This is a genomic window from Desemzia sp. FAM 23990 (assembly GCF_045528485.1).
GTDB lineage: Bacteria > Bacillota > Bacilli > Lactobacillales > Carnobacteriaceae > Desemzia.
Genome location: NZ_JBGQQW010000017.1, coordinates 1 through 57,671, shown reverse-complemented (window position 1 = coordinate 57,671; position 57,671 = coordinate 1). Strand labels below are relative to the sequence as shown.

The following is a 57,671-nucleotide window of genomic DNA, read 5'->3' as shown; positions in this document are numbered from 1 at the left end:
AAACAGTCTATTGCTCAAATGAAAAAGCAAGCTAAAATGGACGTCGAGTTTGAGAGACAAAGAGCACTTGATGAAGCAAAAAGTGAAATTAGTCAATTATCTCTTCAAATAGCTGAAAAATTGATCGGAAAAGAAATTGATGGCCAAACCCATGCTCAATTAGTCGATGAATTTATCGAAAGGTTGGCTGATTCAAATGAAACTGAATAGGAATATGGATGATGGACAATTAGCACGAGCTTTTTATGAGGATGCTCGAGAAAAAGGACAATTGAATGTTGTTTTTGACAATATGATGGATGTTCGTCAGATTTTGCAGAATAACCCTGATTTAGGAGCGTTTTTTGATAATAAAGCTATTGAAAAAGCAAATAAAGAGCAGGTGATGCACGATCTTTTGCAGAACTTTACTGAATTAACAAAAAGTTTTGTCCACACTATCTATGATTATCAGCTGATGAGTGGATTAAATCATATTGTGAATGAATTTGAAAAAATTTATGACTACCATAATCGAACAGTAGTCGCAAAAGTAACTACTGCGGTTCCTTTAACAGAAGAACAAAAACAACGTTTAACGGATGCTTTTGCTAAAAAAATGAAAGCAAAAAAAGTTATTTTCAATGAATTTGTGAAGCCTGAAATTTTGGGCGGCGTTATTATCGAAACGGAAGATCAAGTTATTGATGGCAGTGTGCGCTTCAATTTTGAAAAATTAAAAAAACAAATTCTTTGATCTAGAATGACTTTAAAGAGGTGAGAAGTAAATGGGCAAGAAAGCTGAAGAAATTAGTATGCTGATAAAAAATCAAATTGAAGGTTACAGCAATGAGTTGGTTATTGATGAAGTCGGAACAGTTAGTTATGTCGGAGACGGAATTGCTCGTGCGTTTGGGTTGAAAAACGTGATGTCAGGTGAACTTGTAGAATTTGCAAATGGTGTTTACGGAATGGCTCAAAACTTAGAAGTAGATGACGTAGGGATTATTATACTAGGTGCGTTTGACGGAATTCGTGAAGGCGATAAAGTAAAACGTACTGGCCGTATCATGGAAGTTCCAGTAGGGGAAGAACTTATTGGCCGTGTTGTCAATCCGCTAGGACAACCTGTTGACGGCCTTGGGGATATTCAAACTTCTCAAACCCGTGAAGTTGAAACAGAAGCTCCTGGAGTAATGCAGCGTCAATCCGTTAAAGAACCTTTACAAACAGGTATCAAAGCTATTGATGCCCTTGTTCCTATTGGAAGAGGCCAACGTGAATTGGTTATCGGTGACCGTAAAACGGGTAAAACCAGTTTAGCTATCGATACTATCTTAAATCAAAAAGGTAAAGACACTATTTGTATTTATGTAGCTATCGGTCAAAAAGAATCTACTGTACGGTCTCAAGTAGAAACGTTGAAACGTTATGGTGCTTTAGAATACACAATTATCGTAACAGCTAGTGCTTCGCAACCTGCACCTTTACTTTACATTGCGCCTTACTCAGGTTTAGCAATGGGTGAAGAGTTTATGTACAAAGGAAAACACGTTTTGATCGTATTTGATGATTTAAGTAAACAAGCAGCGGCCTATCGAGAACTTTCTTTGCTGTTGCGTCGTCCGCCAGGTCGTGAAGCTTATCCTGGAGATGTCTTTTACTTGCACTCTCGTCTATTAGAAAGAGCAGCAAAACTAAGCGACGCTTTGGGTGGCGGTTCTATGACAGCTATTCCTTTCGTAGAAACACAAGCAGGAGATATTTCAGCTTATATTCCAACCAACGTAATCTCGATCACAGATGGACAGATTTTCTTGGAAAATGAATTGTTCTATTCTGGAGTAAGACCTGCTATAGCAGCTGGCTTATCGGTATCTCGTGTGGGGGGATCGGCTCAAATCAAAGCGATGAAGAAAGTCTCTGGTACTTTGCGTCTGGATTTAGCGAGTTATAGAGAATTAGAGTCTTTTACTCAATTCGGATCTGATTTAGATGCAGCTACGCAAGCAAAATTAAATCGTGGACAAAGAACAGTAGAAGTATTAAAACAAGATTTGCATAATCCAATTCCAGTTGAAAAACAAGTCATTATTTTTTATGCTTTGACACATGGATTCCTTGATTCAATCCCTGTACGTTCACTAAGAAACTATGAAAAGCAATTGTATGTATTTTTGGATAATCAGCACAACGAAATCCTAACTGAAATACAAGAAACAAAAGATCTCCCTGCTGAAGAGGAATTAGATGCGGTCCTTTCAGAATTCAATACAGCGTTTAACGCAACTTATACTGACATCAATCGCTAAAAGAGGATCCTAAGTTAAGGCGGTGAATAAAAGTGGCAGAATCCTTACAAGATATTAAAAAACGTATTCAATCGACGAAGAAAACAAGCAATATCACCAAGGCTATGCAAATGGTCTCAGCAGCAAAGTTGGGTAAACAAGAACAGCTCAATAAGGGGTTTCAAGTTTATTCTTCTAAAGTTAGAGAAATGGTCGTTCACCTAGCACAAACGCAATTAGCGTTATTGGAGGATTCCGACCTTATTGGTACGAATTCTCCTTCGAACATTAATTTTCATGATATGTTGATTGAACGACCAGTTAAAAAAACAGGCTACATCATCATCAGCTCGGATACTGGTTTAGCTGGAGCTTACAACAGTTCAGTAATTAAAACGACGATCGATATGATCCAACGAGACCATCAGTCTCCCGATGAGTATATTTTTATGGCTATTGGTCGAACAGCTGCTGAATTCTTTAAAAATCGGGGCATGAATGTTGTTTATGAGTTAGACAACTTGAGTGATCAGCCCGCATTTGATGAAATACGAGCAGTGGCTCGTCAAATTGTAGAAATGTATAAAAATGAAGTCTTTGATGAGTTGTATCTTTGCTACAATCATCATGTAAATACGATTACATTCCAATACAGAGCCGAAAAAATATTGCCCTTAACAGACTTAGATGTTTCAGAAGCTGATAAATTAGAATTTGAACAAGATTATATTTATGAGCCTTCCAAGGAAGAAATATTAGATTTACTGTTGCCGCAATATGCTGAAAGTTTACTTTATGGGGCTATTTTAGATGCTAAAACAGCTGAGCATGCCGCGCGTATGACGGCCATGAAAGGTGCAACAGACAACGCGAAAAAAATTATCGATGACTTATCGATTAAATACAATCGTGCTAGACAAGCCGCTATAACTGAAGAAATTACCGAAATTATAGGCGGAACTGAAGGATTAAAATAAAAAATGAATTACACGGTAAGTGAATGGGAGGAAGAGGAATGAGTACTGGTCATATTGTGCAAGTAATTGGTCCGGTTGTCGATGTAGAATTCCCATTAAACGGAACTCTTCCTGAAATCAACTATGCTTTAGTAGTTGAAGCAGGAACCGATGAACAGTCAAGCAACAATTCGGGCTCTTCTCAAGAAGAAACAGTTATTCTAGAAGTTTCTTTGCAACTTGGGAATGGAGTAGTACGTACTATCGCAATGGAATCTACTGACGGATTACAAAGAGGAATGCGGGTGAAAAGTACTGGCAGCCCAATTTCTGTACCTGTTGGGGAAGAGACATTGGGCCGTATGTTCAATGTTCTAGGAGAACCAATTGATCAAAAAGAACCTTTTAGTGAAGATACTAGACGAGATCCAATTCACCGGACAGCTCCTTCTTTTAATGAATTAGAAGCCAGCACATCTATTTTGGAAACGGGGATCAAAGTTATTGATTTACTTGCGCCTTATTTAAAAGGTGGGAAAATTGGATTATTCGGTGGAGCTGGTGTTGGGAAAACAGTGTTGATCCAAGAATTGATTCACAATATCTCCGAAGAACACGGCGGAATTTCTGTTTTTGCTGGAGTAGGAGAACGAACACGTGAAGGGAATGATCTTTATTTTGAAATGATCGATTCTGGGGTTATCAAACGTACAGCTATGGTGTTTGGTCAAATGAATGAGCCGCCTGGTGCACGGATGCGGGTAGCTTTAACAGGTTTGACAATGGCAGAGTACTTTAGAGATGAAGCTGGTCAAGATGTTTTGCTCTTTATTGATAATATTTATCGATTTACACAAGCTGGTTCGGAAGTTTCTGCTTTGCTTGGCCGTATGCCTTCAGCTGTTGGTTATCAACCAACATTGGCAACTGAGATGGGACAATTGCAAGAACGGATCACTTCTACAACAAGAGGGTCGATTACTTCTATTCAAGCTATTTATGTGCCTGCGGATGATTATACTGACCCCGCCCCAGCAACAACTTTTGCCCACTTGGATGCTACAACAAACTTAGAACGTCGATTAACTGAACAAGGAATCTATCCGGCAGTTGATCCATTAGCGTCTTCATCAAGTGCTCTTTCTCCAGAAATTGTAGGAGAGGAACATTATGAGGTCGCCACAGAAGTCCAACATACGCTGCAACGCTACCAAGAATTGCAAGATATTATTGCTATTTTAGGTATGGATGAATTATCGGATCACGAAAAAATCGTTGTATCCAGAGCACGAAGAGTTCAATTGTTCTTGTCTCAAAACTTTCATGTAGCTGAAGCTTTTACAGGGTTACCTGGTTCTTATGTACCTGTAGCTGAAACAGTTAAAGGGTTTAAAGAAATTTTAGATGGACGTTATGATGATCTTCCAGAAGATGCTTTCCGAAATGTGGGAAGAATCGAAGAAGCAGTTAAAAAAGCAGAAAAAATGAAATACTAATCCACTAAAGCAAAAGCACTGATTGAGGGATTACTCTTAAATAAGTGCTTTTCAAGAGGAGGAATGACGAATGGCGGAATTACGTGTGCAAATAGTCGCGCCATCAGGAGTTATATATGATCACAGAGCTTCTATGGTAAGTGCTAGAGCAGTAGATGGAGACATCAGTATTTTACCTAACCATACTCCTATCATTGTTCCGTTAGCCATTCATGCTGTTCGTATAAAGCGAATATCCATTGATACAGAGGACTGGGTAGCTGTAAATGGCGGAGTACTGGAAGTTAGAAATAATATTTGCTCTATTGTAGCAGATAGTGCTGAAAGAGCCCGTGATATTGATATCGAGAGAGCCTTTGAAGAAAAACACCGTGCTGAAGAAAATATGCAACGTTTATCGGGGATTAAATCCAATCAAGATTATAAACGTGCTTCGATTTCTCTGCACAAAGCACTTAATCGGATCAATGTATCGAAAAATAAAAGATTGTAGCTAATCTCAAAAACGGCCAAAAAGGAAATCCTTTTTGGCCGTTTTTTTGCTTTTATGTAGTAAGATAGTTAGGGAAATGCAAATTACCTATATAGACGGGCAAAAGGAAAGAGAACAGACTAAATTTATTAGAATTTAATGTAAATGGATTAAAAAAATGCTATTGATAACGTTATCACAAACAAGTTTCATGTAAAAAGATTACAATTGTGTTACTATTTGTAAGAAGAGAGAGGTAGATGAGGAATGAACTTTATTGGTATTCAAGCAGCTGGCACATTAATATCCCATATATTTTTTATATTATTGACTTTTTGGGCACTGCAAGCTGTTCGTGTAGAAAAAATCATACGAAAGTATCATGTCAGTCAAGCAAAAGTACTTTATCTATTGGTTTCAATTGCTATTGGCTATTTAGTGAGTACATTTTTTATTGAATTTATTTTATCTTCGCAAAATTTACTCTTTCTTCTTGAATAATCAAGTCGTGATAACTTTATGACAAATGCTGATTTCAATTGTTTTCTACAATTTGCTTATGCTATAATGCACAAAGTTGTATGGATTTGTTTTGGTTCTAGAATTAATTTCTAGAGAAATCCGGAAAGCAACTCATATTCGGAGGGATATAAAAATGGAAAAAATTATTGTTCGAGGAGGCAAACGCCTCGAGGGTACTGTTAAGGTTGAAGGCGCAAAAAACGCTGTATTACCCATTTTAGCTGCTTCTATCTTAGCAAGTGAAGGCCAAACTAAATTAACCAATGTTCCTATCTTATCAGACATATTCACTTTAAACCAAGTATTGAGACACTTAAACTTAGAGGTTGATTTTAACCAAGATAAAAAAGAAATTAGCTTAGATGCTACAAAGGGATTGAATTTTGAAGCTCCTTTTGAGTACATGAGTAAAATGCGCGCTTCTATTGTCGTAATGGGGCCTTTATTAGCTCGTTTAGGGCACGCAAAGGTAGCTTTGCCAGGAGGATGCGCAATTGGAACAAGACCGATTGATCTGCATTTAAAAGGCTTTGAAGCAATGGGGGCTAAAATCAACATTGAGAGCGGCTATATTGAAGCTTTTGCTGATCAATTACATGGAGCTCATATTTACTTAGATTTTCCTAGTGTTGGAGCTACTCAAAATATTATGATGGCAGCTACTTTAGCAGAAGGCGTAACGACTATCGAAAACGTAGCACGTGAGCCTGAAATAGTGGATTTAGCTATTTTCTTAAATCGTATGGGAGCTAAAGTTGTTGGCGCCGGTACCGAAACGATTCGTATCGAGGGGACAAAAGAATTACATTCAGCAACTCACAGTATCATTCCTGATCGTATTGAAGCAGGTACGTTCATGGTAGCGGCTGCTATCACAAATGGAGATGTCTTTATTGAAGATGCGATTCCAGAGCACAACAAACCTTTGATTTCAAAATTAAAAGAAATGGGCGTTGCTTTTGAGATGAAATCAAAAGGAATGCGTGTTATGGGTCCTAAAGTGTTAAAAGCTACGGATGTAAAAACTATGCCTCACCCTGGATTTCCAACAGATATGCAGGCACAAATGTCTGTAGCCCAAGTTCTTGCACAAGGTACAAGTGTCATGAAAGAAACAGTATTCGAAAACCGCTTCATGCACATGGAAGAATTACGTCGTATGGACGCTGACTTCAAAGTAGAAGGACAGACGGTCATTATCTCAGGAAGCGCAGCATTACAAGGAGCAGAGGTTTCTGCTACCGATTTAAGAGCAGCTGCAGCTTTGATCCTTGCTGGGTTAGTCTCTAAAGGATATACAACAGTAACTCACTTGGAACACTTAGATCGCGGCTATTATCAATTCCATCAAAAACTGAAACAATTAAGCGGAGATGTTATCCGTGTAGATGATTCTATTTCGAGTGAAAATACAGAAAAAGAATTATCCGACTTATTCGTATAGAATCAATTCTTGTTTTATATGATTGATTAAATGAAGAAAAAATAAAAACGATAATGTTGAGGTGAATGCCGATCATTGTCGTTTTTACGCTCTTCTCAGGGACAAAAGTGGTACAGTAGTATTACATTTACAATAAATTTCAAAACGTCTTTTCCTATTAAATTGTTTTGTGCTATAATTTGTTAGATGGTTACATTTACTATTGTCACCATGGTTAATAATGGCCTGAGAGGAGAACAAAACAAATGGCTAAAGATATTGGAATAGATTTAGGTACTGCCAATGTATTAATACATGTAAAAGGAAAAGGAATCGTTTTAAACGAGCCTTCAGTTGTTGCTATTGATGTAATGACTAAGAAAGTATTAGCAGTCGGAGAAGAAGCGTACTTAATGGTGGGACGTACACCTGGAAACATAAAAGCTATTCGTCCATTAGAAGGCGGCGTTATAGCTGATTTTGATACTACAGAAGCAATGCTGACTCACTTTATTGATAAATTGAATGTAAAAGGATTTTTATCAAAACCGAATATTTTAATTTGCTGTCCAACAAACATTACTGCGATCGAGCAAAAAGCGATCATTGAAGCAGCTGAAAAAAGCGGCGGTAAAAATGTGTTCTTAGAAGAAGAACCTAAAGTAGCAGCTATTGGTGCTGGAATGGACATTTTCCAACCAAGCGGAAATATGGTCATTGATATCGGTGGCGGTACAAGTGATATAGCGGTATTGTCAATGGGCGGGATTGTTACAAGCCGTTCTATAAAAGTTGCCGGTGATACATTAGATAATGAGATCATTCAATACGTGAAAAAAACTCACAAATTATTGATCGGTGAACGTACTGCTGAAACGATCAAAAAAGAAATCGGAACTGTCTTTAAAGGACGTCGCGAAGATTCAATGGAAGTTCGTGGACGTGACATGGTTTCTGGTTTACCTAGAACGATAACGATCACTTCTAATGAAGTGCAAATAGCGACAGCAGATCCAATGATGCAAATTGTTGAAGTAGCTAAAGTAGTGCTAGAACAAACTCCTCCAGAATTATCTGCAGATATTATTGACCGCGGAATCATTTTAACTGGTGGTGGAGCTTTACTGGATGGTATTGAACAGTTATTTACTGAAGAATTAAAAGTTCCTGTATTTACTGCTGAACATCCGTTGGATTCTGTTGCATTAGGAACAGGAATTCTTTTGGAAAATATGTCTAAAAAGAACCGTAGATTTTAAATTTGTGCTAAAGAGGTGGAACAATGACTAAGAAGAAAATTTTAATCAATACGTTGTATTTTGTGTTAAAAATCATGCTTGTCATTGTATTAATCGTCCTGGCGTTTGTTATTGGAGCAATGGTTGGATATGGAGTACTCGGAGATGGCGAACCGGCTGGAGTTTTTGATCCGGCTATTTGGGAAAACATTTTTAATTACTTTAAAAGCCCCACTATCCTTAATTAACGTAAAAACCTAAATCTGATCTTAGATATACTTACCTTCCGAGTTAAGTGTGTATAAGGTCTTTTTTTTTTAGATAAATTAACGAATCTGACTTTTTTTGCCTATATTATACTATCTATAAAAAAATAGGAGGGTTCATATGAATCAAGTCAGTGTGATAGGAAGAATAGTGAGAGATATTGAGTTGAAAGAATTAGGAGAGGGAAAACAGGTGGTTAATAATACCATAGCTATCCCCATGGCGTTTAAAAAAGATAGTGGGCAAGATACCGATTTTATTCCGATCGTAGCTTGGAATAAGACAGCTGTTTTACTGCATCAGTATTGTAAAAAAGGAAATCTCATTGGCTTAACAGGGAGGATGCAATCAAGGTCCTATCTGAATAAAGAAAATGAAACTATTTACGTTGTCGAGATGGTAGTGAATACAGTTCAATTTTTATCCAATAAACCAAAAGAAGAAACAAGTCAGCCGGTCCAAGTACCCAATATACCTGTACTTCAAACGACTGAAAATGCAGCAGCTGCAAATGTTGGAAACTAAAAACGGATGCTGAAGTGACTGAAGAGGAGCGAGTGTAAAATCTCGTTCCTCTTTATTTATGAAAGTATAGCTGAATAGAGTGAGTTTATATCTTTTGTTCTTAAAAAATAAGTAGAAAGAATAAATCGCTACTAGAAATAAAATAAATGCATAAACATAGAAAGCCGATTTGATTTCTCCAATAAGATAAATGTGCTTCCAAAAAGCGCAGCAAAGTGCGGTTACACCACTTAAATATTTCATAGACATTCCTACTGAAACGATTTCAAATACTACCATACTATAACAAAAGTTTTTTAAAAAGATATCTTTTATTGAAAAAACTCTTTTAAATCCATTGATTGTTTGTGATATGTTTCTTTAGAAGTCCTTGAAAATAGAGTATAATGGAAAGAAAGCGGGATGGAAGAGGGGATATTTTGAAAATTTTAATGATTGAGGACAACCCATCTGTAGGTGAAATGATGGATATGTTTTTCCAAAAAGAAAACTGGCAAGCTGATTTTATACAAGATGGAAAAGAGGGTCTTGAAAAGTTCATGCAGGAAAAAGACCAATGGGATTTGGTGATTTTAGATTTAAACTTACCTAGCATGGACGGGATGCAGATCTGCCGTGAAATACGTAAAGTGTCTGTGTCTGTGCCTATTATCATGCTGACAGCTAAAGATACTGAAAGCGACCAAGTTATTGGCTTGGAAATGGGAGCAGATGATTACGTTACAAAACCTTTTAGTCCCTTAACACTTATTGCTCGTATAAAAGCTTTGCACAGAAGAGCCGATTTAGGCATGGAAGAAGCTGAAAAAAGTACTTCTTCAGAATTTGAGATCGAAACAACGTATTTAAAAATCAATAAGAAGACAAGAGAAGCTTTTTTATACGACAAACCAATTGATGGGCTGACTCCGAAAGAATTTGAATTGCTTTATACAATGGCAGCGAGTCCCAAACAAGTTTTCTCAAGAGAGCAGTTACTAGCAATCGTTTGGGATTACGAATATTTTGGAGACGAAAGAACGGTCGATGCTCATATCAAGAAGTTGCGTCAGAAAATTGATAAAAATGGATCTCAAGTCATTCAAACCGTATGGGGAGTAGGGTATAAATTTGATGATTCAGAAATCAGTGTTTAATTTATTCCGAGTGGCGAAAGACTGTCGAACGAGGAGGTTGGATGATTGATGAAAATAAAATATTTTTACCAACAAATGCTGGCCTTTTTTGTAGTGATGATCACACTATTGATTATTATGACAGTTATTTTTCTGGAATTTACCCGTAACTCTACTTATCATGATACAGAAGAGCTGCTATTCGGTTACGCAGAAGCTCTTGTGGACGGAGATTTACAAGAGGACCAACTGGAAGATGCTCAATTTGTTTTGCAGAATCAAGAGGTCGTTGTCACGGTTTTTAACAGTGAAAACCAAATGGCTTATCCATCAACTGCAGTTTCATATTCCAGTGGAATCTCCGATGAAAACTTTGCACAGTTGAAAAATGGAGAGAGAATCACGTTAACTATTCAGGATAAAGATTTTTTCGGTAACCAAGTCGAAATTGCTTTGGTTTATTTACCGTTCTTTTCTCAAACGAATGGAGACTTTGCTGGTTTTATAGGAATCAGCTCTCCAATTAGCGGGATTGAAGAAAATTTAAGAGAAATGCGCAGCAATCTCTTTACAGCGTTTGTGATCTCTTCTTTAGGTGCGATTGTGATTGCTTTATTGTTTACTCGTTATCAAGTAGGACGTATCAATCGACTAAGAAATGCAACTCACCGTGTAGCAAAAGGGGATTTTGAGGTTCATTTAGAAAGTAGTGGACAAGATGAATTCGATGATTTAGCAAAAGACTTTAATAGCATGGCTCGCTCATTGAAAGAGTCTCAGCAAGAGATTGAGCGTCAAGAAGATCGGAGAAGGCAATTTATGGCCGATGCTGCTCATGAGATGCGAACACCTTTAACAACGATCAATGGCCTGTTGGAAGGGCTGGAACATGACATGATTCCAGAAAATCAAAAGACAAGAAGTTTACAGTTGATGCAAAATGAAACACGTCGCTTGATTCGCTTAGTAAATGAGAATCTGGATTACGAAAAAATCCGTTCCAATCAAATTTATTTAAGAAAGCAATCATTTAATGCATACAATGCTTTAGAAACCATCGTCGAACAGTTAAAAGGCAAAGCGCAGTCGGCTAATAATCAACTTCAATTTAGTTGTTCTGAAGAATTAGAGTTCTATGCAGATTATGACCGATTCGTACAAATCGTAGTCAATTTAGTACAAAATGCTATTCAATTTACAGAGAATGGGTTAATAACCATTACTGCTGAAAAAGATTTAGAGGGCAGTATCATCACTATTACAGATACTGGAATCGGCATGACTGAAGAGGAAGTTCGGAATATATGGGAACGGTACTATAAAGCAGACGCCTCCAGAAAGAGTACTAAATATGGAGAATCTGGTCTAGGATTAGCTATCGTCCATCAATTAGTTCAATTGCATGGAGGAAAAATCTCTGTAAAAAGTGAAGTCGGAAAAGGCAGTACTTTCACGATTATTTTTCCAGCTAAATCTAAGTTGAATACGCCAGAAAAATAATCAGATGTATTTTTACAAAAAAAGTAACTCGGATAAAACATAGTCAACTAAGACAGTTATCCAGTTTCCTACTGGCGTAGTGAAATAGGAAATAGAAGGAGCGGGGAGAAACCTCGTTTAAAAAGACTCATTCCCAAATTTTGATGGTTAATTCCTTTAAATTTGGAGAAAGGGTCTTTTTTATGCATGGATTATATCAATATAGCCAGTAGAAGATTGCCTTGAGTTAGCGGATTGAACAAAAAATCGTATCTCATTAAGGTCTGCTCAAATAAAGTTGTAAGAAAACAATGTAAAAAGCAGAAGAATGAATGAAACAATCATCCAATCTTCTGCTTTTTCGAATTTGCTAGTCAATTTTGAATATAGTTAAAATTGACTCGTTCTTCTTTGACGTAGAGATAATAGTGCATTGGAACAACCATCAGAATCTAAGATACGGATAAAAAAGAGTCTAGGTAAATAGTTTCATCACATTGTTTCATAACCGTATTATTGGATGTATAAATCAAAATCGCACATCCTTGTTGCCGACAAACATGTTTCAAAAACAGCGTCACTTCTTTCATATCCTTTTCTGGTAATTTAGCGATCCAATTATCCAATAAAATAATTTTAGTTTGGCAAAGAAAATGAGTCACCAATTGCACCTTTAAAATCGTTTCAAGCGGAAGATCAGCAAGAGGAATGGAAGATAAATGGTTTAAATCAATACCTGATTTTTCAAAAGTATCTTCAATAATTTGTTCTTTGTGTTTATTCTTTGGATCAGCGATTGAATAAGCCAATAAAATATTTTCTTTTAGACTTAAATATTCTACCGCCACAGGCTTTTGAAGCAATGTTCCAGGATAATCGCCCAGATGCTGTTTAAACAAATTCAAGAGATCTTGAAAAGAGTAATTTACAGACGAAAGGGAGTACAATTGCGGATTTAATTGATAGAGCTTATCTTGCCGGTCACGATTCTTTTTTTGCATAAAAGACACTCCTTATATGATTTAACGAATAGCCATTGGTAAGGCAATAAAAAAAACAACTACAGAGAGTCAGAAGCGTTTTTTAGTTGTTACATAAAAAATAACATAATTTGAAAAATAGATGAGGCAAAAAGAAATAGCATTTAAAAAGAGCGCAATGATAGGGAATTGATGTCGAACAGCTAACGTAAATAAATGTTCATTTTTAGAGCTGACTAAGAAAGGACGTATGTGAAAACGGGTAAATCCATGTCCGTTGATAATTGAATTGGGTTCAGGAGTTGATTGAATGGTCATGACTTCTGTCTGAGTTGCATGATCAAGTAGAATAGAGTTTTCAACTCTGGAAAGGAAATCAAACAACTGAGATTGGAAAAAGATATATAGAATAAATAGACACACCAGCGCTGCATTTAACACCATCAATTGTTCCAACGTGATTTGACAGCATAACTTACTGGATGGTTCATTAAGCAATAAATAAGAGCGGTATTCTTGCTTGCGAAAATGAATTAAGAGGAGCTGAACACAAATGATACTAATCATCCCTATAAAGATGAGCAGGAGGAAAAGTGGCTGGATAGTTAAAAATAAATGAGTTATTTTGCTGATTAGTTCTTCAAAAGGTTTGGCATAGAGAGAAGTATCGTATTCTTTGATAGTCTCTACAGAACTAGCGAGCTGTTCTGTAGAAGTAAGCAAATACAACATAAAACAGCCTAGGAGCAGGAAACAACTTAAGAAAAGGAAGTTGTATATAAATAACATACTGGTAGTTATGTGATGATGCCGCATGCTTTTCATTGCACGTCCTATAAGACTCATACTTTTTAGATACCCCTTTCTATAGCCTACTGTTCATATTGTAAAGAAAGAATATGAAAAAGGTATGAAGAGAGCATGGAGAAAAACAGTTTAACGGCTCTTCATCTTCTAACGTTGGTAAAGAAATTTCTTCCGGCCTATGGGGCTGCTTATGGAACACCATGGGAACGCCTTGAGCCGAAAACCGCGTCTCAAGACTTGCAAGCTTCAAACCCCGAGTAAAAGCTGAAGCTTAACTCGGGGTAATTCTCATTGCATCCTTTTCATGGCTATAAGCAACCCCATATTCCTCCATAAATTTCTAGAACTGAGTTTCTAATAGAGTTAGAGTTAGAGTTAAAAAGAAATGGATTTTCTACTCACCAACGTCAAATGTTGTAGAACCAGTTTAACTAGTATAAAGCAAAAAAAAGAGATAGGACTAATGTCCCATCTCCGTCTAACATTTTATTCAGTTTCTGCTGTATTTTCTTCCATATCGGTTGTACCTGTTGGTTCTGAATCAACAGATTCTTGCGCGTCTGTTGCTAATTCAGGTGCATTGGTTTTATACAACGGAACAGTTGATTGATCTCCGTTTAAGTGATATAAGCTGGTGGAATCTTCACCAAGGTTCTCATTCAGCTGTCTTAAACGATCCGCTTGATTCATGTAATTGTAATCAGAAACATCGTCTTCTAACAATCCTTCAGGAGTGTAGAAACGGAGCAAGTCACTTTCCAAAATACTATCTGACGTACTTAATTGTGCAGTTGCTTGTTCTTTTATTTTTTCCACTTCCGCCAATACTTCCTCAGAAGGCTCAGCGATGACTTCACCAGTTTCTGTATCGTAAATAACTGATCCATCTAAAGTGTATTTAGGAGTGACCACGTCACCATTTCTAAAGGCAACTGTCTCATCATGATCTGCAGAGAGTAAATCATTACCCATCAATACATAGTCAGTTGTATCAATTCCTAATAAGTGAAGGGTAGTTGGCAAGATATCAACTTGTCCACCAAATGTATCGAATACTTCCCCGTTGCCAGTACCAGGAATATGGTAAATGGCAGGAACTCTTTGCATCATAGAATTGTCATAACCTGACCATTCATCAGGATTTTCGCCTAACAATGGGGCCAATGTTTCGTTACGTGCGTTTGAAATACCATAATGATCTCCGTATAAAATGATCATTGAGTTATCGTATAATCCTGATTCTTTCAAATAGTTGAAGAACTCTTCAACCGCTTGATCTAAATAATGAGCTGTGACAAAGTAATTATCGATTGTATTGTCACCAGTTGTTGCAGCTGGTATATCAGCATTCGCTTCATCTAAAGGATAAGGGAAGTGATTAGATACAGTGATAAATTTACTGTAAAACGGTTGTGGCAATTGTTCTAGATATTGGATCGATTCTTGGAAGAATATTTTATCTTTCATTCCATATTCCAATGTATTTTCTTCAGTGAACGTATAGTATTCGTCATCGAAGAAATAATCGATTCCCATAGATTTATACGTGTCATCACGGTTCCAGAATGAACCTACATTTCCATGGAACATAGCGGAAGTATAGTCCTCTTCGGAACGCAAGATTTGAGAAGCTGATTGGAAAGTGTTTATAGAACCATATTGTGTAAATGCTCCACCTTGAGAAGAGCCAAACAATGAATTCTCTAATAACATTTCTGAATCAGCTGTTTTACCTTGTCCTACTTGATGGAAGAAGTTCTCAAAACTGTAACTGTCTTCGTTATCAAAAAGACTGTTGATAAACGGTGTTACTTCATGCATTTCACCATTCTCATCTTCCAATTGGTAATTGATCAAAAATTGTTGGAAACTTTCTAAGTGGATATAGATCACATTTCTATCTTTAGCAATTCCAAACATTTCACTGTTTGGTTCAGCATTGTGCTCATTGACATAAGATAGAACAGATTCCATATCCGATTCATCAGCACTTGCTTTGATTTGATTCGATTGAGCTGTTTGATAACCATCATAAGCGGTAAAGAAGTTGATTCCCAGGTATTTCACAATATAATTCCGGTCGAATGTACGCAAAAGCAATTGTGGACGGTCGCTTTCAGCTAAAGCTAAATTTCCAGCAAATAATGTTACACCTAAAGTAGTCATTGCGACGGCATAGCGTTTCAGTATTGGACGGTTATCCATTTGAATACCGATTTTTTTATTGAACATCACAAAAATCAGGACAACAAAATCTAACCAATAAAGAAGATCTTGAGGGCGGAACAAAGCAAAAGCACTGGCGCCTATCCCGTTGGCTACTTTACCGGCACCCAACATGGTAGAAATCGTTAAGAAATCACTGAATTCACGGTAATAAAGGACGTTTGCATACAATAACATGCTCGTTAAGAAATAAACAACGAATAAGGCAGTATAAGCTTTCTTAGACTTGGAAAAGTAAAGGGCGATAGAAAATAACAAGACTGTGGTCGCGATAGGATTAATGAATAAGATGAATTCCTGCATCAATCCTTCTACACCTAACTCAAATTCGATCTGGTAAACTAAATAAGTTTTTAGCCAGAAGAGAATGACAGCAAAAGTGAAAAAGCCCAGTCGTTTAGAAAGTAATTGTTTTAATTTTGACACGGTGTTGCCTCCTTTTTGAAAATGCCTCAAACATAAATGTACATTTTCAATAAAATCAAGTACTGAACTCCTTGATTTTTCTGTTTTTTTTAGATCTTACATCAACAAATATTTTACAATTAATACACAATATAGTCAATTAAAAGTAGAAAAGTTGAGACTTTAGTAGTGTAGAAAAGTTGAGACTTTAGTAGTATGATAAATCTTTTGGGAACAAGCTTCACAGAAGAATGTTAAAATTTGGTAAACAACCTGTTATAAACGCATAAAAAATGACATTAGAATAGACTTAAACTTGTATCTATAATAAGTTATAATAGTGCTGATAAAAAGGAGGCTTCTGCTTAAAGTGATTTTTTTACAAGAACTATATGATATTACAGAAGTCTTGGCCGGCGATTGGATCAATCATTTCTATTTGATTGAACTGATTTTTTTCAGTTTAGATCGTTCGTTGCTCTACTTCATAGTTTGGTTGATGTGTCGATTTCTTTATTTAAGGTTCCATCAAGATCGTTGGCCAGTTAAAAAAATGCGCCGAGAAGTGATATTAAATGTCTTTGTCTTTTATATTCTCTTATTGATCCATTTAACTGTTTTCCGTGGGGAAACGACCTTATCGTCTGTGTCGATTCATTTGCAGCCTTTGAGCGTGATCAATTGGGTTCCTTTTGTAGAGACGATCAAGTTAACCAATGGTCTGTCAATGTTTTCTTATTATTATAATCTCTATGGAAATATTCTCTGGTTTGTGCCCATGGGATTTGGAGCAGCTTATCTATTAAGTAAAAAGCATTCTTTTTTTCGAACGCTCTCTATTGGATTTTTAGTCTCACTATCTATTGAAGTACTGCAGTTTTTCTTTGATACAGGTATTCCGGATATCGATGATTTGATTTTTAATACTGTTGGAACGCTTATTGGAATTGGTTTATTTCATGCTATCCAGTGGATACGAAAGAAAAGAAAATATGAAAAAAAGAATCGAGTTTAAAAAAGTAACTTGAGGTTTAAATAAGTACTTTAAGTTATACTTTGCATAAGAGAAGAAGTATATTAACTGGAATGAGGTTTATGAGTGAAAACATTACAATTAAAACAAAAAGCTGTTCAACGAGTATTGAAAGGCAACCCATTATTGATCAATGAAGACTTTGTAGAGCCATTGAATGAAAAAGAGGGCACACTTGTCAAGTTAAGCGATCAAAATAATCGCTTTGTGGCAACGGCTTATCTGGCAACACAAAATAAAGGAAATGGCTGGGTGTTAACATTGAATCCTAATGAAGTCATTACTGAAAATTTTTACGCGCGCTTATTTTTACAAGCTGCTGAGGTGAGAGAAGCACTAAAAGCGGATGATACAACGACAGCTTATCGTTTCTTTAATGGAGAAGGGGATGGCTTAGGCGGATTGACCATTGATGTATATGAAGAATACTACGTCTTTTCTTGGTACAGCGAAGGTATCTTTGAACACCAACAAGCAATTTATCGAGCTTTCCAACAAGCAGTTCCTGAAGCAAAAGGGATCTATCAAAAATTCCGTTACAAGCGTCCAGACGGTCTATTATCAGAATTTGTTTCCGGTCAAGAAGCTCCAGAACCATTGATCATTCAAGAAAACGGAATCCATTATGCGACTTATTTAGATGATGGACTGATGACAGGGATTTTTCTTGATCAGCGTCATGTCCGCAACAGTCTGATGGAAAAATATTCTGTTGGCAGAAGGGTGTTAAATACTTTTAGCTACACTGGTGCTTTTTCAGTTGCAGCAGCTCTTGGAGGAGCTGTTGAGACCGTTAGTGTGGATTTAGCGAAGCGCAGTTTACCTAAAACGGAAGAACAGTTTACTGTAAACGGGTTAAGCTTGGAAAACCATAAAATTCGTGTGATGGATGTATTTGATTATTTCAAATATGCTGTCCGTAAAAAACTGGTCTTCGATACTATAGTGGTCGATCCACCCAGCTTTGCCCGTTCGAAAAAAAGAACGTTCAGTGTAGCGAAAAATTATACAGCGTTGTTAGAAGATATCATTGATATTACGAGTGACGGCGGTACAATCATTGCATCTACAAACTCTGCTGCAGTATCTACCAAACGTTTTGAGTCCTTTATCAATGAAGCCTTTAAGAATAAAGAATCACGGTATAGAATTCTGGAAAAGCATACTCTTCCAGAAGATTTTAAAGTCAATCCACATTTTAAAGAAGGCAATTACTTGAAAGTGTACATTATCCAAAAAGGTTGATTATTTTATAGAAAGAAGTTTTTAGGATGGGAAAGAAAGCAAAAATTCAAAAAACAAATGCAATTCGACTACTTGAAAAGAATGCTGTTTCTTTTCAAGTGCATACTTTTCCGTGGAGTGAAGATCACTTAAGCGCGAAAGATGCGATGGAAAAATTATCAGTCCCTAAAGAACAACTTTTTAAAACACTGGTCACGGTAGGAGATAAGACAGGAGTAGTGATAGCTGTCATTCCAGGAACTAGTGAACTTGATTTAAAAGCGTTGGCTAAAGCAAGCGGGAATAAAAAAATCGACATGCTTCATATGAATGATTTGCTGGCTACCACGGGCTATATACGAGGCGGTTGTTCGCCAATAGGCATGAAAAAGGATTTTCCTACTTATTTATCTATTCTAGCTGAAGATATGGAGAGCATCATTGTTTCAGCAGGGAAAAGAGGTATGCAAGTAGAATTAACGCCAAGTGATTTAAAGTCTATTACAAATGGAGTGTTTGCTGAAATTGAAGCAGTAAATCCATAAAGAGAACACGCAAAAAAGAACTCTAAAGGAGCGGTTGTCCAGCAATCGCTCCTTTAGAGTTCTTTTTAATAATGACTTACATAACGCTTCTTTTTATTCATTTGAACACAGTTGTAAACAAAGGTTGCTGTATGAAGAAAGAAGATAATGGTTGAATACCCTATCAGTAAAAGTATAAAATTATCAGTTGGAATATTTAGTTCGTCATAGAGTATACCTGAAAAGAAGAACACAAAAATCACTGTTACAAAAGTTGTCAGAGAAGGCAGCCATAATAATACACTATTTTTTATGGCAGATTTCCTCTCTTTTCCGACAAAAAAAGAGCCGGCAAATAGCAAAGTTAATGTAAGACTTAGAAAGATAAAAACCGCTTGAAAAGAAGACCAATAAAGACTGTAGATAGGGTGCATCGTCATTATCCTTTCCGAATAGAAGTATTTTATATGTAAATCTTAATGTAAGCGTACACTACGAAAAGCAATAAAGAAATAGCCAAGAGAGAATGTTAAACAAACCTTTAGATTTGGAGGGAAATATGAAACAAATCTAAAGTTTGCTGGACTATTCGTTTGTAAGAGTGACAATAATGAAATGGGGTTTATTATTGATGCGTAAGGGGAAGAGACTATTCCCAATTCCACGGCTGACAACTAATTTTTGGTCAGGATTTTGAGAAGCAGGGTAAATCCCTGATGTGTATGTGGGAAAGAAACCTTGTCCTGGAGCAAATAAGGGACCTATGATCGGCAAACGAATTTGCCCTCCGTGAGCATGACCGCTAAAAATAATATCCGGTTGTATAGCTGGATTATCGGTTAGATAGGATTCAAAATATTCTGGATGGTGTGCCAATACTAAAGTGGGTAATCTGGTAGTGTCGTGCGTCATTGGTAGCTCTGACATCATTTCTCCATCTTTCAAACCAACGATGGCTAAAGATTCTTCGTGAACAGTAACTACGTTTGTTTCATTTTCCAGCAGAACGACGCCATTTTGGACCATAACCTCATTCCATTCTTCCAATTGGCCGCTTGAAGTTTCGTGGTTTCCAGACACCGAGTAAGTAGGGGCTATTTGAGACAACTCAGCTACTAATTCGGCTAACGGAGTAGTGGCTATATCTGCCGATCGATCCATCAAATCACCCGTTAAGAAAATCAAATCAGGCTCAGCTTTTTTCGTTTCTGCAATCAACACAGCAGGATCGATCCGACTTCTCGGAAAATGGATATCTGATAGGTGAACGATCTTTAACTGATCGAGTTCTTTCGGAAGTTCAGGTAATTCAATGAAGAGCTGTTCAACTTCTAGAGTACGATTCTCACGATAACCATGAAGCATTACCAGCAAAAACAGAAAGAAGAAACAAAGTAAACCAATGAGTAGTTTTTTCAAGAAGACACCTCCGTTGGACGAAATGTAAAAAAAGACGGGAAAAATCTCCCGTCCGATTCAGATATTATTGCTGTGATGAGCTAGGTAAAGAAGCGATTTTTTGATCGTCCATAAAATAATCCCTGATATCCATCCAGTTGTATACTCGTTCATAGGAGCAAGGGTCTTGATTGAGAGAGTTGGTGTACAACAGCCCAGTACCAGAAAAACGATCCAATTGACGAATAGAATCGTCAATCAGGTAATCAGCATGAATAATGCTTTTTTCTCCACAAAAAACAAAGTGTTGGGGATTTAGAAAATCAAAGTGTTCTAATAACCATTCATATTTTGCTTTGAATGTATTAGGAACATCCATAGCAGCTGTTGCGATGTATAGGTCGTAATGTTCATTCAACTCGCGTAAAACTTTTTGAGCATCTTTCATTACAGGAATTTTTCTGAAAAAATCATACGTATTGATGAGAGGATAAAGTTCTTTAATGACATTTACAATATCAAAATCAGGGTGCTGAGCAATGTAATCTTCTGTAGACTCAAACGTTACTTGATATTCTTTCTTGTACAATTCTATAAAACTCACTTCCATGTCAGCCAATACTTGGTCCATGTCGATCGCAATACGTTTTTTCATAGTGACAAAATCCTTTCAAATGAAGAGTTATTTTCAGATAGTGTTTTAAAGTTGTATATCGGAGTTAAACCAGGCACTACGTACCCTGTTCTAGTAGAGCTACGGTCGGTAGACACTCGAGAAAAAGATAAAATCAATTGAGGAAAAAAAGCGTCCTTATTTGATTTTCCTATTTTCTTGTCGTGTCTCCCAAGCGACCTACGCATCCTGTAGTTGAGCTTCGGTCGCTTGACTTTCGGGAAAAATCATTCTCTTTTTTGAGGATAAAAAGCATCCTCTAAAAAGAGAATAGATTTTCCCTTCAAGTCAAACCAGCGACTTACGCATCCTGATAGTAGAGCTGCGAGGCCTAGCAATTTTGCAAAAAAGATAAATTATATTTGGGACTGAGAAACGCCCCAATCATAATTTCCTATTTTTGCGTCATTGCTCCCGTGGCCTCTCCGCATCCTGTGCGGCGTGTTTTCCGGCTATTCTTCCGGTTATAAATGCACCTGTGATGTTGTACCCTCCAGTGTATCCGTTGTAATCTAGAAATTCGCCGCTGAAATAAAGTCCTTGGGTTAATTTGCTCTCCATGGTTTTAGGGTTCACTTCTTTTGTATTCACGCCTCCGCCTGTAACAAAAGCTTTTTCAATAGGCAGCGAACCATTGACTTGGAAACGAAAATCTTTTAAAAATTCCACAAAAAGGTCCAGCTGTTGAACCGTTAGTTGTTTTAAAGGTGTATTTTCTTCAACATTCAGTCGTCCTAATCCAAATAACAAGAAACGTTCAGGAACAAAGCCTTTTAAGGCATTTTTAACTGCTTTGTCTCCGTCAGTTTTAATCAATTTTTGCAAGTGTTGTTTTAATTCATGAGCGGTAGTTTGCGGCACTGAATCGATCGTCATTGTCACCGATTCTGTTTTGTCTCGTTTCAATGTTTGGTGAACAAACATGGAGCAGCGCAATACAGCTGGACCAGAAACACCAAAGTGGGTAAAAATCATATCCATTTGATGTGAGACAACGTTTTTCCCTTTTTTATTGAGAACACTTAAATTTATGTCTCGTAAAGAAAGACCTTGTAAAGTGCGGTCTTGGATAAACGGTTCAGCAGAAGTCACGGGTGACTCTGTCGGATACAATTCTTTTATCGTATGCCCAGCTTTTTTAGCCCATTTGTAACCATCTCCGGTTGAACCTGTTCGAGGCATCGCTTTTCCACCGACTGATAAAACGACTGATGAGGCCGTTAACGTCCGTCCATCTTTCAACAAGACACCTTTTACTTTATTGTCTTCATATAAGACTGTTTCCACAGGAGCATCGGTATACACTTGGATATTTAAGCGATCCATGATTTTAATCAATGTCTCTAAAATCGTTCTAGCTTTATCCGTAGTTGGAAACATACGGCCATGATCTTCTTCTTTTAAGGCTACACCGTTAGAGCGGAAAAAATCCATAATGTCATAATTATCGTATTGTGCAAATGCACTATACAAGAAACGTCCGTTACCAGGAATGTGTGCGATAATTTCTTCTTTATCGCGGTTATTGGTAACATTGCAACGTCCATTTCCAGTTACTAACAGTTTTCTTCCTAATGTTTTGTTTTTTTCGACCAATATGACTTTAACGCCATTTTCAGCAGCAGAGATAGCAGCCATCATACCACTTGTTCCTCCACCGACTACAATTACAGTTGCATCCATTTGTTTAACTCCTTAATTACTAGTTGCTAGTCTTTTTTAGTAGTTTTATTTTAGCACATTTAAGCCCTGTTCACCTAAATTAGTCCATAATCCGCTTTTATCTGTGAAAATAGATGAAATTCCCTAAAGAAAGTATGAGAAAACAGGAGGAAAGATTTTATTTAAGCTCACTTATTGTTAATATGTAGTGTAATGATTTAATCAAGAATTTAATAGAGAGTGGACGGATGAAGATGAGCTATTTTAGAAAGCTCCCTGTAACAATAGGGAAAGAAAGGCAATCAGGATTGCCTAAAGAATTAAAAACGATGGATCTGATTTTATTAGGTTTAGGAGCCATTGTTGGGACGGGGATTTTTGTCATCACCGGAACAGCTAGTGCGGTAACTGCAGGACCGGCTTTAATTATTTCGTTCATTATTGCAGCTTTTTCTTGTGCACTAAGCGCATTGTGTTTTGCTGAATTTGCTTCAAGAATGCCGGTATCTGGAGGAGCCTATTCTTATGGGTACGCTATTTTTGGTGAAATTGTCGGCTGGCTTGTCGGTTGGTTGATGCTGTGTCAATATTTATTGGCGTGTGCTTCTGTAGCTTCAGGGTGGTCCGGGTATTTGAATGGATTTTTAACAGGTCTAGGTATTGGGCTGCCTTCTGCTTTGCGAGCTTCTTACAATGCAGCAAATGGTACTTATATTGATTTGATCGCTGTTTTAGTAACGCTTATCGTCAGCTATTTAGTTATGCAAGGAGCTAAAAAAGCTCTTCGTTTGAACAGTATGATGGTGTATGTGAAATTTGGATTGATTGCATTATTTTTAGTGGTTGGTGTGTTTTATGTTAAACCGGAAAATTGGACACCGTTTGCACCTTTTGGTTTAGATGGTATTATTGAAGGAGCAGCCATTGTATTTTTTGCTTTTCTGGGATTTGATGCTGTCAGTACGGCTGCAGAAGAAACAAAAGATCCACAAAAAAGTATGCCTCGAGGAATTATTGGTTCTTTAGGAATTGCAACAGTTTTATATATTTTAGTAACCTTGGTATTGACGGGTGTCGTGCCATTTGCGAATCTGGATGTTCGTGATCCTGTATCATTTGCCATGCGTTTTATCGGACAGGATTTTGTGGCTGGAATGATTTCTGTGGGAGCCATCTTAACGCTACTGACGGTTCTTATTTCTATGATGTATGGACTAGGCAGATTGATATTCGCGATTAGCAGAGATGGATTGCTGCCTGAATTTTTAAGTGAAATAGACGAGAAAAACCATACGCCTAAAAAAGCGACCATGGTTGCTGGTGTCATTACAGCTGTTTTATCGGGAGTTGTTCCTCTAGGGAAATTGGCTGAATTGACAAATATTGTAACGTTGATGGTATTTGTGATCATGGCTGCGGGAATCATCAAATTAAGAAAAGAACATGGACAACCTGAAAAAGGGGAGTTTCGAGTCCCACTAGTTCCGGCATTGCCAATACTGTCTATTCTGGTTTGTATTTATTTAATGGTACAGTTGTCGTGGACCGTTTGGGTGTCTTTCCTAGTTTGGTTGATAATTGGGATCGTTATTTACATGGTGTATGGTTATAAACATAGTAAAATGAATACAAAAAAATAATGCTTCTATCAAACAAAGAGAATAGTTAAGCCTTTATAAATATGAAGGTCTAACTATTCTTTAAATGCTTTTTTTTGTTAAACTGTACGGGTATCTATATTAAATAGTAAAAACTGAAAAAACAAATTAGTTAGAAAGTGTGGAGAAAATGGCTTTTGTTAAAATAAAAGATGAGTACAAACGCTATAAAATGGGAGAAACGATTGTTGCTGCGAATGATGGAGTTACCTTTGAGATTGAAGAAGGTGAGTTCGCAGTCATCGTAGGACCAAGTGGTGCTGGAAAAACAACGGTATTGAATATTTTAGGTGGAATGGATACGGCTGATGAAGGTTTGGTTGAAATTGATGGAATAGACATTTCCGATTTTAACGACAAACAGTTGATTCGCTATCGCCGTGAATCAATAGGTTTTGTCTTCCAATCCTATAACTTAGTGCCTAATTTAACGGCAAAAGAAAACGTGGAATTGGCTTCTGAAATTTCTGTCGATGCATTGGATCCTGAAAAAGTACTTCAAGAAGTGGGATTGGGTCATCGAATGAACAATTTCCCAGCACAATTATCTGGTGGAGAACAACAACGTGTAGCGATCGCAAGAGCTCTGGCTAAACAGCCGAAGTTATTGCTTTGTGATGAACCTACTGGTGCTTTAGATTATGAAACAGGGAAACAAGTATTGAAGTTGTTGAAAGACACTTGTGAAAACTATGGTACGACCGTTATTGTGATTACTCATAATCAAGCGATCACACCGATTGCAGATCGTACCATCGAAATCAATAATGCCAAAGTACGCAAAGTTACACTGAATCCTAATCCTAAATCTGTAGCAGAGATAGAATGGTAGAGGTGAGACTTTGAAGAAAAAAACATTATGGAAAGATATTTTTCGTGAAATAGCGAAATCAAAAATGCGATTTTTATCGATTTTTTTGATTATTTTGCTTGGCGTGGCTTTTTACTCAGGAATTAAGGCTACCAGCCCCGATATGATAGACACCGCTGATACTTATTATAAAGAAAATAATTTAATGGATGTAAAAGTCCTTTCAACGTACGGACTGACAGAAGACGATATTGAGTTATTGAAAGATATCGAAGGGGCTTCTGTTGAAGCTGTTTATACGCAAGACGTGATACTGGAAGGGACAGATTTGGTCACAAAAATTGTGAGTACTTCGAATGCTGACCAACCAGATATCAATCAGCCTGTCTTAGTTGATGGCAGACTTCCTGAAAATTCAGGTGAAATAGTTCTGGATGCGAAAAGCGCGTATACAGAAGAGTATTCGATTGGTGATACGATAACGTTTAAAACAGATGATGATTCAATCAACTTAGAAGATTCTTTTACTGGTGTAACGTATGAAGTTGTTGGATTTGCCCATTCCCCTCAATTTATTGAAAATAACGCTAGAGGGAACACTTCTATTGGATCAGGGACTCTTGATGGGTTTGCTTTTATTCCTCAAGATGATTTCAATCTGGAGGTTTACACAGAAGCTTATTTAACTTTTTCAAGTGCTGAAGCTCTTCAATCTTATTCCGATAATTATGAGACGGAAGTTGAAAAAAAACAATCCGCTATTGAAGCTGCATTAAGCAATCGTCCTGAAGAGCGAAGAAAAGAGATTCAAAAACGCATTCAAGACGAGATAGATAAAGGACAAGCTGAAATCGATGATGGACGTACTGAAATTGAAGAAGGTCAGCAAGCTTTAGCAGATGCCGAAACCCAGCTGGCTAATGCCCGTGCTGAACTAGATCAAGGATGGCAAGAATACAATGACGGTGTAGCGACATTTGAAACCGAAATTGCCAATGGTCAAGCAACGATCGATCAAAAGACTCAAGAATTAGAAAATTCACGTATCGAAATTGTGAATGGAAAAGCAGAATTGGAGGCAGCGCAAGAAGAACTAGACAATTCAAAAGCTGCTCTGGAACAAGAAAGAGCATCTGGCGAAACACAGATAGCGAATGGTACGGCAGTTCTTCAAAATGCTCGTGAAACAGTTACAGTTACGATTCCTAGTGAAACGATTCCCTCTGATGAACAGAATACCTTGGTAAGTGGGGCTCAAGCCATTAGTCCAGAGATAAGCGGATTAGTGAGTGGTTATTTGGCAGGTACAGTTCCTGCTCAAACAGTTCTTTCAACTATTGAAGAAGTAGAAGCTGGTTTGCCAACGGATGAAGCTGATGAGAACGCTGCTGGTATTCAAGCGTGGATCGAAACGGCTCGCACCGTGATTCAGATACCAGGTATGAATGTGCCTTTAGATCGACAAGTACAAGTAACGGAACAACTGAATGCTATGGAAGTAGAGTTGGGAGAAATGATGACCAATTACTACGATGGTGTGGTTCCGCCTGTAAATGCACTTGAAGCATTGAATACGACAGAATCCAGACTACTTTTAATTCGTGAGCAGTTAGACAATTATCAAGCCGAGTTAACTGCAGGACAGCAACAGATTGATCAACAACGAGCGCAACTTGAGGCAGCAGAAAGTCAAATCGCTGAAGGCAGAGCTGCTTTGGAAGAAGCTCAAAATGAATTGGATCAACAAAAAGAAAACGGCGAAATGGAATTGCAAGAAGCTCAAGCCGAGCTAGAACAAGGCGAAGCTGAATACGAAGATGCAGTTGCAGAATTTCAAACAGAAAAAAGAGATGCTGAAGCTGAAATCGAAGATGCTGAGGCTGAACTAGCTAAAGGGCAAAGAGAACTAGATAAAGCCAAAACAGAATTGGAAGATGTTACGCTGCCTGAATATTATGTGTTGGATCGGAATACAAATCCAGGATATGCAGAGTTTAATGATAATGCAGAACGGATCGCTTCCATTGCACAAATATTCCCAGTATTTTTCTTCCTTATCGCAGCGCTTGTTTCATTGACTACGATGACTAGAATGGTAGATGAACAACGCACACAAATTGGAACGTTAAAAGCTTTAGGGTATACCAACTGGGATATCTCAAAGAAATTCCTCGTTTACGCCTCACTAGCTAGTTTGACAGGTGCGGTGATTGGTTTACTTGTTGGCTTCCATTTGTTCCCGACGGTGATTATCAATGCGTACGGATCTTTGTACAATTTGACGTCTGTTCAAATCGGCTATTACTGGGAAGACGTTATCGTTTCCTTGATCATCGCTTTCCTATGTACCGGCTTAACAGCTTTAATAGCCGTTCGTGTTTCTCTAAAAAGTAATGCCGCCAATTTGATGCGTCCTAAAGCGCCAAAAGTTGGAAAAAGAATCTTGTTAGAACGCATTCCATTTATTTGGAATAGATTTACTTTTACACAAAAAATTACCGCTCGGAATATTTTCCGCTACAAGCGCAGAATGTTGATGACAGTTGCTGGTATTTCTGGATGTACAGCCTTGTTGTTAACTGGATTTGGATTATCGGATTCGATTTCAGATGTTGGTACTCTACAATATGGAAAAATCAACCAATACGATTCGATTGTGGCCTTGAATACGGATGCAACGGACTTTGAAAAAGAAGAATACGCCCAATTGATTGAAAATACTTCTGAATTAGAATCAGGATTGAAAGTGTATCAAGAAATTTACACTGCCGCAGAAGAAGGCGTCAATCCTCAAGATGTGACGATTTTTGTCCCAGAAACAACGGAGAACTTAGATGCATTTGTTACACTGACAAATCGTACTTCAGATGAACATTACGTTTTGTCAGATGATGGAGCTGTTGTCAGTGAAAAGCTTGCTGAGTTGTTTGACTTGCAAATAGGAGACACGTTGACATTGGAAGATGCAGACAATCAGGAAATCAGTGTCACAGTCGAACAGATTACTGAAAATTACTTGCAGCATTTTGTTTATCTTTCACCAGCTTACTATGAGTCAGCGGTAGGAGAAATTCCTGAAGCCAACACTCATTTATTGAGTTTTGATGAGTCGCAAAATTGGGAAGATGAATTTGGCCAACAACTGACACAATTAGATGCGGTCGTTGGGGTAACCTTTACCAGTTTTATTAGCGAAGCTTTCAAAGATACCTTGGAAAGCTTAGTTATTGTAACGATTGTTTTAGTTGTCTCGGCTGCTTTACTGGCATTTGTCGTATTGTATAATTTGACGAATATCAATGTATCTGAACGCATTCGTGAATTGTCCACGATCAAAGTCCTTGGTTTTTATGATAAAGAAGTGACCATGTATGTGTACCGTGAAAACTTCCTCTTAACGTTGATGGGAACAGCAGTCGGATTATTGTTGGGATTGTTATTGCATGGGTTTGTATTGAATACAGCTGAATTAGATATTATGATGTTCAGTCCGGTCATTGCGGTATCCAGTTATATTTATTCCGCGTTATTAACGATTTTATTTTCTACCATCGTTATGCTCTTCATGCATGTCAAATTAAAAAATGTAGATATGCTGGAAGCTTTAAAAACAGTAGAATAGAAGATGATTACAAAAGAGGCAGTTGCTTGATCCATAAGCGGCTGCCTTTTTTGTGGTTTGCCAACTTTTTGAAATTGACAAATAAAAATTAACCGTCTTTTAATTTTGAACCTTGTAGAAATTTATTTAGGAATATGGAGGATTACTTGCATCATCAAAGAGCTATGCTGGATGATGAAATGATGAAGTAACGGAGTCTTAACATCATTGAGCACCGCTGAGTGATGATGAACATTTTTTTGCAAACAGTGAGAAAGGGTACTAATAAGGTGCTCAACTACCATACTGTGCTTTTAAACAGTGAGAAAGGGTACTAATAAGGTGCTCAACTACCATACTGTGCTTTTAAACGGTGAGATATGGTACTAATAAAGTGCTCAACTACCATACTGTGTTTGCATACTGCTCATTAAATGAATCATCTGGTATAATGAAAATGAACTTATAGACAACGATATTTTCTCAAGTTAGTTATCTTTACCCTGTAGAAAAGGAAGTGACTGCAGTGTCCCTTTGTTTACGTACATTAAAAATAGCTCTTTCAACCGTAGTCGCAATTTTTATAGCCGATTTTCTTCAATTGGATTCTAGTATATCTGCTGGAATTATTGCCATATTAAGTGTGCTGGACACACGGAAAACTTCATTTGAAATTGCTGTTCAAAGAGTCATATCCACTCTATTAGCCTTAGGAATAGCTACAGTGCTCTTCCAATTATTTGGTTTTTCAACGCTGGTTTTTGGATTGTATTTGCTTCTTTACGTCCCCAGCGCTTACAAATTAAACGTCCAATCTGGGATTGCTCCTTGTTCAGTATTGGTTACTCATTTATTGATTGCTGAAAGCACGTCGTCAGGTTTATTACTAAATGAATTACTATTGATGTTGATCGGTGCTGGAATGGCCTTATTGGTCAATTTATACATGCCTTCTAAAGCAGATAAAATCACTGATATTCGAAATAAAGTAGAAGAACAAATGCAAAAGATCTTATATCAAATTGATGGCTGTTTACAAAACGGAATCCAAACAGATATTTCAGATACTGAATTGAGAACATTGGATCAATTATTGGAAGAAGGGATCCTATTAGCTCACAATGAAGCAGATAATCGCTTCATCAATCAATCGTATTACAGTATCCGCTATTTTGAGATGCGCAAAACACAAGCTAGGATATTAGAACAGATGCAGCACAATTTGAAACAAATCTCTATTCCTCTGCTGCAAAGTAAAATACTGGCTGGAATGTATTATTTAACGGCTGAAACATTGCATGAGTACAATCCTGGAATCAACCTATTGGAAGAGATCGATGAGCTGACACGTTACTTTAGAGAAAGCGATTTGCCGCAAACGAGAGAAGAATTTGAAAAAAGAGCGATATTATTTCAATTACTCAATGATTTTGAACGATTCCTTCTAATCAAGAAAGACTTTTTCGACGAATACCGCAATGAATTATTTACTCAAAACAGTAGTCTTTAGGTGCTGTGCGTATACAGTTCAAGTATAATATTATGTAAGAAGAGGAGTACAAAAAGGAGGAGTTTTTATGGAACGATTCCAAAAAATCCGTATGACATTTCTAGTAGCAGCAGTATTAGGCGTAACAGCTTGTGGGAGTCAATCAGGAGACCCAGAGGAGTCGAGTACTAACGAAAGCTCACAAAGTTCTTCTTCCGAAGCGGAAGAAAGCAGTGTATCTGAATCCAGCACACAGGAGCCAACAGAATCTATTTATACGACAAAAGACTTTTTTCCAAATACCGATAATCTTCATTATGAATACACAGGTGAAGGAATTGAGTATGCGGGTTTTTCTGAATCTACTGTTTACTCGACTGAAAACCGAAAACAATTTTCTCGCAATAATGGAGGAACTGAAGTTGCGGAGGTAATTGCTTTACAAGAGGATCAACTTGTTGTTCTTTATCATAAAGGAGAAGTTTATTATCGCGAAAATGCATTGGAAAAATCCAATGAGCCTATCGAAATACTGTTGCAAAGTCCATTTCAAGTAGGAGCCAGCTGGGAAATACCAGATGGACGCACTAAAACAATCACTGGACTTGAAGTACCTGTGACTACAGAGCTGGCTGAATATGAAACGTTGGAAGTGACGACTGAATGGGATAATGAATCAGCTGTAGTCGTGGACTATTATGCACCTGAAATTGGCTTAGTAAAAAGTGTCTTTACAGATGATGAAGGAAATGAAGTCATTACTGAAATTCAATCCATTACGGAAACTCCTTTTGAACAAACAATTCGCTTTTATTACCCTAACTTTGAATCAGAGCAAGTCGAATACGTCAATAAAACTGTTCAAATGAATACCAATGATAGTACGAAAGATGCAATAGAATCTGCTTACAAAGAAATTCCAGAAGGGTTAACACCTGTGTTATCTGAAAATGTTGACATCAATACACTATATTTGAACGATGATGGCAGAGTTTATGTAGATTTTTCACAAGAATTGATGGATGAAATGAATGCTGGGTCTTTAGTCGAACAGTTAATTGTAGAAAGTTTAGTAAATACCATTGGAAATTATTACGACGTAACGGAAGTGTATCTGACAGTAGCCGGAAAGCCGTATCAAACAGGACATATCGAGCAACAAGAAGGAGACTTTTTCCAAGTCGATGTAGAAGGGATACCAGAATTTCAATTAACGGAATAACGTCTAAATAATCATGAAAACAGTTTAACAGCTGCTCACCATAGTTCCCCTATCGTAAAAACTGTTCAATCAGAACACAAACTTCCAAAAACAATGAATCACTTATCGAGTGAATGAAAATTACTTTGCCAATAGGAATGATCCTCATTCTGATATTTCACAATTGATCCCTGCCATAGACCATAATTAAATCTGAAAGCGGTTGACCCAGAAAATGGTGTCAGCTGCTTTTTGAATATCCTAAATAATCAACAGACCAGACGAATTGAATAGTAAATATTTTCCGTTACAGTGCTGGAATTTCTCCAAAAAAGTTAGTAAAGCGCATTCTTTTGTGTAGCTGGAAAATATCTTTCGTTATCCTAAAAAAACTATTGATTAAATATTCTGAATATTCTATACTAAGGAGCATCAACAGTTTTCTTATTTGATTTTAATGTTTCTAATAAATTCTGAATAGATTGAAAACTAGTAGAAATACGGATAAAACGGGGGAGTTTCATAAATGAAAAAGAAATTATTGTTAGGACTTGCAGCTTTGTCTGTATTTGCAACAGCTTGTGGTGCTGGGGGCAGCACTGCGGATGGGGATACCATTAAATTAGGAGCAATGTTTGAAAAAACAGGTCCAGTTTCTGCTTATGGTTCAGCGGAATCGAACGGTGTAAAGTTAGCTGTTAAAGAAATCAATGAAGCTGGCGGTGTTTTAGGCAAACAACTTGAAATAGTTGAATACGATACTAAATCAGATAATACGGAAGCAACCAGTATTGCAACAAGACTGGCTACAGAAGATGGAGTAGTAGCTATTGTAGGACCGGCTACATCAGGAGCCGTTCAAGCAGCCACTCAACCTATCACCAGAGCTGAGGTCCCATTAATTACACCTTCGGGAACAGCGGATAACTTGACGGTGACAGAATCAGGAGATGTGCAGCCTTTTGTTTTCCGTACGTCTTTCCAAGACTCATTCCAAGGTGTGGCATTAGCCAACTTTGCAACAGAACAATTGCAATCCAAGAAAGCAGTGATCATTGGAGATAGTTCAAGTGATTATGCAGTAGGTTTGACGAATGCTTTTAAGGATACCTATAAAGGCGATATCGTTGCTGAAGAATACTTTACACAAGATGATACAGATTTTAGTGCGATCTTAACGAAAATCCAAAATCAAGATTTTGATGTCATCTATTTGCCAGCCTATTATGAACAAGCTGGGCTGATCTTGAAACAAGCTCGCGAAATGGGTATCGAACAACCTATTCTGGGTGGAGACGGCTTCAGCAACCAAGCTTTACTGGACTTGGCTGGCATAGAAAACGTGACAGATGTTTACTATTCAGCTCATTTCTCATTAGAAAATGAAGATGAACAAGTGCAAACTTTCATTGACAACTATACAGCCGAATACGATACGGCTCCAGACGCTTTCTCTGCTTTAGCCTATGATGCGGTATACCTAGTAGCTCAAGCACTAGAAGATGGTGGGGAAGCTACTCCAGAAGCTGTGACTGCTGCATTAGAAAGTATCGCTGATTTTGACGGAGTCACTGGAACCTTCTCAATAGATGAAAACCATAACCCTGTCAAATCAACTCTGATTATTGAAGTGCAACAAGGAAAAGAAGCAAGTACTGAAGAAATCCAACCATAAAAATAGGACATGTGAAAGGTGCGAAGCCACATACAAGCTTTGCACTTTTCCTTTTTTATCACCAAAACTATAGATTTAAAGAGAGGTGCCGAATGGATACATTTATTCAACAAATGATAAATGGCTTATCACTGGGAAGCATTTATGCGTTGATTGCGTTAGGTTACACGATGGTTTATGGAATTATTAAATTGATTAATTTTGCTCACGGCGATATATACATGGTAGGAGCGTTTGTTGGCTACACGATGATCAATTCATTTGGGATGGGATTTTTCCCAGCTCTTGTAACGGCGATGGCGTTAAGTGCGTTGTTAGGAGTATTGATTGAACGAATCGCCTATAAACCGCTTCGGAACGCTACCCGAATAGCAGTGCTGATCACAGCTATCGGAGTTTCTTATTTATTGCAAAATGGGATGCTGTATTTTTATGGTGCAGAAGTTCGAGCCTTTCCTCAAGTACTTGACAATACATTGTACAGCTTTGGAGGAATTCAGGTCAGTCAGATCCAATTGATGATTTTTGGAACGACGTTTATTTTGATGATTTTATTGCAGTTTATCGTTCAAAAAACAAAAATGGGAAAAGCGATGCGAGCAGTAAGTACAGATGCTTCAGCCGCTCAATTAATGGGAATCAATGTAGACAATACGATTTCATTTACCTTTTTCCTTGGCTCATCTTTAGCAGGAGCGGCAGGAGTGTTGGTTGGTTTGTACTACAATACTATTGATCCCATGATGGGTGTAGCTCCTGGTTTGAAAGCTTTCGTAGCAGCTGTTCTTGGAGGAATTGGAATTATCCCGGGAGCGATGATCGGCGGATTGACTATCGGAATCATTGAAACCATGGTCAGTGCATATGGGAATTCAATGATCCGAGATGCAGTGGTCTATGGAATTTTGATTCTGATTTTGATTATACGTCCTTCAGGTATCTTAGGGAAACATGTTAAAGAGAAAGTGTAGGTGGCAAAAATGAAATTAGTGAATAAAACAAATATCGGTTGGCTGATTTTAGCTGTTGCTGCCTTTTTGCTGCTGCAATTAGCTGTTTCAACTGGAATCATCAGTGCTTACTATGAAATTACGTTGGTCACTATTTTGATCAATGTGATATTAGCCGTTGGATTAAACTTGATCATCGGTTTTTCAGGACAGTTCTCGTTAGGTCATGCCGGGTTTATGGCGATTGGAGCCTACACTGCTGGAATCATCTCTAAATATTTCCCTCATTATGGAGGATTATTTCTAGGTATTATAGCAGGGATCATATTAACCAGTGTGGTTGCTTTGATCGTTGGGATTCCAACATTGCGATTAAAAGGAGATTATTTAGCGATTGCTACCTTGGGAGTAGCTGAAATCATTCGGATTGCGATCGTAAACATGCAAGGGATCACAAATGGGGCGGCTGGATTAAGTGGGATACCTTATTTAGCTAAATGGCCTTTGATATATGTATTTGCCGTATTAACGATTTTGATTGTTGTCAATTATACGCGAAGCAGTCCTGGACGAGCTACGATCTCGATTCGTGAAGATGAGATTGCTGCTGAATCGATGGGGATCAACACAACAAAATACAAGACGATCGCTTTTGTTTTAGGAGCTGCAACTGCTGCTATCGGTGGAGCATTACATGCATCTTATTTCAGTGTTATCCGACCGGGAGATTTTACATTCAATAAATCCATTGATATTTTAATCATTGTGGTTTTTGGCGGTATTGGAAGTGTGACTGGATCAGTTATTGCAGCAATTATTCTAGGTATTTTAAATGTATTTTTACAACCATTCGGTTCACTGCGTATGATTATCTACGCACTAGCTTTGATCATTATCATGATTTTCAAACCCTCTGGATTACTAGGAAATCAAGAATTTACAGTATCAGGAATACTCCGCCTCTTTGGCCGTAAATCCACTACACAAGAGGAGGGCAAATAATGAGTTTATTAGAAGTGAAAAAATTAACCAAAAATTTTGGCGGGCTTTCTGCCGTATCGAATGTCAATTTGGAACTGAACAGCAATGAATTAGTTGGCTTGATCGGTCCTAATGGCGCTGGGAAAACGACCCTTTTTAATTTGTTAACGGGTGTTTATGAGCCTTCAGAGGGGACGATCGATATTGAAACAGATGGTCAAAAGAAATCCGTCATTGGGAAAAAAACGTTTACCATCACAGATATGGGTTTTGGAAGAACTTTCCAAAACATTCGCCTGTTTAAAGATTTAACGGTACTGGATAATGTATTGATCGCGATGCACTCAAAAAGTAAAGTGGGAACGATAAAAAGTATATTGCGTTTCCCAAGCTATTATGCTTCAGAAAAAAAGATGAAACAAGAAGCGATTGAATTGTTAAAAATCTTTAGTTTGGAAAATAAAGTAACTGAATTCGCTAAAAACCTGCCTTATGGGGAACAAAGAAGGCTGGAAATTGTGCGAGCACTGGCTACCCGACCTAAAGTATTGTTTTTAGACGAACCGGCTGCAGGGATGAATCCTCAAGAAACGGCAGATCTTACAGCTTTGATTCGTCAGATTCAAAAAGATTTCGAGATTACAATTTTACTGATTGAACACGATATGTCTTTGGTCATGAATGTTTGCGAACGTATTTATGTATTGGAATACGGTCGTATGATTGCCCATGGGACACCGGAAGAGATCAAAGCAAATGACCAAGTGATTAAAGCTTATTTAGGTGGTGAGTAAATGCTGGAAGTAAAAGATTTAACAGTCCATTATGGAGTTATCGAAGCTATTCGAAATGTAACGTTTAGTGTGAATGAAGGCGAGATCGTATCTTTGATTGGGGCAAACGGGGCAGGGAAATCAACGATTCTAAAAGCTATTTCTGGATTGCACCAACCTAGTCATGGAGAAATTCTCTACGAAGGAACAGCTATTACGAAAGAAACACCTAAAAAAATCGTAGAAAAAGGCATCTCTCAAGTACCAGAGGGGCGACACATTTTTAGCGGGATGACCGTTATGGAAAATTTGGAAATGGGAGCTTTTCTCAGAAAAGATAGAGCAGAAGTACAAAATGATTTAGACAATGTCTTCAGTCGTTTCCCTATATTGAAAGAACGGATGAAGCAAGATGCAGCTACTTTGTCTGGAGGAGAACAACAAATGGTGGCAATGGGACGAGCTTTAATGAGCCGACCAAGGTTATTGCTCCTAGATGAACCTTCTATGGGATTGGCACCCATATTGATCAAAGAAATTTTTCATATCATTGAAGAGATCAACCAAACGGGTACGACTGTACTCTTGATCGAACAAAATGCTAAAATGGCTTTAAAGATAGCAAATAGAGGTTACGTATTAGAGACCGGCAATGTGGTTCAAACAGGGACAGGAAAAGAATTGCTAGAAAGTGATGTTATTCAAAAAGCTTACTTGGGAGGTTAAAAGATGTTAGTGAAAGATTACATGACAACCGAAGTTATTACTGCTGCAGAAGATACTAAAGTATTAGAAGCGTTGGATTTAATGAAGGAGAATGATTTTCACCGGTTGCCGATCGTCAAAAATGGCCGTATGATAGGATTGATCACTGAAGAGATCATTAGTGATAATTCCCCCTCAACAGCCACTTCTTTAAGTATCCATGAGTTGAATTACCTACTGACGAAAACGACTGTTGGAGATATCATGTGCAGTAAAGTACCGACTATTGGTCCAGAAGATTTACTGGAAGAAGCTGCCAGCAGAATGAGGGATTTAAAAGTCGGCGTATTGCCGGTAGTCCAAAATGAAAATCAACTTGTTGGAATCATCACAGACAAAGATATTTTTAGAGCATTTATTGATCTTTTAGGATACAACAATAAAGGCAGTCGTGTAGTGATCGATATACCAGAGGACCATCCCGGTATCTTAGAAGACATCACGAATATTTTAGCGGAAGCTAATGTAAGCATCAATCAAATTGCAGTATATCGAAAAGATTCATTCACTCAAGTCGTTATCCAAATGGATAGCGAGAACACGAATGACATCCAAGAAATACTAACGACTAGTGGATATACAGTCAGTTCAGCTGTCTACAAAGAAGGCAATTGAGCCGCAGCGAAAAAGACTTTCCTTATGACTCACTAAGAGTCGAATAAGGAAAGTCTTTTTCGCTGTAAAGAGTTTTTTCTATTCAAAGTCGTATGTTAAGCCCCATTGTTCACGTAAATTATCCATAATTTCCATTACACCATGCGTCAGGGGCATATTTACATTAGGCGTTTTATGCAAAACATTTTGAGTCATTAAGTCTATCTCATAATTTAGGGCTTCAGCTGAATCCCCAGCATCGATTTCTTCTGAAGTACCATCCGGATAAGTGATTGTAGCTTTACTTGCCCGAGGGTAGTCTTGAACCGTGATATAGCCGTTTTCAAAAGCGACTATACCTACTTTAGGCATCTTAGCACGAAAAGTTAAACTCACAACGGCGATTTCATTGTCTTTATTCTTTAAGATGATCGCAGATTGTTCATCTACACCTGTTTCATATGGATTCATGGTAGTCAGGATCTCTGTTGGTTGACTGGATAAAAAGAAACGAGTGAACGCTAAAGCATAAACGCCAATATCCAGTAAAGCACCGCCGGCAATATCTTTGTTGAAGAAACGATTTGTTGGATCAGCTTCTTTTAAACTCCCGAAAGAGGCTTGAATCATTTTTAATTTGCCCAGTTTTCCAGTAGCGATGATGTCTTTTAATTTGTGGAAAAGAGGCATGTGGTAGATGGTCATGGCTTCAGTTAAAACCAACTCTTTTTCTTTTGCTAAAGCAAGTGCCTCGTCTAATTCTTTATTGCTCATGGTGATAGCTTTTTCGCACAAGACATGTTTTCCGGCTTTTAGACTTTTTAAAATATACTGAGCGTGGTGGCTGTGCGGCGTAGCGATATAAATTACATCAATATCTGGATCAAACAGCATCTCCTCGTAATTGCCGTAAGCTTTTGGAATAGAATGTTTTTCAGCAAACGCATTAGCTTTATCTAAATTTCGAGAAGCAGCAGCTAATAATGTTGCATTTTCTACATTAAAAGCAGCAGCAAAACTGGATGCTATATCTCCTAATCCGATGATTCCCCAATTAATTGTTGTCATATTTTTTAGAAACTCCCTTCAATGATAAAATCGTTCCGCTTCCATTATTGCTTATTCGACAAAAGAAGTACAGTCTAAATATGCTGCGAAAAAATCCTTTAGGGCGTCGCACGTCTATCTTGAAACTGTTTAGTGAAAAATAAAGCTAGAATCAAGATGAGTTCAAATGCGTTAGTCAAAGCCGCACTGGGTACTGAAAGAGGAAAGGCATTCCCAAGGAACATGATTCCTATTCCTATGAAGAACCATATCCATCCTTGTTTACGCCAGACAAAGATAGAAGAGATAATCAAAACAATAGAAACAATCAGCACCATTACTGGAACGCCGCTTGCAGCCTCAGCATTACTGTAACTTAAACCACCGTATTGCCAATTAGATATGAGCGCTAGTCCTCGCACTTCAACTATTAATTCGTACAGCATCAAACACAATGTAATCAAATAAAACGCCATGCCAATGGATTTTTTAAACGCCCACTGTACGCCGGACCTTTTTAATGTACTCAAAGAAAAGAGGACAAGCAGTGGCGTGAAAAAGGCGTGCATGTAGAATCGAGGGTAACTTAGATTCTCCAGTAAGTTTCCTTCACCAATAAAACTTCCCAAAGCCAGTATCAAATTGTCATAGACTAACCCTACGATAACCAGAATCAGTAAATTTGATAAGCTTTTCCATCCGTATTGGACCGCTAATTTGATTGTCCAAATCAGCAGTACCGAATAAGCAGCAAAGTAACCAAAAAATAAAATAGTATCGATCATAGACATCATTCCCCTTTTTGAATTGTCTTACTAATTTAACCATATAGAGTTGCCGTTTTCAGGTCAACTAGTTGACTTATCAGTAAGTAAAACTTTAGAAAGTAACGTAATAGGTGTATTATGTAAATATAAATGAAACAGCAAACATTATTCATCAGGAGGAATGATTTTTATGCATGAAGCACTAGTAGAAATCGTTTTAGGAGCAGTGAAAGAACAATATGTAACTGAAAAAGCTTTTTATTCTTCTCAATTAGGAATCTCTCCTCAAAGTTGGGATCGCTGGAAAAAAGGGAACCAAGGATTAAAAGCAGAAAATATGAGTAAAATCGCTCAATTATTTACAGATTATGAATGGATGCTGGTCCAAAAAGTTTGTCGCAATGCCATCCTTATTTCTGAAGTAGCTGAAAGCCCTGTCGCTGAATACATGACTATGAAATATTATGTGGCAAAAAAGTGGATAAAAAGCGGGTTAGCAACAATTGAAATCCGTGACAATCAAGGTGAGACAAAAGAACCTGTCCATCGCAAAATAAATCAGACGATCGTTCGAATTGAAATCGGTTACGATTTCTGGAGTTACAAAGATCGTATTGAACTGCATTTGCCTGGAATCGTTCAACAGCAAATAAAGACAGAAAAACAAGATCTTTTGGAGTGGTTTAATCAAAATGTCGCTCCTCCAGTTATCAATCAAACAGAGTAATGGATGGTTTTCAATTAAAAAAATAGGGCCCAAGTAGGTTGAAAAGAAGAAATTTTACTATAAAATAGAGTGAGTACAAACAATGATCATAAAATGAACGGAGTCCTATAAGCAATGAAATTGAAAATATTGATGACAACAGTTGCAGCATTATTGTTGGCGGGTTGTCAATCTGAATTCACTACTTCACAGAATGAATCATCCAGCTCGGCGAATAGTGAAGTGAGCAGCACAATAGAAGAATCACAAGCAAGATCGGAATCAACTTTGTCGCCTGAAGAAGAGAAAGAAAAAGCGATGATGGCAGAATTACCAGATGTTTCCACAAAAGACTGGAATCTTATTTTAGTGAACAATTGGAATCCGATCGATGAAACGCTGGAAATTCCATTGGAGGAAGCGGCGGATCAAAAAGAAATCGATGCGCGCATCATGGAGCCTTATGAGAATTGGATGAACGCGGCTTCTGAAGCTGGATACAATATCTTTTTAGCCTCTTCTTACCGTTCTGTAGACCGACAAAGAGCAAACTACAACAATAGTATCCAACAGTATATCAATGAAGGCTATTCAGAAGAAGAAGCTACTAAAATGACAGAAGATTACATTGCTGTTCCAGGAGGTAGTGAACATCACACTGGATTAGCTTTAGATATGATAGACAGCGAATGGTTAAATGCTGGAAAAGGATTAGTTCCAGAATATGATACGCAGGAAACTCAACATTGGTTAGCGGATACCGCTGCAGATTATGGCTTTATCTTGCGTTTTCCAAAAGACAAAGAAGAAGCTACGGGAATAGAGTATGAGTCTTGGCATTTCCGTTATGTGGGGGTAGAAAATGCTCAATTTATCCAAAAATATGATTTAGCTTTAGAAGAGTATATTGAGCTGCTTGAAAAAGCTGGGAAAACAGAAGTGAGGTAATTATTTGAGGGTACAAGTAATCAGGAAGGAGAAACTGCGTTGGTGCAACAAAAAAAGAAACAAACTGCATACCGAAAAAAGAAGAGCAGACAAAGACGTTTTTTCCCTAGTCGCATTTTAATTGCGCTGTTTCTATTATTTTTTGTTTTTTTCGGCGCGTTAGCTGTTTTAGGCAAGTCCGTCATTGAGCCGCTGAATTCGAGCCGAGAAAAAGAAGAATTTATTGTTCAAATATCCGGTCATGCTAAAACGCTGCAAAAAGAATATAAACTGCTGCCTAGTATCAGTATAGGACAAGCTATTCTAGAATCGGACTGGGGCACCAGTGAATTAGCAACCGAAAGTAAAAATCTTTATGGGATAAAAGGCAGTGATCCAGATAATACAGAAATGATGCAGACGAAAGAATTTGTTGATGGTGAATGGATCGAAATAAAAGCGCCGTTTAGAAAATATGAAAGCTGGCAGCAATCGATGGATGATCATGCCTTATTGTTCGTAAATGGAACAGATTGGAATGCGGAACAATATACGACCGTCCTGGCAGCTGATAATTATAAAGAAGCAGCACAAGCCTTGCAGGATAATGGATACGCAACCGATCCGACGTATGCCCAAAAACTTATCGATCTGATCGAACAATACCAACTCCATCAATACGATGATTGACAGGAAGCTAAAAGGTCTCGACAGCAATGATGCAAAAAGGGAGAATGATTAACGGCGCTTTACGCCAATGGTCATGTATCTTTTTTTGCCAATTGACTTGGCCTTTCAGTTAAATTGATCTAGGTTGCGGAAGTCATTATACTGTCTTGTTTGAAGATCTAAAAGAACCAACTTAATTTAAAGATGTGAAGAAATGAGGAAATAGACTAAAGGAGATTAGAGATCTATGTCAGCAAACAAACCAAAAAAGAAGTTGAAATTAAGTTTGGCATTATGGGGAATTATTGTAGTCGTTATAGCAGCTGTGATCGGCGGGATCAGTTGGATGGCATGGTCTTACTTCAATGGCAAAGGCTCAGACACAGCAGCTGCAGAAGAGAAATCACAAGAATTTATCGGGTACTTAGAAGCACAGGATTTTGCTGCTTTAGCCAATAGTACAACGGAATCTACTTTAGTAGATGCGGGCTATACCCGAGAACAACTGACTGAATTATACCAATCGACATTTAATGAAATGCAGATCAGTAACGTTGAGGCAACAAATGTTGTCTTTGATGAAAATGAGACGGATGACACTTATGATTTTTCTTATCAATTAAATTTGACGTCTCCAATAGGAGCTATAGAAGAACTGGTCTACTCAGCTTCTTTGACAAAGAATGAAGAAGGAGATTTTACAGTCGATTGGAATCCAAACTTGATTGTACCAGGTATGGAACCAGGAGATACGGTCGATGCGCAATTTTCAAAAGGCGAACGTGGGAATATTTTGGACAAGGATGGAGATCCTTTAGCTATAGCGGGCACATGGTTACAAGCTGGATTGCATCCATCGCTTTTAGGTGAAGGGGAAGCAAGGACAGAAAATCTAACTCAAATCAGTGAAACTTTTGAAGTTCCATTGGAGCACTTGGAAGAACTTTTAGGACAAAGTTGGGTCACTGGGGATTCATTTGTGCCGTTTAAAGTAATGGCTACGGAAGATTCTGTTCAGGCTACAGGCGTTGTCTATCAAGAATTATCTATGCGCACGTATCCTTTGAATGAAGCAGCAGCTCATTTGATTGGTTATGTAGGAGAAGTATCGGCTGAAGATGTGGAAAATAATCCTGCTTTAGCAGCTGGGGATATGATTGGAAAATCAGGACTAGAAGCCGCATTTGATGCACAGTTGAGAGGTAAGATAGGCGGAAAAATCGTTTTGAACGATGTCCAAGGAGAAACAAAGACTGTTTTAAAAGAAGCTGAAATTACCAATGGAGAAGATGTTCAATTAACGATCGATGCTGATGTTCAACAAAAAGCCTATGAGGAACTTGAAGGAGTCAATGGATCTGTAGTAGTGATGAATCCTGAAGACGGAAGTTTATTGGCTCTTGCCAGTACACCATCTTATGACGCTGGTTTAATGACTCGCGGAATCACAAATGAAGCTTATCAAGCTTATCTGGATGATGAAAATTCTCCTTTCTTAGCGCGATACGCAGCTCGATTTGCTCCCGGTTCAACATTTAAGATGATCACAGCAGGGATAGGGCTAGATTCGGGGATCACAACTCCAGAAGAAGTCCATGAGATAGAAGGAGATACTTGGCAAGCCAATGCATCTTGGGGAAATTACGCTGTTCACCGTGTGACTGTAGTACCTGAAGTTACTTTGAAAGATGCGCTAGTTTACTCAGACAATATTTTCTTTGCTCAAGAAGCTTTGGAGATGGGACAAGAAACTGTTGAAAACGGAATGGCGAAATTCATTTTTGGCGAAAGTTTAAATCTGCCATTTTCAATGGAACCTGCTCAATTGTCTAATTCAGGTACACTAGATACAGAACTTTTATTGGCGGATACAGCCTATGGACAAGGAGAATTGTTGATGAGTCCGGTTCAGCAAGTGGTATCGTACAGCCCATTTGTCAACGGTGGAAATTTGATTTATCCAAAGCTAACCAGTGACCAGGAAACAAACGAAACGAAGCAAGTTGTAACGGCTGAATCTGCTGAATTGATTCGTTCTTATTTATTGGAAGTAGTGGATAATCAAAATGGGACAGCACATCAGTTAGCTGATCTTCCATATACTGTTGGTGCCAAAACAGGAACGGCTGAATTCCAGGGTCTGGAAGAGAACGAGGACAATGGATTTATTATGGCTTTTGATGCAGATGAAAACTCTTATGTCATGATTGGTTTAGTTGAAGGAAGAACGAGTGGAGAAGTGATTACCATTTTGAAACCTCTGTTGCAGGAAATGCCTACACTACTGCAATAAATTATAATCGGACGAATGTTTGATTAAAAAATGATGAGAATCAAATGTTGAAATAATTTATAAAAAATGGTACATTAATGATGTTTTAAGTGATATAAAAATTTGTATCTATATATTTAAAGGAGAAGATGTTAAATGACCCCAGACTCGGGAAGTGATTCGTCACTGAGTGTCCAGATAATTTTAATTGTAGTATTAACCGCAATCAATGCGTTGTTCGCAGCAGCAGAAATGGCCTTTGTTTCTTTAGACAAAGGGAAAATAAACGAAAAAGCTATCGATGGAGATAAGAAAGCGAAGAATGTGCTGAAATTGTTAGCCAATTCAGACAACTTTTTATCTACCATACAAGTAGCCATTACGTTAGCAGGTTTCTTAAACAGTGCCTCTGCGGCTACCTCTTTAGCTAATCGTTTTACACCGTTATTAGGAAATATTCCTGGTGCTCAAACCATTGCCGTTGTGATTGTGACAATTATTATTTCGTATATCACGCTTGTATTTGGAGAACTGTTCCCAAAGACCGTTGCGTTACAGCGTTCAGAAAGTGTTGCTCTTGGTACTGCTGGTATTATATTAGGGGTACAAAAGTTTATGATGCCTTTTGTAAAACTTTTATCTTTATCAACAAACCTGCTGAAGAAAATTACACCAATCGAATTTTCTGAAGAAGAAGAGAAGATGACGCGTGACGAATTCCGTTCTTATTTGGATCAAAGTCAAAAAGACGAAGCGATTGATATAGCTGAATTTTCAATGTTGAAAGGTGTGTTATCTCTAGATACCAAAATGGCTAAAGAAGTCATGGTTCCTAGAACAGACACTTTTATGATTGATTATGATGATGGGAACGAGGAAAACATCCCTAAACTTTTAGATATACCTTATTCACGTATTCCTGTTTATTTTGAAGATAAAGACAATATTATCGGGATCATTCATGTCAAAAACTTGTTAAGAGAAAGCCGAAACCGTAATATTGATGAAATTGATTTAAAAGATGTATTAAATGAACCTTTATTTGTTCCAGAAACCATCTATATCGATGATTTGATTTATGAACTAAGAAGAACACGAAATCAAATGGCTATATTGAACGATGAATATGGTGGAGTAGTTGGTATCGTTACATTAGAAGATGTTGTAGAAGAAATTGTGGGAGATATTGACGATGAGTATGACGAGGTCTATGCCTTGATCGAAAAAATCAATGATAACCGCTACTTAGTAGATGGATCTACTCAATTGTCAAAATTCAATGAGTTTTTTGACACCAATATCGAGTCTTCTGATGTGGATACTATTGCCGGTTTCTTTATTATTGAATATGGAAACATACCACGAGATGGAGATGACGCATTTGTAGAGTATGGGAACTTCTTACTTAAAGCAAATGAAATAGAATCTTCACGTATCAGTAATATAATCGTTGAAATTATAGATGAAAAAAAAGAAATTGATGAGCCTTCGCAAGACGAAGAAGAATAAACGCATAAAGGGTTAAACCAGCCACTGGTTTAACCTTTTATTCTATTACTATTTGTATACAAATTTAGACTTTGAAGCGATTTTGGTATCTGGTATCCAATTCTTGCTTCACGGACTTGTCTTAAACGTGTTGCGCAAGATAGACTCTCTATGATTTCAATTGGAAAAAGAGAACTCTACGAGAGTCTAAACGCCTTGCTCCACGCTCTAAAAAGGATTCTGCACTATTTGACGTTGGTAAGTAAAAAATCATTTCTTTTAACGTTAGAAGATGAAGAGCTCTAAAAAATTGTAGGGGGAAAATAGAAAAATGAAATTACTTGAGGAAAAAATAGTTCAAGATGGTCGTGTATTAAGTGAAGGGGTTTTGAAAGTAGATAGTTTTATCAACCATCAAATCGATCCTCAACTAATGAAAGCCATTGGCGAAGAGTTTGGCAATTACTTTAAACACAAAGGCATCACAAAAATCATTACAATTGAAGCTTCTGGAATTGCTCCAGCTGTTTTTGCGGGTATCTCTTTAAATGTCCCAGTAATCGTAGCGAAAAAGAATGTAGGAATCACAATGACTGATGAATTGGCGATAGCTGACGTCTATTCATTTACAAAGCAAACAAATTACAGCATTTCGATTTCAAAAACATTTTTAAGTGAGCAAGATACTGTTTTGATCATCGATGATTTTTTAGCCAATGGACAAGCTGCATTGGGTTTAATGGAAATTTGTCAACAATTGGACGTATCAGTTGCAGGTATCGGAATCGTTATTGAAAAATCCTTTCAAACCGGCCGTGCGTTACTGGAAGAAAAAGGAATGGAAATTTATTCCTTAGCCAGAATCCAATCGCTGACAAATGGTGAAGTCAGGTTTGCTGATTAATCGTGTGACAGAATACTTTGCGTTTGATTTATGAAGCGATATAGCCTAATGTTATCATTATAGGAAACTGTATGAGTTAACTTGCAGTAGGAGATTTTCAGAAGAGGAGAGTACACTATTAAATGGAAATAGATTTAGGATTATTACTGGTGATTTTTGTGATCAATGTCAGTTATGTAACGTTGATGACAATTCGAATGATGCTGACGATGAAAGGTTATCGATTAGCTGCACCTTTGCTGTCTATGCTGGAAGTGACTATCTACATCGTTGGTTTAGGACTCGTATTGGATCGTTTAGACAATTTCGTGAACATATTTGTATATGCTTTAGGATATGGTGTCGGTATTCTTGCAGGAATGAAAATCGAAGAATACTTAGCATTGGGTTACATCATGGTAACAGCTATTATTCCTTCGATTGAGAACGATATACCTAGTAAGTTGCGCGAACTCGGATATGGAGTAACAACCAGTTTTGCATTGGGCAAAGAAGGCGACCGGATGGTGTTAGAAATTCTTACACTTCGGAAGACGGAACGGAAATTGTATCAGCAAATTGAAGAATTGGCTCCTAAAGCATTTGTTATTTCTTATGAACCGAAATACATCAGCGGTGGATTTTGGACAAAACGCGTGAAGAAAAGAAGAAAAGAAATCAAAATGGAACAAAAAGAGTAAGATTAAGAAGGTAGGGATGAATCGTGGCAAATGTGATAACTCCTGATAAAACAATAGGAATCATTGGTGGAGGAGTTTTAGGGAGAATGCTGGCGTTAGCTGCAAAAAAAATGGGCTATCGAGTAGGCATTCTTGATCCGATGCCTGAATGTTCAGCAGCACAAGCAGCTGATTGGCAATTGGTCGGAGATATCAATGATCCTAATCTTCTAACCGAGATGGCGTTTAAGTGTGACGTGGTAACGATGGAGGCTGAGCATGTATTTCCTGAATCAGCACGAAGAGTTTCTAGAACAGTAGCTTTTCCTCAAGGAACAGAGTTATTGGATATTGCTCAAGATAGAATATTGGAAAAAGCTTATTTAGAAGCAGCCAATTTTAATATTGCACCGTATGCGACGATTGTATCAGCTGAAGATATAGAATCAGCGAGCAGAGAACTAGGATTTCCTTGTGCGTTAAAGACCCTGCATCGAGATAAAAGCAAGAAACAAAAAGTGATTTTGTATAGCGAAGAAGATTTTGAGCGCAGTAAATCATTGCTTGTTCATGGAACGTGCATTTTAGAAGCGTTAATTCCATTTGAAAGACAATTGTCGGTGTCTGTGGTCAAAAACGCTAAAGGAGAAATGCGTATTTTTCCCGTTTCTGAGAACTTGTACCGTAACGACTTACTGTATGAAACTATTTTTCCTGCTCATATCACTGAAGAAGTAGATGAAGAAGTGAAACGGATTGGACAGTTGATCGCTGAAAGAAGCAATTTAGTCGGTACACTTACTGTTGAACTGCTATTAACGTCAAGTGGGGCTCTCTATGTGGATGATATTACTCCAACTATTCATGACAGTGGCTTGAGTACATTAGATGCTTGCTCTACTTCTCTTTTTGACAGTCATATCCGTGCGATTTGCGGATGGCCTTTGCCAGAGATAAAGTTGCTTTCTCGAGCAATCACTGTAAAAACATTGAATGAGAATCAAACAGAGGTAGAAAATCAGCTTCAACTTAAACCCAATTGGCACTTTTATTATTATGGTGTCAAAGAATCTACTGAGCATCAAGCTATTGGACACATCACTGTTTTAACGGAGGATATTGAGTCTGCGCTTAATTTGCTAAGGGATACGGGAATTCTGCTTTAAAAGGATTAATGGATAGACCAATGCAGGTAATCTGCACTGGTCTTTTTTTTTATAAAAAAGTTAGATAATTCATGACAGATGATGTCCATACTGCTAAACTAATACTGTCAGAAAAAATGGATTGAAAATTCATTTGATAGATGAATGAGGCAAAACTCAGAATTGAGGAGATTACAAAATGATTGAACGTTATACGAGACCTGAAATGGGAGCTATTTGGACTGATGAGAATCGTTACAAAGCTTGGCTGGAAGTTGAGATTTTGGCAGATGAAGCATGGGCGGAATTAGGAGAAATTCCAAAAGAGGATGCAGAACAAATACGAAAAAATGCCTCTTTTGATGTGGAACGTATTCTTGAGATTGAACTGGAGACACGTCATGATGTGGTGGCATTTACACGAGCTGTTTCTGAAACTTTAGGTGAAGAACGCAAATGGGTTCATTACGGATTGACAAGCACTGATGTGGTGGATACGGCGTATGGGTATTTACTCAAACAAGCAAATGATATTTTACGCCAAGATTTGCAAAACTTTTTAGTTATTGTTGGAGAAAAAGCCAAAGAACATAAGTACACTGTTATGATGGGAAGAACGCACGGTGTACATGCGGAGCCTACTACATTTGGTTTGAAACTAGGAACTTGGTATTCTGAAATGAAACGTCATATTGAGCGTTTTGAACATGCTGCTAAAGGTGTTGAAGCTGGAAAAATCAGTGGTGCAGTGGGAACATTTGCGAATACGCCGTTGGAAGTAGAAGAATATGTCTGCACACATCTAGGCATTCGCGCTCAAGAAATTTCTACGCAGGTCTTGCCTCGTGATTTGCACGCAGAATACGTCGCTTCTATTTCTTTGATCGCAACCAGTATTGAACGATTTGCAACGGAAATTCGCGGATTGCAAAAGTCAGAAACACGTGAAGTGGAAGAATTTTTTGCAAAAGGACAAAAAGGGTCCTCTGCAATGCCTCATAAACGAAACCCTATTGGCTCTGAAAATGTGACTGGATTAGCGCGTGTAATTAGAGGTCATATGATCACAGCTTATGAAAATGTCAGCTTATGGCATGAAAGAGATATTTCACATTCTTCAGCAGAGCGTATCATTATCCCAGATTCTACGATTCTATTGAATTATATGTTGAATCGTTTTGGAAATATTGTGAAAAAACTCACCGTTCTTCCGGAAAATATGTTGCGGAATATGGAGGCTACATTTGGCCTGATTTACAGCCAACGCGTATTGTTGAAGTTGATTGATAAAGGGATGAGCCGTGAAGCAGCCTATGATCTAGTGCAGCCGAAAACCGCTATTGCATGGGATGAACAAACTCAGTTCAGACCTTTGTTGGAGCAAGATGAGCGTATCACAGAAGTTTTGTCTAAAGAAGAACTGGATGATGCTTTTGACTATCATTACCATTTAAAAAATGTCGACAAGGTATTTGAACGTTTAGGACTGGGTGATTAAGCTCGTGAGGGGCATACTTTCATGATGAAATAAGAAACAATGAGAACAACAAGTGAATTCTTTTAAAAACAGGAGCCAATAATTGAGTTGGGCTTCTGTTTGTCTGCGCAAACATAAAAAAAAGAAGCTGGTGCGGCCGTGAAAAAAGCAAAATACAATGTAATGACTGCAATGTTCATTTTTGGCTCTATGGGGTTATTTGTTAAACGGATTCAACTGTCTTCTAGTGAGATCGCTCTTTCTAGAGGACTGCTTGGTTGCTTGTTTATAGGAATAGTATTGGTTGTAAAACGGGAGAAAATTTCTTGGCGGCTCGTTAAAAAAAATAGCCTGGCATTGCTTTTTTCGGGTGGTGCAATTGGAGTAAACTGGCTGTTATTGTTTGAGTCGTATCGTTACACAACTATTTCCAATGCAACATTGAGTTATTACTTTGCTCCTGTTTTTGTGGTGTTGGTTTCTGCAGTATTGTTGAAAGAAAAATTAACGGTGAAAAAGGTGAGCTGCATTGGAATAGCTATGTCGGGGATGTTTATGATCGTCAATAGTGGAGGTATATCCAGTGTGGGGAACTCTGATCCTCTTAAAGGAATTGCTTTTGGTTTAGCTGCAGCAGTGTTTTATGCCGGTATGATGATCAGCAATAAGTTTTTGAAAGGATTTTCAGGATTGCAGAGTACATTCTTTCAATTATTGATTGCTACCGGAATATTGATCCCTTACGTCTTTTTTACGGAAGGGTTTGATCTGTTGAGTATGCCTATTGCATCGTTGCCTTATTTAGTTATCTTAGGGATCGTTCATACCGGCATCACGTATGTCATGTTTTTTTCTTCTATTCCTTATTTAAAAGGGCAGACAACTGCTATGCTAAGTTACATCGATCCTGTATCGGCTATTCTGTTTTCAACTATTTTCTTAAATGAACACCTGAGTTTGGTCCAGTTTATTGGCGGAGTATTTGTATTAGGAGCTGCATTTATCAGTGATTGGCAAGGGATACCTAAATCAAAACCTACTATGGGATAGAGTGGATCAGCAAGAGACAAAAAGGGAACTGTTTGTGGGCACAAACAGTTCCTAAAGGGGTAAGTCCTATCCAAAAAAACTAGATAGAACAATTAGTAATAGTCAACACTAGTTAAAAGTTACCATAGGATTATAAAAAAGAGGTTAGGGAAAGGTTTTCTTTTTGTAAATTTTGTGAAGTTATGCTTTTAACTGATGAGCTGAGGATCCTAGGTAGTGATTTATGATGAAGTTATTAACGTCAGTTAGGGAGATTTTCTATATTAGTGACTAATGGTTTAAACATAGCAGCAAAAAATTGTTGAAATGCGTTCAAAATTTCTCCATGTAGAGAATAGTAGTGATTACCTAGCAGAGTGTTCAACGGATTAAAAAGAGAAATGCGCCTACAGGGTTGTTTTGTAGTTAATTGCGTAAAGAATGGTATTGAATATTGTAGTGAAAGTACTTATAATCAACTAAGATAGAAAATACACAAAATTGTTTTTGTATTTAGGATGGATAAAACAAAATGACAGGTGTAAGAAAATAAAGTAGGTGAAGAAGCGAAATGGTGAAGTCAAAGAACTTGGAAACACAAGCGTATTTGTACATTAAGGAAAAAATCGAGACAAGGCAATGGCTGCCTAAAACTCACATTACAGAGCAAGATTTGTCTCAAGAATTGGGTATCAGCCGTACGCCTATAAGAAGAGCTTTTTTACGGCTTCAAGCAGAAGACGTATTAGAGATTATCCCTCATAAAGGCGCTTCTATTCAAGAACCGTCCATTGATGATAAAGGCTTTCAAGACAGAATTGGATTTATTGAGATGATCCTAAACAATTATTTGCATCAAATTCAAATCAGAGAGATTGTGTTCGATGTTTCAGAACTGGAAAATTGTGTGGAGTCATTAGCTCGTTTAACAGGAAAGCAACAAGAAACAGAATTCTATGTTGCCGAAATAAAATATTGGCAAGAATTTGTTCGTTACGCAAAGAATACATATAACGTGACTTTATTTATGGATACGCTGCGCTCTTTAACACATCAAAAAAACGCAGAAATTCAAGTTGTTTTATCTGAATCAAGAGAATTGAAAGTAAAATATTTAACCCAACTGACAAAATATTTATCCGAATCTCAATATGCATATGCACGGAAAGAAATCCGTATTTTGTTGAATCAACTCTCTCTAACAATCATTCAAGGGATTTAACAACAGTATTTAAAAAGAAAGAACTTTTCAGAAATGAAGAGTTCTTATTGATTTCTTATGCGAAAGTATAAAGAGTGATGTGCTTTTTTTATGATAAATTTGAAGTTTTTCGTATCGTACTCAAAGAAGAATCAAACTATGGTAAAATGGACATGGAAAATGTTAAAAGACAGCATAAAAAGCAACCGTTACAAGTTTCAGACAAGCGGATAATGTACTCAAGGAATCAGAGAGGATGTAAGAATTGGTATTACGAGAAAAATTAGTGAACGGTATGAATCCCCGACAAAAAGAAGCGGTGATCCACACAGATGGACCGCTTTTGATCATGGCAGGTGCAGGAAGTGGCAAGACGCGTGTCTTGACTCATCGTATTGCTTATTTGATCCAAGAAAAAAATGTGAATCCATGGAATATTTTAGCGATCACATTTACCAATAAAGCGGCTAAAGAAATGAAAGAACGGGTAAGCCGATTGATTCAAGACGGTGGAAATGATGTTTGGGTTTCGACATTTCACTCAATGTGTGTCAGAATCTTGCGTCGTGATATTGACCGTATTGGATATACTAGGGCGTTTACGATTAGTGACCCAGGTGAACAACAAACCTTAATGAAACGAATTTTAAAAGAGCGAGACATTGATCCGAAAAAATTCAATCCGAGAGCGATTCTGGCTGAGATCAGCAATGCAAAAAATGAATTGTTGACCGCAGAAAAGTACCGCGAAACAGCTGCTTCTTATTTTCAACGGATAGTAGCGGACTGCTATGATGATTACCAAAAAGAGCTCCGTCGGAATCAAGCAGTCGATTTTGATGATTTAATCATGTTGACAACACGTTTATTCAAAGAGAGCCCTGAAACACTGCAACATTATCAAGCGAAATTTCAATACATTCACGTGGATGAGTATCAAGATACCAACCAAGCGCAATACACATTGGTACAAATGTTGGCAGCTCGTTTTAAGAACCTTTGTGTTGTGGGGGATGCTGACCAAAGTATTTATGGTTGGCGTGGAGCAAATATGGAAAATATCTTGGACTTTGAAAATGATTATCCAGAAGCAAAAGTAGTCTTATTGGAACAAAACTACCGCTCTACGAAATACATTTTACAAGCAGCCAATGATGTCATTGGAAACAACGCGAAACGAAAAGAAAAGAAACTATGGACTGACAATCACGATGGAGAAAAAATATCTTATTATCGTGCTCAAAGTGAAGGCGATGAGTCTCGCTATGTCGTTTCGAAAATGCAAGAAGAAATGAAAGAAAATCAAATAAACTACGGCGACTTTGCTGTACTATACCGTACCAATGCTCAATCTCGTAAAATAGAGGAAAGTTTGCTGCAATCCAATATTCCTTACAAAATGGTTGGCGGCCATAAATTCTATGATCGAAAAGAAATCAAAGATGTATTGGCATACTTGCGTTTGATCGCAAATCCCTCTGATAATATGAGCTTCGAACGGATCGTCAATGTTCCAAAACGAGGAGTTGGTCCAGGAACAGTAGAGAAATTAAGAGCTTTTGCTGATCTATATGACTGGTCTTTATTGGAAGCTGCGCAAAATATCGCCTTAACCAATATTACTGGAAAAGCGGCTAAGTCACTTGAAGGCTTTGGCGTATTGCTGCAAGACTTAAGCAAGATGCAAGAGTACTTGCAAATAACTGAACTAGTAGAAGAGCTGTTGAAACGCAGCGGGTACCAAGAAGCTTTAGAAAATGAAAAAAGCTTGGAGTCAGAGTCGCGTTTAGAAAATATCCAAGAGTTTTTGTCTGTAACGCAACAATTTGAAAAAGATAACGCTGGTGGAGAAACGGATCTGTTAACTTTCTTAACAGACTTGTCCTTGGTCTCTGATCTAGATAATTTGGAAGCAGAAAACGGTGAAGTCACCTTAATGACGCTTCATGCTGCCAAAGGATTGGAGTTTCCGGTTGTCTTTTTGATTGGGATGGAAGAAGGGATCTTCCCCTTGTCTCGTGCCATGATGGAAGAAGAACAATTAGAAGAAGAACGTCGGTTAGCTTATGTAGGAATCACTCGTGCGGAGAAAAAACTCTATCTGACAAATGCGTACTCGCGCGTCTTATATGGACGTACACAAGCCAATGCGGCTTCTCGTTTTATCAGTGAAATCAATGCAGAAATCATGGAGTCGGAAGACAAACAAGCCAGCTCTATTCCATTTAGAAATTCCGGTCCTTTCAGTAGTGTACAGAAACGAGCAGCCAGCACTCCTTATCAAACGCCAGCTCAAGCTCCAGTCACAAATAAAATCAGCAGCGGCGCAGATAAAGTAGGGTGGAATGTTGGTGACAAAGCCGCTCATAAAAAATGGGGTATCGGAACAGTCGTGAAATTGACAGGAAACGAAGATAATTTACAGTTGGATATTGCTTTTTCTGCTCCAACAGGTATCAAACGGTTATTAGCTGCTTTCGCACCCATTGAAAAAATACAATAAGAGTATTGACTGACATAGAAAGAAGGTGCTCCATTTGACAGACAAACCTGAAAAAAATCATCCACTAGATGAAGTGTCTTTTGAAGAAGCAACAGAGAGAGTTGAAGTATTAAGAGAGACTTTGGATCGGTACAGCCACGAATATTACGTGTTGGATAAGCCGACTGTAACGGATGCTGAATACGATTTATTGTATCGTGAATTAGTAACTTTGGAAGAAACTTATCCTGAACTGATCAGCGGAGACTCTCCCACTCAACGTGTCGGGGGCACTATTCTGCCTGGATTTGAAAAAGTAACTCATGATATTCCTATGCTTAGTCTGGGAAATGCTTTTGGAGAAGGAGATCTGTTGGATTTCGACAAAAGAATCCGTAAATTGACGGACAAAAAAGTTGAGTATATTTGTGAATTGAAAATAGATGGACTAGCTCTTTCTTTGAAATATGAAGATGGGAAACTGATTCAAGCAGCAACTCGTGGCGACGGAGTGGTTGGAGAAAATGTGACGCAAAACGTTCGGACGATCAAATCTGTCCCGCTGAAGTTAAAATATCCGTATTCAATAGAAGTTCGAGGTGAATGTTATATGCCGAAAACTTCTTTCGTGGAATTGAATCAGAAGCGGGAAGAAAATGGGGAAGATATCTTTGCAAACCCAAGAAATGCTGCTGCAGGAGGTCTGCGGAATTTAGATCCCAAACAAACAGCTAAACGAAACTTGAATACATTTATGTATACTGTGGCAGACTTTGGAGAAATGGAAGCTGCCAGTCAATCGGATGCACTAGATCAATTGGATAAAATCGGCATCCGTACCAATCACGAACGTCGAGTGTTTGAAACCATTGAGGAAGTTTGGGAGTATACGCAAGAATTCCAAGAACAGCGCAGTAGTTTACCTTACGACATAGACGGAATCGTGATCAAAGTGAATGAATTTAAAGCGCAAGAGGATATCGGTTTTACGATCAAAGCTCCTCGTTGGGCTATCGCATATAAATTTCCGGCTGAAGAAGCGAATACGGTGGTCAATGAAATCGAATGGACAGTTGGCAGAACGGGTGTCGTTACGCCTACAGCCATTATGAATCCTGTCCAGTTAGCCGGTACCACTGTTCAACGTGCCAGCTTGCACAATGTCGATTTGATTCGAGAACGCGATATTCGCTTGAATGATACCGTCGTGATTCATAAAGCAGGTGATATCATTCCAGAAGTGACGCGTGTAGTAGAAGACTTGCGGCCAGCAGACAGTGTCCCTTATGAATTTCCAACGCATTGTCCGGCATGCGAAAGTGAGTTGGTCCATTTGGATGAAGAGGTAGCTCTACGCTGCATCAATCCAAAATGTCCAGCACAAATCATTGAAGGATTAACACACTTTGTGTCACGTAATGCGATGAACATTGACGGTCTAGGCAACAAGGTCATTATTCAACTGTATGAAAAAGGCTTAGTCAAAGATGTAGCTGATCTCTACAGCTTGACCTATGACCAATTAGTCACATTGGATAAAATCAAAGATAAATCCGCAAATAATTTGTTGACTGCGATCAGTGCTAGTCGCAGCAATTCTTTAGAAAGACTAGTGTTCGGGCTGGGAATTCGAAATGTCGGAGCTAACGCAGCAAAATTATTGGCGGAAGAATTTGAAACGATTGAAGGATTGCAACAAGCAGACAAAGAAGCGATTATTGCTATCGAAGGTATCGGAGATATCATTGCAGAAAGTGTCGTGACGTTTTTTGAATTGCCGGAAGTAACGGATCTGATTGAAGAACTTCGGTCAAAAGGGGTCAATCTTACGTATCTTGGCAAGAAAAAAGAAACTGTAGCAGAAAGTGATTCGTATTTTAACGGGAAAACCATTGTCTTGACCGGGAAATTGACGCACTTCACCCGTGAGGAAGCTAAGGAGCGGATCGAGAATTTAGGCGGTAAAGTAACCGGAAGTGTCTCCAAAAAAACGGATTTCTTAGTTGTTGGAGAAGACGCTGGAAGCAAATTAACGAAAGCACAAAGCTTGGATGTCCCTGTATGGAATGAAGATCAATTGTTGGAAACATTAGAAGGAGAGGAATAACAGTTTGAAAAGCAAACTACTCATTTTACTTGCAGGAAGTGTATTATTGTTGACTGCCTGTGCAACTCCTGAAGAAGAAACAGGAGAAACAACGTCAGATGGGTCACAATCAGAGTTAGCAGCAGAAGATACGACCAGTACATCGCGTCAATTATCTGATGACTATTACCGTTCGTTGATAACGGATGGGCAATATCAGCCGGGTGTGAACAGAGGTGCTTCACTTGGAACAAATTCAAATTACAATTTAAAAGCTTTTGAAACAGGATTGTTGGAGATCTCGCAAGATTATTTTTCTACGAATGACCACTTGATTCAAGAAGGACAATACCTGGATGGCGAAACAGCCAACTCATGGCTTGGAAGATATACTCCAGTAGGCGAAGGATTTGACCAATACGGAAACGCTCGAACTGTTGAAGAAGGAAACGAAAATCTTGAAGGATTGAACCCGCAACATAATGGAAGCAAATTAGAAAATGAACGAACACCGATCTATTTAAAATCTATTTTGGAACAAAATTTTACGGTACAGACAGAAAACGGCTATTCTTTGTCCGGAATCAGTATCGGGCTGGCAATGAACACGGTTGATTATTACCAGAAGGAACAATACGGTGCCAGTTTTGAAACAGACATCAGTGAAGAAGAATTGATTCAACAAGGGAAAGAAATGGCCGATAAAATCGTGGAGCGTATGCGTCAAATGGAAGGATTAGAAGATATCCCGATCGTAGTAGGAATCTTCAAACAAACTCCGCAAGATAGTTTAGCAGGCGGTACGTATGTTGCAGAGGGGATCAGCGAAAATGGAAGTAATTCAGTAGGCGGATGGAATAAATTGTCGATGAAAAAATTGGTCTTTCCATTAGAAGGTGGAGAAAGTACTGAGCTGAATAGTTTCCAAAACTTCAAAGCTGAAGTGGAAAGTTTCTTTCCTAATTTAAGCGGAGTTACTGCTGAAGCTACTTATATCGACGATACATTGGTGAATATGAAAGTAGATTTGGTGACGCAATTCTATGGAGAAACGGAAGTCATTGCTTTTACACAACATGTGTACGATCAGGCCGTTAAATTTTTGCCGCCAAACATTCCTATTGAAGTATCCATTTCTTCCATAAATGGAATGGAAGCATTCTTAGCTCGAGAAACTGGAGAAACAGAATTTTATACTCATATATTTGACTAACAAGACATAAAACCAGCCACTCTTACTGTTATTTAAGTAAGGGTGGCTGGTTTTATGTCTCTTTGTCAAATAGCGTTGGTAAAGAAATTGGCTCTGGCCTATGGGGTTGCTGATGGAAATCCATGGGAACACCATGGTGCTGACCCTTAAAAGTAGAGTTTTTTATTATGGAGTTGATTAACTGTAAGCCCGTTATAATGGACGCTGCAGAAAAAAAGGAAGACACGACAAAGAGCCTGATTTACTTTCAATTTTGAAATCAGGCTTTTTGGTCTATATTTTTAAAGGTTGGCAGGATTGAACGATTTTCTCAGACCATGGGAGATAGTCTCTGATAAGATTTGGATTTTGGATCAAATCCAAACCAGGAAGTTCCGTAATCAGCTTTTCTAGATATTGCCTAAAA

At 37.9% G+C, this 57,671-nt stretch carries 49 protein-coding genes (1 of these 49 running past the window's edge); 41 read left to right on the top strand and 8 right to left on the bottom strand.

What is annotated here, in order from left to right:
- The 13 genes from atpF to ACEN4I_RS08040 form a co-directional block, all read left to right on the top strand.
- Window positions 1-210, top strand: the 3' end of a protein-coding gene (gene atpF / locus ACEN4I_RS08100) for a F0F1 ATP synthase subunit B (RefSeq protein ID WP_407126170.1). The gene continues 309 nt to the left of window position 1, outside the view; only the last 210 of its 519 coding nucleotides appear in the window; the start codon falls outside the window, past its left edge; its stop codon occupies window positions 208-210.
- Window positions 197-736: an ATP synthase F1 subunit delta gene (gene atpH, locus ACEN4I_RS08095; protein ID WP_407102705.1), complete on the top strand. Its 540-nt coding sequence runs from the start codon at window positions 197-199 to the stop codon at window positions 734-736. Before atpF ends, atpH begins: the two co-directional genes overlap by 14 nt.
- Window positions 737-767: 31 nt before the next feature.
- Entirely contained in the window at window positions 768-2,291 is a 1,524-nt protein-coding gene (gene atpA / locus ACEN4I_RS08090) for a F0F1 ATP synthase subunit alpha (protein ID WP_407102704.1), read from the top strand.
- Between the two features lie 32 nt (window positions 2,292-2,323).
- Window positions 2,324-3,247, top strand: coding sequence for a F0F1 ATP synthase subunit gamma (locus ACEN4I_RS08085; RefSeq protein ID WP_407096516.1), 924 nt, complete (start codon window positions 2,324-2,326; stop codon window positions 3,245-3,247).
- Between the two features lie 38 nt (window positions 3,248-3,285).
- Window positions 3,286-4,722, top strand: coding sequence for a F0F1 ATP synthase subunit beta (atpD, locus tag ACEN4I_RS08080; protein ID WP_407096515.1), 1,437 nt, complete (start codon window positions 3,286-3,288; stop codon window positions 4,720-4,722).
- A gap of 70 nt (window positions 4,723-4,792) precedes the next feature.
- Window positions 4,793-5,215, top strand: a complete 423-nt coding sequence (locus ACEN4I_RS08075) for a F0F1 ATP synthase subunit epsilon (RefSeq protein ID WP_407096514.1) — start codon at window positions 4,793-4,795, stop codon at window positions 5,213-5,215.
- Window positions 5,216-5,461: 246 nt separating this feature from the next.
- Window positions 5,462-5,695, top strand: a complete 234-nt coding sequence (locus ACEN4I_RS08070; protein WP_407096513.1) for a DUF1146 family protein — start codon at window positions 5,462-5,464, stop codon at window positions 5,693-5,695.
- Window positions 5,696-5,849: 154 nt separating this feature from the next.
- Window positions 5,850-7,160, top strand: a complete 1,311-nt coding sequence (gene murA, locus ACEN4I_RS08065; RefSeq protein WP_407096512.1) for a UDP-N-acetylglucosamine 1-carboxyvinyltransferase — start codon at window positions 5,850-5,852, stop codon at window positions 7,158-7,160.
- 245 nt (window positions 7,161-7,405) lie between these two features.
- A complete protein-coding gene (locus ACEN4I_RS08060) occupies window positions 7,406-8,398 on the top strand; it encodes a rod shape-determining protein (RefSeq protein WP_407096511.1) in 993 nt (330 codons plus the stop codon).
- A 23-nt stretch (window positions 8,399-8,421) separates the two neighbouring features.
- Window positions 8,422-8,625 (top strand): DNA-directed RNA polymerase subunit beta, encoded by a 204-nt coding sequence (locus tag ACEN4I_RS08055; protein ID WP_407102703.1) that lies wholly within the window; start codon window positions 8,422-8,424, stop codon window positions 8,623-8,625.
- Window positions 8,626-8,764: 139 nt separating this feature from the next.
- Window positions 8,765-9,169 carry a single-stranded DNA-binding protein gene (locus ACEN4I_RS08050; protein ID WP_407096509.1) on the top strand — a complete coding sequence of 135 codons (405 nt, stop codon included), beginning with the start codon at window positions 8,765-8,767 and terminating at the stop codon, window positions 9,167-9,169.
- A gap of 419 nt (window positions 9,170-9,588) precedes the next feature.
- A complete protein-coding gene (locus ACEN4I_RS08045; protein WP_407102702.1) occupies window positions 9,589-10,305 on the top strand; it encodes a response regulator in 717 nt (238 codons plus the stop codon).
- A 48-nt stretch (window positions 10,306-10,353) separates the two neighbouring features.
- Window positions 10,354-11,784: an ATP-binding protein gene (locus tag ACEN4I_RS08040; protein WP_407096537.1), complete on the top strand. Its 1,431-nt coding sequence runs from the start codon at window positions 10,354-10,356 to the stop codon at window positions 11,782-11,784.
- Window positions 11,785-12,215: 431 nt separating this feature from the next.
- Here the strand turns inward: ACEN4I_RS08040 and ACEN4I_RS08035 are convergent, their stop codons facing one another.
- The 3 genes from ACEN4I_RS08035 to ACEN4I_RS08025 form a co-directional block, all read right to left on the bottom strand.
- A complete protein-coding gene (locus tag ACEN4I_RS08035) occupies window positions 12,216-12,764 on the bottom strand; it encodes a hypothetical protein (RefSeq protein ID WP_407096507.1) in 549 nt (182 codons plus the stop codon).
- 69 nt (window positions 12,765-12,833) lie between these two features.
- Window positions 12,834-13,475, bottom strand: coding sequence for a hypothetical protein (locus ACEN4I_RS08030; protein ID WP_407102701.1), 642 nt, complete (start codon window positions 13,473-13,475; stop codon window positions 12,834-12,836).
- 561 nt (window positions 13,476-14,036) lie between these two features.
- Entirely contained in the window at window positions 14,037-16,202 is a 2,166-nt protein-coding gene (locus tag ACEN4I_RS08025) for an LTA synthase family protein (protein ID WP_407102700.1), read from the bottom strand.
- Between the two features lie 349 nt (window positions 16,203-16,551).
- Between ACEN4I_RS08025 and ACEN4I_RS08020 the strand changes: the two genes are divergently transcribed.
- The 3 genes from ACEN4I_RS08020 (at window position 16,552) to ybaK (ending at window position 18,983) form a co-directional block, all read left to right on the top strand.
- Window positions 16,552-17,196 (top strand): VanZ family protein, encoded by a 645-nt coding sequence (locus ACEN4I_RS08020; protein ID WP_407096504.1) that lies wholly within the window; start codon window positions 16,552-16,554, stop codon window positions 17,194-17,196.
- Window positions 17,197-17,280: 84 nt separating this feature from the next.
- Window positions 17,281-18,459 (top strand): class I SAM-dependent rRNA methyltransferase, encoded by a 1,179-nt coding sequence (locus tag ACEN4I_RS08015; protein WP_407102699.1) that lies wholly within the window; start codon window positions 17,281-17,283, stop codon window positions 18,457-18,459.
- Between the two features lie 26 nt (window positions 18,460-18,485).
- On the top strand, window positions 18,486-18,983 hold the full coding sequence (ybaK, locus tag ACEN4I_RS08010; protein WP_407102698.1) for a Cys-tRNA(Pro) deacylase: 498 nt from the start codon (window positions 18,486-18,488) through the stop codon (window positions 18,981-18,983).
- 564 nt (window positions 18,984-19,547) lie between these two features.
- Here ybaK and ACEN4I_RS08005 read toward each other — a convergent pair.
- From ACEN4I_RS08005 to ACEN4I_RS07995, 3 genes are all read right to left on the bottom strand, one after another.
- Window positions 19,548-20,381 carry a metallophosphoesterase gene (locus ACEN4I_RS08005; protein WP_407096500.1) on the bottom strand — a complete coding sequence of 278 codons (834 nt, stop codon included), beginning with the start codon at window positions 20,379-20,381 and terminating at the stop codon, window positions 19,548-19,550.
- A 64-nt stretch (window positions 20,382-20,445) separates the two neighbouring features.
- Window positions 20,446-21,015, bottom strand: coding sequence for a 5' nucleotidase, NT5C type (locus ACEN4I_RS08000; RefSeq protein WP_407096499.1), 570 nt, complete (start codon window positions 21,013-21,015; stop codon window positions 20,446-20,448).
- A gap of 423 nt (window positions 21,016-21,438) precedes the next feature.
- Window positions 21,439-22,716 (bottom strand): NAD(P)/FAD-dependent oxidoreductase, encoded by a 1,278-nt coding sequence (locus tag ACEN4I_RS07995; RefSeq protein WP_407102697.1) that lies wholly within the window; start codon window positions 22,714-22,716, stop codon window positions 21,439-21,441.
- A gap of 233 nt (window positions 22,717-22,949) precedes the next feature.
- Here ACEN4I_RS07995 and ACEN4I_RS07990 point away from each other — a divergent pair, with 233 nt between their 5' ends.
- The 11 genes from ACEN4I_RS07990 (at window position 22,950) to ACEN4I_RS07940 (ending at window position 37,214) form a co-directional block, all read left to right on the top strand.
- Complete coding sequence (locus ACEN4I_RS07990) at window positions 22,950-24,335, top strand: APC family permease (protein ID WP_407102710.1); 1,386 nt, start codon at window positions 22,950-22,952, stop codon at window positions 24,333-24,335.
- Window positions 24,336-24,483: 148 nt separating this feature from the next.
- Window positions 24,484-25,185 carry an ABC transporter ATP-binding protein gene (locus ACEN4I_RS07985; RefSeq protein WP_407096496.1) on the top strand — a complete coding sequence of 234 codons (702 nt, stop codon included), beginning with the start codon at window positions 24,484-24,486 and terminating at the stop codon, window positions 25,183-25,185.
- Window positions 25,186-25,195: 10 nt separating this feature from the next.
- Complete coding sequence (locus ACEN4I_RS07980) at window positions 25,196-28,786, top strand: FtsX-like permease family protein (RefSeq protein ID WP_407102696.1); 3,591 nt, start codon at window positions 25,196-25,198, stop codon at window positions 28,784-28,786.
- Between the two features lie 505 nt (window positions 28,787-29,291).
- Window positions 29,292-30,275 (top strand): aromatic acid exporter family protein, encoded by a 984-nt coding sequence (locus ACEN4I_RS07975; RefSeq protein WP_407096494.1) that lies wholly within the window; start codon window positions 29,292-29,294, stop codon window positions 30,273-30,275.
- 67 nt (window positions 30,276-30,342) lie between these two features.
- Window positions 30,343-31,476 (top strand): GerMN domain-containing protein, encoded by a 1,134-nt coding sequence (locus ACEN4I_RS07970; RefSeq protein ID WP_407096493.1) that lies wholly within the window; start codon window positions 30,343-30,345, stop codon window positions 31,474-31,476.
- Window positions 31,477-31,981: 505 nt separating this feature from the next.
- The gene (locus ACEN4I_RS07965; protein ID WP_407096491.1) at window positions 31,982-33,130 is read left to right on the top strand and encodes an ABC transporter substrate-binding protein; all 1,149 of its coding nucleotides are present in this window, start codon (window positions 31,982-31,984) and stop codon (window positions 33,128-33,130) included.
- A gap of 92 nt (window positions 33,131-33,222) precedes the next feature.
- Window positions 33,223-34,101, top strand: a complete 879-nt coding sequence (locus ACEN4I_RS07960) for a branched-chain amino acid ABC transporter permease (protein WP_407096490.1) — start codon at window positions 33,223-33,225, stop codon at window positions 34,099-34,101.
- Between the two features lie 9 nt (window positions 34,102-34,110).
- Entirely contained in the window at window positions 34,111-35,082 is a 972-nt protein-coding gene (locus ACEN4I_RS07955; protein WP_407096489.1) for a branched-chain amino acid ABC transporter permease, read from the top strand.
- Window positions 35,082-35,855, top strand: a complete 774-nt coding sequence (locus ACEN4I_RS07950) for an ABC transporter ATP-binding protein (protein WP_407102695.1) — start codon at window positions 35,082-35,084, stop codon at window positions 35,853-35,855. The genes ACEN4I_RS07955 and ACEN4I_RS07950 overlap by 1 nt, the downstream gene beginning before the upstream one ends.
- Complete coding sequence (locus tag ACEN4I_RS07945; protein ID WP_407096487.1) at window positions 35,856-36,560, top strand: ABC transporter ATP-binding protein; 705 nt, start codon at window positions 35,856-35,858, stop codon at window positions 36,558-36,560.
- A 3-nt stretch (window positions 36,561-36,563) separates the two neighbouring features.
- Entirely contained in the window at window positions 36,564-37,214 is a 651-nt protein-coding gene (locus ACEN4I_RS07940; protein WP_407096486.1) for a CBS domain-containing protein, read from the top strand.
- Between the two features lie 78 nt (window positions 37,215-37,292).
- Here ACEN4I_RS07940 and ACEN4I_RS07935 read toward each other — a convergent pair whose 3' ends face one another.
- Window positions 37,293-38,261: a Gfo/Idh/MocA family protein gene (locus ACEN4I_RS07935; protein WP_407102694.1), complete on the bottom strand. Its 969-nt coding sequence runs from the start codon at window positions 38,259-38,261 to the stop codon at window positions 37,293-37,295.
- Window positions 38,262-38,359: 98 nt separating this feature from the next.
- On the bottom strand, window positions 38,360-39,025 hold the full coding sequence (locus ACEN4I_RS07930; protein ID WP_407096484.1) for a hypothetical protein: 666 nt from the start codon (window positions 39,023-39,025) through the stop codon (window positions 38,360-38,362).
- Window positions 39,026-39,197: 172 nt separating this feature from the next.
- Here ACEN4I_RS07930 and ACEN4I_RS07925 point away from each other — a divergent pair, with 172 nt between their 5' ends.
- The 14 genes from ACEN4I_RS07925 (at window position 39,198) to ACEN4I_RS07860 (ending at window position 57,265) form a co-directional block, all read left to right on the top strand.
- Window positions 39,198-39,734, top strand: a complete 537-nt coding sequence (locus tag ACEN4I_RS07925) for a hypothetical protein (protein WP_407102693.1) — start codon at window positions 39,198-39,200, stop codon at window positions 39,732-39,734.
- A 114-nt stretch (window positions 39,735-39,848) separates the two neighbouring features.
- Window positions 39,849-40,661, top strand: coding sequence for a D-alanyl-D-alanine carboxypeptidase family protein (locus ACEN4I_RS07920; protein WP_407127704.1), 813 nt, complete (start codon window positions 39,849-39,851; stop codon window positions 40,659-40,661).
- Window positions 40,662-40,700: 39 nt separating this feature from the next.
- Window positions 40,701-41,330: a glycoside hydrolase family 73 protein gene (locus ACEN4I_RS07915; RefSeq protein WP_407096481.1), complete on the top strand. Its 630-nt coding sequence runs from the start codon at window positions 40,701-40,703 to the stop codon at window positions 41,328-41,330.
- 226 nt (window positions 41,331-41,556) lie between these two features.
- Window positions 41,557-43,602 (top strand): penicillin-binding transpeptidase domain-containing protein, encoded by a 2,046-nt coding sequence (locus ACEN4I_RS07910; protein WP_407102691.1) that lies wholly within the window; start codon window positions 41,557-41,559, stop codon window positions 43,600-43,602.
- Between the two features lie 135 nt (window positions 43,603-43,737).
- Window positions 43,738-45,090, top strand: coding sequence for a hemolysin family protein (locus ACEN4I_RS07905; RefSeq protein ID WP_407102690.1), 1,353 nt, complete (start codon window positions 43,738-43,740; stop codon window positions 45,088-45,090).
- Window positions 45,091-45,400: 310 nt separating this feature from the next.
- Entirely contained in the window at window positions 45,401-45,973 is a 573-nt protein-coding gene (locus tag ACEN4I_RS07900; protein WP_407096478.1) for a xanthine phosphoribosyltransferase, read from the top strand.
- Between the two features lie 122 nt (window positions 45,974-46,095).
- Window positions 46,096-46,653, top strand: a complete 558-nt coding sequence (locus ACEN4I_RS07895) for a DUF2179 domain-containing protein (RefSeq protein WP_407096477.1) — start codon at window positions 46,096-46,098, stop codon at window positions 46,651-46,653.
- A 23-nt stretch (window positions 46,654-46,676) separates the two neighbouring features.
- Complete coding sequence (locus tag ACEN4I_RS07890) at window positions 46,677-47,798, top strand: 5-(carboxyamino)imidazole ribonucleotide synthase (RefSeq protein ID WP_407102689.1); 1,122 nt, start codon at window positions 46,677-46,679, stop codon at window positions 47,796-47,798.
- Window positions 47,799-47,976: 178 nt separating this feature from the next.
- Complete coding sequence (gene purB / locus ACEN4I_RS07885) at window positions 47,977-49,275, top strand: adenylosuccinate lyase (protein ID WP_407096475.1); 1,299 nt, start codon at window positions 47,977-47,979, stop codon at window positions 49,273-49,275.
- A 138-nt stretch (window positions 49,276-49,413) separates the two neighbouring features.
- Entirely contained in the window at window positions 49,414-50,304 is an 891-nt protein-coding gene (locus ACEN4I_RS07880; RefSeq protein ID WP_407102688.1) for a DMT family transporter, read from the top strand.
- Between the two features lie 550 nt (window positions 50,305-50,854).
- Window positions 50,855-51,505 (top strand): GntR family transcriptional regulator, encoded by a 651-nt coding sequence (locus ACEN4I_RS07875; RefSeq protein WP_407102686.1) that lies wholly within the window; start codon window positions 50,855-50,857, stop codon window positions 51,503-51,505.
- Window positions 51,506-51,749: 244 nt separating this feature from the next.
- Entirely contained in the window at window positions 51,750-53,987 is a 2,238-nt protein-coding gene (pcrA, locus tag ACEN4I_RS07870; RefSeq protein ID WP_407102685.1) for a DNA helicase PcrA, read from the top strand.
- Between the two features lie 34 nt (window positions 53,988-54,021).
- On the top strand, window positions 54,022-56,073 hold the full coding sequence (ligA, locus tag ACEN4I_RS07865; RefSeq protein ID WP_407102684.1) for an NAD-dependent DNA ligase LigA: 2,052 nt from the start codon (window positions 54,022-54,024) through the stop codon (window positions 56,071-56,073).
- 4 nt (window positions 56,074-56,077) lie between these two features.
- Window positions 56,078-57,265, top strand: a complete 1,188-nt coding sequence (locus tag ACEN4I_RS07860; RefSeq protein WP_407102683.1) for a CamS family sex pheromone protein — start codon at window positions 56,078-56,080, stop codon at window positions 57,263-57,265.
- Window positions 57,266-57,671 lie beyond the last annotated feature (406 nt).

What these genes read in the sequence shown, in the direction of transcription:
- ACEN4I_RS07955 (WP_407096489.1), top strand. Translation starts at nt 34,111, where the DNA reads ATGAAATTAGTGAATAAAACAAATATCGGTTGGCTGATTTTAGCTGTT.
- ACEN4I_RS07935 (WP_407102694.1), bottom strand. Translation starts at nt 38,261, where the DNA reads ATGACAACAATTAATTGGGGAATCATCGGATTAGGAGATATAGCATCC.
- atpD (WP_407096515.1), top strand. Translation starts at nt 3,286, where the DNA reads ATGAGTACTGGTCATATTGTGCAAGTAATTGGTCCGGTTGTCGATGTA.
- ACEN4I_RS08075 (WP_407096514.1), top strand. Translation starts at nt 4,793, where the DNA reads ATGGCGGAATTACGTGTGCAAATAGTCGCGCCATCAGGAGTTATATAT.
- ACEN4I_RS07905 (WP_407102690.1), top strand. Translation starts at nt 43,738, where the DNA reads ATGACCCCAGACTCGGGAAGTGATTCGTCACTGAGTGTCCAGATAATT.
- ACEN4I_RS07960 (WP_407096490.1), top strand. Translation starts at nt 33,223, where the DNA reads ATGGATACATTTATTCAACAAATGATAAATGGCTTATCACTGGGAAGC.
- purB (WP_407096475.1), top strand. Translation starts at nt 47,977, where the DNA reads ATGATTGAACGTTATACGAGACCTGAAATGGGAGCTATTTGGACTGAT.
- ACEN4I_RS07875 (WP_407102686.1), top strand. Translation starts at nt 50,855, where the DNA reads ATGGTGAAGTCAAAGAACTTGGAAACACAAGCGTATTTGTACATTAAG.
- ACEN4I_RS07920 (WP_407127704.1), top strand. Translation starts at nt 39,849, where the DNA reads ATGAAATTGAAAATATTGATGACAACAGTTGCAGCATTATTGTTGGCG.
- ybaK (WP_407102698.1), top strand. Translation starts at nt 18,486, where the DNA reads ATGGGAAAGAAAGCAAAAATTCAAAAAACAAATGCAATTCGACTACTT.
- ACEN4I_RS08060 (WP_407096511.1), top strand. Translation starts at nt 7,406, where the DNA reads ATGGCTAAAGATATTGGAATAGATTTAGGTACTGCCAATGTATTAATA.
- murA (WP_407096512.1), top strand. Translation starts at nt 5,850, where the DNA reads ATGGAAAAAATTATTGTTCGAGGAGGCAAACGCCTCGAGGGTACTGTT.
- atpA (WP_407102704.1), top strand. Translation starts at nt 768, where the DNA reads ATGGGCAAGAAAGCTGAAGAAATTAGTATGCTGATAAAAAATCAAATT.
- ACEN4I_RS08055 (WP_407102703.1), top strand. Translation starts at nt 8,422, where the DNA reads ATGACTAAGAAGAAAATTTTAATCAATACGTTGTATTTTGTGTTAAAA.
- ACEN4I_RS07895 (WP_407096477.1), top strand. Translation starts at nt 46,096, where the DNA reads ATGGAAATAGATTTAGGATTATTACTGGTGATTTTTGTGATCAATGTC.
- ACEN4I_RS08050 (WP_407096509.1), top strand. Translation starts at nt 8,765, where the DNA reads ATGAATCAAGTCAGTGTGATAGGAAGAATAGTGAGAGATATTGAGTTG.
- ACEN4I_RS07945 (WP_407096487.1), top strand. Translation starts at nt 35,856, where the DNA reads ATGCTGGAAGTAAAAGATTTAACAGTCCATTATGGAGTTATCGAAGCT.
- ACEN4I_RS07965 (WP_407096491.1), top strand. Translation starts at nt 31,982, where the DNA reads ATGAAAAAGAAATTATTGTTAGGACTTGCAGCTTTGTCTGTATTTGCA.
- ACEN4I_RS08000 (WP_407096499.1), bottom strand. Translation starts at nt 21,015, where the DNA reads ATGAAAAAACGTATTGCGATCGACATGGACCAAGTATTGGCTGACATG.
- ACEN4I_RS07970 (WP_407096493.1), top strand. Translation starts at nt 30,343, where the DNA reads ATGGAACGATTCCAAAAAATCCGTATGACATTTCTAGTAGCAGCAGTA.
- ACEN4I_RS07990 (WP_407102710.1), top strand. Translation starts at nt 22,950, where the DNA reads ATGAGCTATTTTAGAAAGCTCCCTGTAACAATAGGGAAAGAAAGGCAA.
- ACEN4I_RS08040 (WP_407096537.1), top strand. Translation starts at nt 10,354, where the DNA reads ATGAAAATAAAATATTTTTACCAACAAATGCTGGCCTTTTTTGTAGTG.
- ACEN4I_RS07985 (WP_407096496.1), top strand. Translation starts at nt 24,484, where the DNA reads ATGGCTTTTGTTAAAATAAAAGATGAGTACAAACGCTATAAAATGGGA.
- ACEN4I_RS08030 (WP_407102701.1), bottom strand. Translation starts at nt 13,475, where the DNA reads ATGTTGTATTTGCTTACTTCTACAGAACAGCTCGCTAGTTCTGTAGAG.
- ACEN4I_RS07900 (WP_407096478.1), top strand. Translation starts at nt 45,401, where the DNA reads ATGAAATTACTTGAGGAAAAAATAGTTCAAGATGGTCGTGTATTAAGT.
- ACEN4I_RS07910 (WP_407102691.1), top strand. Translation starts at nt 41,557, where the DNA reads ATGTCAGCAAACAAACCAAAAAAGAAGTTGAAATTAAGTTTGGCATTA.
- ACEN4I_RS07995 (WP_407102697.1), bottom strand. Translation starts at nt 22,716, where the DNA reads ATGGATGCAACTGTAATTGTAGTCGGTGGAGGAACAAGTGGTATGATG.
- ACEN4I_RS07925 (WP_407102693.1), top strand. Translation starts at nt 39,198, where the DNA reads ATGCATGAAGCACTAGTAGAAATCGTTTTAGGAGCAGTGAAAGAACAA.
- ACEN4I_RS07940 (WP_407096486.1), top strand. Translation starts at nt 36,564, where the DNA reads ATGTTAGTGAAAGATTACATGACAACCGAAGTTATTACTGCTGCAGAA.
- atpH (WP_407102705.1), top strand. Translation starts at nt 197, where the DNA reads ATGAAACTGAATAGGAATATGGATGATGGACAATTAGCACGAGCTTTT.
- ACEN4I_RS08035 (WP_407096507.1), bottom strand. Translation starts at nt 12,764, where the DNA reads ATGCAAAAAAAGAATCGTGACCGGCAAGATAAGCTCTATCAATTAAAT.
- ACEN4I_RS07930 (WP_407096484.1), bottom strand. Translation starts at nt 39,025, where the DNA reads ATGATCGATACTATTTTATTTTTTGGTTACTTTGCTGCTTATTCGGTA.
- ACEN4I_RS08070 (WP_407096513.1), top strand. Translation starts at nt 5,462, where the DNA reads ATGAACTTTATTGGTATTCAAGCAGCTGGCACATTAATATCCCATATA.
- ACEN4I_RS07950 (WP_407102695.1), top strand. Translation starts at nt 35,082, where the DNA reads ATGAGTTTATTAGAAGTGAAAAAATTAACCAAAAATTTTGGCGGGCTT.